General features: G+C 69.9%; 55 protein-coding genes (2 of these 55 cut by a window edge). 25 read left to right on the top strand and 30 right to left on the bottom strand.

What is annotated here, in order from left to right; genetic code table 11:
- Both ACAM26_RS03645 and ACAM26_RS03640 read right to left on the bottom strand, forming a co-directional pair.
- Positions 1–1175 carry the 5' portion of a YifB family Mg chelatase-like AAA ATPase gene (locus ACAM26_RS03645; protein WP_369613130.1) on the bottom strand. Its footprint begins 346 nt before the window's first position, so the window shows 1175 of its 1521 coding nt (coding positions 1–1175); it begins with the start codon at positions 1173–1175; its stop codon lies off the left edge, out of view.
- 19 nt (positions 1176–1194) lie between these two features.
- The gene (locus ACAM26_RS03640) at positions 1195–1461 is read right to left on the bottom strand and encodes an accessory factor UbiK family protein (RefSeq protein ID WP_062272149.1); all 267 of its coding nucleotides are present in this window, start codon (positions 1459–1461) and stop codon (positions 1195–1197) included.
- A 415-nt stretch (positions 1462–1876) separates the two neighbouring features.
- On the opposite strand from ACAM26_RS03640, the gene ACAM26_RS03635 reads away from it, so the two are divergent.
- The 4 genes from ACAM26_RS03635 (at position 1877) to ACAM26_RS03620 (ending at position 5700) form a co-directional block, all read left to right on the top strand.
- Positions 1877–2599 (top strand): TorF family putative porin, encoded by a 723-nt coding sequence (locus ACAM26_RS03635; protein ID WP_369613129.1) that lies wholly within the window; start codon positions 1877–1879, stop codon positions 2597–2599.
- 73 nt (positions 2600–2672) lie between these two features.
- Positions 2673–3011: a P-II family nitrogen regulator gene (locus tag ACAM26_RS03630; protein ID WP_123139171.1), complete on the top strand. Its 339-nt coding sequence runs from the start codon at positions 2673–2675 to the stop codon at positions 3009–3011.
- A gap of 35 nt (positions 3012–3046) precedes the next feature.
- Entirely contained in the window at positions 3047–4354 is a 1308-nt protein-coding gene (locus ACAM26_RS03625) for an ammonium transporter (protein WP_123139170.1), read from the top strand.
- 92 nt (positions 4355–4446) lie between these two features.
- Positions 4447–5700 carry an ammonium transporter gene (locus tag ACAM26_RS03620; RefSeq protein WP_369613128.1) on the top strand — a complete coding sequence of 418 codons (1254 nt, stop codon included), beginning with the start codon at positions 4447–4449 and terminating at the stop codon, positions 5698–5700.
- A gap of 87 nt (positions 5701–5787) precedes the next feature.
- On the opposite strand, the gene ACAM26_RS03615 is transcribed toward ACAM26_RS03620, so the two are convergent.
- From ACAM26_RS03615 to ACAM26_RS03580, 8 genes are all read right to left on the bottom strand, one after another.
- On the bottom strand, positions 5788–6606 hold the full coding sequence (locus ACAM26_RS03615) for a class I SAM-dependent methyltransferase (RefSeq protein ID WP_123142703.1): 819 nt from the start codon (positions 6604–6606) through the stop codon (positions 5788–5790).
- Positions 6607–6708: 102 nt separating this feature from the next.
- Positions 6709–8520 carry an ABC transporter ATP-binding protein gene (locus ACAM26_RS03610; RefSeq protein ID WP_369613127.1) on the bottom strand — a complete coding sequence of 604 codons (1812 nt, stop codon included), beginning with the start codon at positions 8518–8520 and terminating at the stop codon, positions 6709–6711.
- Entirely contained in the window at positions 8517–10343 is a 1827-nt protein-coding gene (locus ACAM26_RS03605) for an ABC transporter ATP-binding protein (RefSeq protein WP_123142701.1), read from the bottom strand. The genes ACAM26_RS03610 and ACAM26_RS03605 overlap by 4 nt, the downstream gene beginning before the upstream one ends.
- Before the next feature lie 70 nt (positions 10344–10413).
- Positions 10414–12504 (bottom strand): TonB-dependent receptor, encoded by a 2091-nt coding sequence (locus tag ACAM26_RS03600; RefSeq protein WP_369613126.1) that lies wholly within the window; start codon positions 12502–12504, stop codon positions 10414–10416.
- A 426-nt stretch (positions 12505–12930) separates the two neighbouring features.
- Positions 12931–13791, bottom strand: coding sequence for a polyamine aminopropyltransferase (speE, locus tag ACAM26_RS03595; RefSeq protein ID WP_132228200.1), 861 nt, complete (start codon positions 13789–13791; stop codon positions 12931–12933).
- A gap of 66 nt (positions 13792–13857) precedes the next feature.
- Complete coding sequence (locus ACAM26_RS03590; protein WP_062272170.1) at positions 13858–14190, bottom strand: metalloregulator ArsR/SmtB family transcription factor; 333 nt, start codon at positions 14188–14190, stop codon at positions 13858–13860.
- Between the two features lie 12 nt (positions 14191–14202).
- Positions 14203–15084 carry a response regulator gene (locus ACAM26_RS03585; protein ID WP_123139163.1) on the bottom strand — a complete coding sequence of 294 codons (882 nt, stop codon included), beginning with the start codon at positions 15082–15084 and terminating at the stop codon, positions 14203–14205.
- On the bottom strand, positions 15084–17465 hold the full coding sequence (locus tag ACAM26_RS03580) for an ATP-binding protein (protein WP_369613125.1): 2382 nt from the start codon (positions 17463–17465) through the stop codon (positions 15084–15086). The genes ACAM26_RS03585 and ACAM26_RS03580 overlap by 1 nt, the downstream gene beginning before the upstream one ends.
- Before the next feature lie 342 nt (positions 17466–17807).
- On the opposite strand from ACAM26_RS03580, the gene ACAM26_RS03575 reads away from it, so the two are divergent.
- Positions 17808–18344, top strand: a complete 537-nt coding sequence (locus tag ACAM26_RS03575; RefSeq protein WP_062276974.1) for a tetratricopeptide repeat protein — start codon at positions 17808–17810, stop codon at positions 18342–18344.
- A 3-nt stretch (positions 18345–18347) separates the two neighbouring features.
- On the opposite strand, the gene ACAM26_RS03570 is transcribed toward ACAM26_RS03575, so the two are convergent.
- Complete coding sequence (locus ACAM26_RS03570; RefSeq protein WP_062276976.1) at positions 18348–18935, bottom strand: class I SAM-dependent methyltransferase; 588 nt, start codon at positions 18933–18935, stop codon at positions 18348–18350.
- 147 nt (positions 18936–19082) lie between these two features.
- On the opposite strand from ACAM26_RS03570, the gene ACAM26_RS03565 reads away from it, so the two are divergent.
- The 4 genes from ACAM26_RS03565 to hypE are packed head-to-tail and all read left to right on the top strand — an operon-like array spanning position 19083 to position 22687.
- Positions 19083–20246: a Ni,Fe-hydrogenase I large subunit gene (locus ACAM26_RS03565; RefSeq protein ID WP_123139161.1), complete on the top strand. Its 1164-nt coding sequence runs from the start codon at positions 19083–19085 to the stop codon at positions 20244–20246.
- Positions 20237–20476: a HypC/HybG/HupF family hydrogenase formation chaperone gene (locus ACAM26_RS03560; RefSeq protein ID WP_132228206.1), complete on the top strand. Its 240-nt coding sequence runs from the start codon at positions 20237–20239 to the stop codon at positions 20474–20476. Before ACAM26_RS03565 ends, ACAM26_RS03560 begins: the two co-directional genes overlap by 10 nt.
- Positions 20473–21588, top strand: a complete 1116-nt coding sequence (gene hypD, locus ACAM26_RS03555) for a hydrogenase formation protein HypD (protein ID WP_123142696.1) — start codon at positions 20473–20475, stop codon at positions 21586–21588. Before ACAM26_RS03560 ends, hypD begins: the two co-directional genes overlap by 4 nt.
- Positions 21589–21640: 52 nt before the next feature.
- Positions 21641–22687, top strand: coding sequence for a hydrogenase expression/formation protein HypE (hypE, locus tag ACAM26_RS03550; protein ID WP_369613124.1), 1047 nt, complete (start codon positions 21641–21643; stop codon positions 22685–22687).
- Here hypE and ACAM26_RS03545 read toward each other — a convergent pair.
- Positions 22684–23898 (bottom strand): phosphatase PAP2 family protein, encoded by a 1215-nt coding sequence (locus tag ACAM26_RS03545; protein ID WP_123142694.1) that lies wholly within the window; start codon positions 23896–23898, stop codon positions 22684–22686. The two genes, hypE and ACAM26_RS03545, sit on opposite strands and share 4 nt — an antisense overlap.
- A 209-nt stretch (positions 23899–24107) precedes the next feature.
- Here ACAM26_RS03545 and ACAM26_RS03540 point away from each other — a divergent pair, with 209 nt between their 5' ends.
- Positions 24108–24566, top strand: a complete 459-nt coding sequence (locus ACAM26_RS03540) for a cache domain-containing protein (RefSeq protein WP_062276993.1) — start codon at positions 24108–24110, stop codon at positions 24564–24566.
- A gap of 168 nt (positions 24567–24734) precedes the next feature.
- On the opposite strand, the gene ACAM26_RS03535 is transcribed toward ACAM26_RS03540, so the two are convergent.
- The 11 genes from ACAM26_RS03535 to pip all read right to left on the bottom strand — a co-directional run bounded on the left by ACAM26_RS03535 (position 24735) and on the right by pip (position 32435).
- Positions 24735–25136, bottom strand: coding sequence for a helix-turn-helix domain-containing protein (locus tag ACAM26_RS03535; RefSeq protein WP_062276996.1), 402 nt, complete (start codon positions 25134–25136; stop codon positions 24735–24737).
- A gap of 184 nt (positions 25137–25320) precedes the next feature.
- Positions 25321–26298, bottom strand: coding sequence for a LysR family transcriptional regulator (locus ACAM26_RS03530; protein WP_062276999.1), 978 nt, complete (start codon positions 26296–26298; stop codon positions 25321–25323).
- 128 nt (positions 26299–26426) lie between these two features.
- Positions 26427–27557, bottom strand: coding sequence for a twin-arginine translocase subunit TatC (tatC, locus tag ACAM26_RS03525; RefSeq protein ID WP_190287859.1), 1131 nt, complete (start codon positions 27555–27557; stop codon positions 26427–26429).
- 70 nt (positions 27558–27627) lie between these two features.
- Complete coding sequence (tatB, locus tag ACAM26_RS03520) at positions 27628–27927, bottom strand: Sec-independent protein translocase protein TatB (RefSeq protein WP_123139155.1); 300 nt, start codon at positions 27925–27927, stop codon at positions 27628–27630.
- Between the two features lie 26 nt (positions 27928–27953).
- A complete protein-coding gene (tatA, locus tag ACAM26_RS03515; protein ID WP_123139154.1) occupies positions 27954–28208 on the bottom strand; it encodes a twin-arginine translocase TatA/TatE family subunit in 255 nt (84 codons plus the stop codon).
- A 278-nt stretch (positions 28209–28486) separates the two neighbouring features.
- Entirely contained in the window at positions 28487–28804 is a 318-nt protein-coding gene (locus tag ACAM26_RS03510) for a phosphoribosyl-ATP diphosphatase (RefSeq protein WP_005222120.1), read from the bottom strand.
- A 32-nt stretch (positions 28805–28836) separates the two neighbouring features.
- Positions 28837–29250: a phosphoribosyl-AMP cyclohydrolase gene (gene hisI / locus ACAM26_RS03505; protein ID WP_123139153.1), complete on the bottom strand. Its 414-nt coding sequence runs from the start codon at positions 29248–29250 to the stop codon at positions 28837–28839.
- On the bottom strand, positions 29247–29993 hold the full coding sequence (gene hisA / locus ACAM26_RS03500) for a 1-(5-phosphoribosyl)-5-[(5-phosphoribosylamino)methylideneamino]imidazole-4-carboxamide isomerase (RefSeq protein WP_005222124.1): 747 nt from the start codon (positions 29991–29993) through the stop codon (positions 29247–29249). The genes hisI and hisA overlap by 4 nt, the downstream gene beginning before the upstream one ends.
- Positions 29994–30048: 55 nt before the next feature.
- Positions 30049–30654 (bottom strand): imidazoleglycerol-phosphate dehydratase HisB, encoded by a 606-nt coding sequence (gene hisB, locus ACAM26_RS03495; protein ID WP_123139152.1) that lies wholly within the window; start codon positions 30652–30654, stop codon positions 30049–30051.
- A gap of 372 nt (positions 30655–31026) precedes the next feature.
- Positions 31027–31464: a D-aminoacyl-tRNA deacylase gene (dtd, locus tag ACAM26_RS03490; RefSeq protein ID WP_005222128.1), complete on the bottom strand. Its 438-nt coding sequence runs from the start codon at positions 31462–31464 to the stop codon at positions 31027–31029.
- On the bottom strand, positions 31461–32435 hold the full coding sequence (pip, locus tag ACAM26_RS03485) for a prolyl aminopeptidase (protein WP_369613123.1): 975 nt from the start codon (positions 32433–32435) through the stop codon (positions 31461–31463). Before pip ends, dtd begins: the two co-directional genes overlap by 4 nt.
- Before the next feature lie 146 nt (positions 32436–32581).
- Here pip and ACAM26_RS03480 point away from each other — a divergent pair, with 146 nt between their 5' ends.
- Positions 32582–33136, top strand: coding sequence for a DUF2939 domain-containing protein (locus tag ACAM26_RS03480; protein ID WP_369613122.1), 555 nt, complete (start codon positions 32582–32584; stop codon positions 33134–33136).
- 31 nt (positions 33137–33167) lie between these two features.
- Here ACAM26_RS03480 and typA read toward each other — a convergent pair whose 3' ends face one another.
- Positions 33168–34994: a translational GTPase TypA gene (typA, locus tag ACAM26_RS03475; protein WP_190287858.1), complete on the bottom strand. Its 1827-nt coding sequence runs from the start codon at positions 34992–34994 to the stop codon at positions 33168–33170.
- 395 nt (positions 34995–35389) lie between these two features.
- On the opposite strand from typA, the gene ACAM26_RS03470 reads away from it, so the two are divergent.
- The 5 genes from ACAM26_RS03470 (at position 35390) to draG (ending at position 39176) form a co-directional block, all read left to right on the top strand.
- Positions 35390–35575, top strand: a complete 186-nt coding sequence (locus tag ACAM26_RS03470; RefSeq protein WP_148040250.1) for a hypothetical protein — start codon at positions 35390–35392, stop codon at positions 35573–35575.
- 226 nt (positions 35576–35801) lie between these two features.
- A complete protein-coding gene (gene nifB, locus ACAM26_RS03465) occupies positions 35802–37295 on the top strand; it encodes a nitrogenase cofactor biosynthesis protein NifB (RefSeq protein WP_369613121.1) in 1494 nt (497 codons plus the stop codon).
- Between the two features lie 17 nt (positions 37296–37312).
- The gene (locus ACAM26_RS03460; protein ID WP_123142160.1) at positions 37313–37591 is read left to right on the top strand and encodes a ferredoxin; all 279 of its coding nucleotides are present in this window, start codon (positions 37313–37315) and stop codon (positions 37589–37591) included.
- 75 nt (positions 37592–37666) lie between these two features.
- The gene (locus ACAM26_RS03455) at positions 37667–38248 is read left to right on the top strand and encodes a nitrogen fixation protein NifQ (RefSeq protein WP_369613120.1); all 582 of its coding nucleotides are present in this window, start codon (positions 37667–37669) and stop codon (positions 38246–38248) included.
- Positions 38223–39176 (top strand): ADP-ribosyl-[dinitrogen reductase] hydrolase, encoded by a 954-nt coding sequence (gene draG, locus ACAM26_RS03450; RefSeq protein ID WP_123139145.1) that lies wholly within the window; start codon positions 38223–38225, stop codon positions 39174–39176. The genes ACAM26_RS03455 and draG overlap by 26 nt, the downstream gene beginning before the upstream one ends.
- On the opposite strand, the gene ACAM26_RS03445 is transcribed toward draG, so the two are convergent.
- From ACAM26_RS03445 to ACAM26_RS03435, 3 genes are all read right to left on the bottom strand, one after another.
- On the bottom strand, positions 39164–40492 hold the full coding sequence (locus tag ACAM26_RS03445; protein WP_123139144.1) for an SLC13 family permease: 1329 nt from the start codon (positions 40490–40492) through the stop codon (positions 39164–39166). The two genes, draG and ACAM26_RS03445, sit on opposite strands and share 13 nt — an antisense overlap.
- On the bottom strand, positions 40489–40947 hold the full coding sequence (locus ACAM26_RS03440) for a CBS domain-containing protein (RefSeq protein WP_123139143.1): 459 nt from the start codon (positions 40945–40947) through the stop codon (positions 40489–40491). The genes ACAM26_RS03445 and ACAM26_RS03440 overlap by 4 nt, the downstream gene beginning before the upstream one ends.
- 296 nt (positions 40948–41243) lie before the next feature.
- On the bottom strand, positions 41244–42122 hold the full coding sequence (locus ACAM26_RS03435) for an SIR2 family protein (RefSeq protein WP_123139142.1): 879 nt from the start codon (positions 42120–42122) through the stop codon (positions 41244–41246).
- A gap of 258 nt (positions 42123–42380) precedes the next feature.
- Between ACAM26_RS03435 and ACAM26_RS03430 the strand changes: the two genes are divergently transcribed.
- A complete protein-coding gene (locus tag ACAM26_RS03430; protein ID WP_369613119.1) occupies positions 42381–42995 on the top strand; it encodes an SIS domain-containing protein in 615 nt (204 codons plus the stop codon).
- Here the strand turns inward: ACAM26_RS03430 and ACAM26_RS03425 are convergent.
- Positions 42941–43750, bottom strand: coding sequence for a glutaminyl-peptide cyclotransferase (locus tag ACAM26_RS03425; RefSeq protein WP_369613118.1), 810 nt, complete (start codon positions 43748–43750; stop codon positions 42941–42943). The genes ACAM26_RS03430 and ACAM26_RS03425 overlap by 55 nt on opposite strands.
- 57 nt (positions 43751–43807) lie before the next feature.
- Positions 43808–44212 (bottom strand): antitoxin Xre/MbcA/ParS toxin-binding domain-containing protein, encoded by a 405-nt coding sequence (locus tag ACAM26_RS03420; RefSeq protein ID WP_123139333.1) that lies wholly within the window; start codon positions 44210–44212, stop codon positions 43808–43810.
- Positions 44213–44935: 723 nt separating this feature from the next.
- Here ACAM26_RS03420 and ACAM26_RS03415 point away from each other — a divergent pair.
- From ACAM26_RS03415 to ACAM26_RS03385, 7 genes are read left to right on the top strand one after another with little or no spacing between them, the layout of a single operon-like run.
- Positions 44936–45895 (top strand): MoxR family ATPase, encoded by a 960-nt coding sequence (locus tag ACAM26_RS03415; protein WP_123142164.1) that lies wholly within the window; start codon positions 44936–44938, stop codon positions 45893–45895.
- An 8-nt stretch (positions 45896–45903) separates the two neighbouring features.
- The gene (locus ACAM26_RS03410; RefSeq protein WP_369613117.1) at positions 45904–46818 is read left to right on the top strand and encodes a DUF58 domain-containing protein; all 915 of its coding nucleotides are present in this window, start codon (positions 45904–45906) and stop codon (positions 46816–46818) included.
- Positions 46815–47333 carry a DUF4381 domain-containing protein gene (locus tag ACAM26_RS03405; RefSeq protein WP_123139137.1) on the top strand — a complete coding sequence of 173 codons (519 nt, stop codon included), beginning with the start codon at positions 46815–46817 and terminating at the stop codon, positions 47331–47333. Before ACAM26_RS03410 ends, ACAM26_RS03405 begins: the two co-directional genes overlap by 4 nt.
- A complete protein-coding gene (locus ACAM26_RS03400) occupies positions 47326–48339 on the top strand; it encodes a VWA domain-containing protein (RefSeq protein ID WP_369613116.1) in 1014 nt (337 codons plus the stop codon). Before ACAM26_RS03405 ends, ACAM26_RS03400 begins: the two co-directional genes overlap by 8 nt.
- Positions 48336–49376 carry a VWA domain-containing protein gene (locus tag ACAM26_RS03395; protein WP_369613115.1) on the top strand — a complete coding sequence of 347 codons (1041 nt, stop codon included), beginning with the start codon at positions 48336–48338 and terminating at the stop codon, positions 49374–49376. Before ACAM26_RS03400 ends, ACAM26_RS03395 begins: the two co-directional genes overlap by 4 nt.
- On the top strand, positions 49373–50638 hold the full coding sequence (locus ACAM26_RS03390) for a tetratricopeptide repeat protein (protein ID WP_369613114.1): 1266 nt from the start codon (positions 49373–49375) through the stop codon (positions 50636–50638). The genes ACAM26_RS03395 and ACAM26_RS03390 overlap by 4 nt, the downstream gene beginning before the upstream one ends.
- Positions 50632–52035 carry a BatD family protein gene (locus ACAM26_RS03385; RefSeq protein WP_123142169.1) on the top strand — a complete coding sequence of 468 codons (1404 nt, stop codon included), beginning with the start codon at positions 50632–50634 and terminating at the stop codon, positions 52033–52035. The genes ACAM26_RS03390 and ACAM26_RS03385 overlap by 7 nt, the downstream gene beginning before the upstream one ends.
- Here the strand turns inward: ACAM26_RS03385 and ACAM26_RS03380 are convergent.
- Positions 52019–53308, bottom strand: coding sequence for an O-antigen ligase (locus ACAM26_RS03380; RefSeq protein WP_165913404.1), 1290 nt, complete (start codon positions 53306–53308; stop codon positions 52019–52021). The two genes, ACAM26_RS03385 and ACAM26_RS03380, sit on opposite strands and share 17 nt — an antisense overlap.
- Before the next feature lie 195 nt (positions 53309–53503).
- On the opposite strand from ACAM26_RS03380, the gene ACAM26_RS03375 reads away from it, so the two are divergent.
- Positions 53504–55983 carry the 5' portion of a monovalent cation/H+ antiporter subunit A gene (locus tag ACAM26_RS03375; protein ID WP_369613113.1) on the top strand. 313 nt of this gene lie beyond the right edge of the window, so the window shows 2480 of its 2793 coding nt (coding positions 1–2480); it begins with the start codon at positions 53504–53506; its stop codon lies beyond the right edge, outside the window.

The raw sequence follows: 55983 nt of genomic DNA, 5'->3' as shown, positions 1-55983 counted from the left end.
ACCCGCGGCACCTCGAGCTGCAGGTCGATGCGATCGATCAGCGGTCCCGAGATCCGCGCGCGATAGCGCGCGACCTGCTCGCGACTGCAGTGACAGCGCCCGCCCGGGTCGCCGAGATAACCGCAGGGGCAGGGGTTCATCGCCGCCACCAGCTGGAAACGCGCCGGGAAGCGCGCCTGACGCGCCGCCCGAGAGATGTCGATATGACCCGACTCCAGCGGCTCGCGCAGCACCTCCAGCACCCGCCGGTCGAACTCCGGCAGCTCGTCGAGGAACAGCACCCCGTGGTGCGCCAGCGAGATCTCGCCCGGACGCGGATTGCCCCCGCCGCCGACCAGGGCCACCGCCGAGGCGGTGTGGTGGGGGGCGCGGAACGGTCGCTCGCGCCAGCGTGCCGGATCGAACGGCGTGCTGGCACTCACCGAGCGGATCGCCGCGCTCTCCAGCGCCTCGTCCTCGCTCAACGGCGGCAACAGCCCCGGCAGCCGGCTCGCCAGCATCGACTTGCCGCTGCCCGGCGGGCCGATCAGCAGCAGGCTGTGGCCGCCGGCGGCGGCGACCTCGAGCGCCCGCTTGGCCTGCGCCTGACCGCGCACCTCGCGGAGGTCGGCGACAGTCGGCGCGGTGACGACCTCGCTCCCCTGCGGGTGCGGCCTCAGCGCACGCACCCCGGCGAGGTGCTCACAGACCTCGCCGAGATGCTCGGCCGGCAGCAGCTCGAGCCCGCCGACCAGCGCCGCCTCCTCGGCATTGGCGCGCGGCAGGATCAGGGTGCGCCCGGCCGCGCGCGCGGCCAGCGCCGCGGGGATCACCCCGCTGACCGGACGCAGCGCGCCGGAGAGCGCCAGCTCGCCGAGACACTCGCAGTCATCGAGTTCGGCGGCACCGAGCTGTCCCGAGGCGCCGAGGATGCCGAGCGCGATCGGCAGGTCGAAGCGCCCGCCCTCCTTGGGCAGGTCGGCGGGGGCGAGGTTGATGGTCAGACGACCGTCGGGAAAGCGGAAGCGGGCATTGAGCAGCGCCCCGCGCACCCGCTCCTTGCTCTCACGCACCGCCGCCTCGGGGAGCCCCACCAACGACAGCGCCGGCAGCCCGGAGGAGAGATGGACCTCGACGGCCACCGCCGGGGCAGAGATGCCCACGCAGGCGCGGCTGTGCAGGGTGCAGAGCGCCAACGCCGGGTCGCGACCGGGGTCAGTCGGCGTTCGACTGACGCGCGCCGAGCGCCTGCTCGAGCGCCGCGACCTGGGCCTCGAGCGCCACGACCTTCTCGCGGGTGCGGGCGAGCACCGCCGACTGCACGTCGAACTCCTCGCGGGTCACCAGATCGAGCCGCGAGAGGCCGGACTCGAGCGAGGCCTTGACGTTGCGATTGATGTCTTCCTGCAACACCTGCAGCCCCTTGGGCATGTTCGCGGCGAACCGCTGGACCAGATCGTCGAGTTGCTTGGGATCTAACATGATCGATTCCTTCGGCGCGAACCCACCGGCCCGCGCGCTGTGGATGAGGTTGGACGAGGCCGTCGCCCGCTTCCGCGGGACGGCGACAAGAACCGCGCTGAGGCGCCCTTGGGCCCACATTATAGGTGTGTCGCACGGTGCCGTCTGCGCCGATCGACGGTGCTGTGCCGCCTTCTTTTGGTGCGCTAATCTGACCGCCGACACCCTACCGGCACCAATCCGGTGCACTCTTCTGTTGCCACTTTGGCACATGATGCCGAAAAGCGTCTCCAACACGCCCCAAACGGCAACTGGCACGCGATGTGCTGATGTCCACTGAACGTTTTCGCGTCCCGGCTCAACCCACACAGCCGACTGCGGCGCACATGGACGACAACCGCCACGACCCAACGCAAGCAAACAGAGGTATCAGTCAATGCAGCAAGCACGCATCGGCGCCATCCTGACCGCCACCGCACTGAGCGCGGCACTCATGCCCTGGCAGGGCGCGAGCGCCGAGGGCCCGCACTCGGTGAGCGCTAACATCGGCGTGGTCAGCAACTACATCTGGCGCGGCCAGAGCCAGACCGATGATCAGGCCGCCGTCCAGGGCGGACTCGACTACGCCCACGAGAGCGGCTTCTACGCCGGCACCTGGGCCTCCAACGTCGACTTCGGCGACAACACCAGCTACGAGCTCGACGCCTATCTCGGCTTCGCCGGCAACATCACCGACGAGCTCGGCTACGACCTCGGCGCCATCTACTACGCCTATCCCGACGGTCGCGACAGCGACTTCGCCGAACTCGCCGCCAGCCTCAGCTACCGCTGGCTCACCGCCGGCATCGCCTACACCGTCTACGGCCAGGCCGACGGCGCCCCGGGGGTCAACAACGACGAGGCGCTCTACATCCAGGGCGATCTCTACTACCACGCCAGCCTCGACTTCACCCTGCCCTTCGACCTCGGTCTGACCGTCTACGGCGGCTACACCGATTTCGAGTACAACGACGGCGGCAACGACTACGCCCACTGGGGCGCCTCGATCAGCCGCGAGGCCGGCGACTTCGGCACCTTCAGCCTGAACTACGACCAGGTCGGTCGCGACACCTACGACGACGACCCCAAGGTCTGGGTGGGCTGGAACAAGGAGTTCTGAGCGACATCACGCGCGCCCGCCCCCAACCCCGGATCGGAGCAGGGATTCCGGTCCTCACAGGAGTTCATTCGCGATGAAACTTGTTGCAGCCGTCATCAAACCCTTCAAGCTCGACGACGTGCGCGAGGCGCTCGGCGACATCGGGGTCTCCGGCATCACCGTGATCGAGGTCAAGGGCTTCGGTCGCCAGAAGGGCCACACCGAGCTCTACCGCGGCGCCGAATACGTGGTCGACTTCCTCCCCAAGATCAAGCTCGAGATCGCCGTCGACGACGGCATGGTCGACAAGGTGGTCGAGGCGATCAGCACCGCCGCCCGCACCGGCAAGATCGGCGACGGCAAGATCTTCGTGTTCAACCTCGACCAGGTCACCCGTATCCGTACCGGCGAGACCGGTCCGGACGCGCTTTGAGCCAGGCAGTGCTAGGAGATGTAACGGTGAATCCGATGCGACATTCGACGACCCTGCGCGCGCCTCTGCTGGTCGCGCTGCTGCTCTCGCCCCTGCTCGCCTGGGGCCAGGACGACGCCGCGCTGAGCGCCGGCGACACCGCCTGGATGCTGACCGCCACCGCGCTGGTGCTGTTCATGACCCTGCCCGGCCTGTCGCTGTTCTACGCCGGTCTGGTGCGCGCCAAGAACGTGCTCTCGGTGCTGATGCAGTGCTTCGCCATCGCCTGTCTGATGAGCCTCTTGTGGGCGGTCTACGGCTACAGCCTGGCGTTCACCGACGGCGGTGCCAACAACGCCTGGATCGGCGGCTTCGAGCGGCTGTTTCTCGCCGGTCTGCAGGTCGACACCCTCTCCGGGAGCATCCCCGAGTCGCTGTTCATGACCTTCCAGATGACCTTCGCCATCATCACCCCGGCGCTGATGGTCGGCGCCTTCGCCGAACGGATGAAGTTCTCGGCGATGCTGATCTTCATGGCGCTGTGGCTGACCCTGGTCTACATCCCCATCGCCCACTGGGTGTGGGGCGGCGGCTGGATCGGCGAGATGGGCGCGCTCGACTTCGCCGGCGGCACCGTGGTCCACATCAATGCCGGTATCGCCGCGCTGGTCGCCGCCATCGTGCTCGGCAAGCGCAAGGGCTACCCGACCACGGCGATGCCGCCGCACAATCTCGGGCTGACGGTGATGGGCGCGGCGATGCTGTGGGTCGGCTGGTTCGGCTTCAACGCCGGCTCCGAACTCGCCGCCGACTCCACCGCGGCGATGGCGCTCACCGTCACCCAGCTGGCCACCGCCACCGCGGCGCTGACCTGGATGTTCGCCGAGTGGATCAGTCACGGCAAACCCTCGGTGCTCGGCATCGCCACCGGCGCGGTCGCCGGTCTGGTGGCCATCACCCCGGCCTCGGGCACCGCCGGCCCGATGGGCGCGATCGTCATCGGCTTCGCCGGCGCGATCTTCGCCTTCATCGCCTCGACCAAGGTCAAGCACTGGCTCGGCTATGACGACTCGCTCGACGTCTGGGGCGTGCACGGCGTCGCCGGTATCGTCGGCGCCCTGCTCACCGGCGTGTTCGCCGCCCCGGCGCTCGGCGGCGCGGGCCTGGCCGACGGCGTCGACGGCATCGGCGCCCAGGTGTGGATCCAGTTCGTCTCGGTGATCGCCACCCTGGTCTACGGCGGCATCGTCAGCCTGCTGCTGCTGCTCGGACTCAAGGCCACCATCGGGCTGCGCGTCGACGAGGAGCAGGAGACCGAGGGGCTCGACCTCTCGCTGCACGACGAGCGCGGCTATATCCTCTGACCCCGCCACCACGGCGAGCGGCTCCGGCCGCTCGCCCCGCTCCCCGCGCGGCGCCCGAGCGCCGCGCCCAGTCCGATTCGGAGGTCCCACCCGTGGAATCCACCACGCAGCTCGTCTATGCCCTGGACACCTTCTACTTCCTCGTCACCGGCGCCCTGGTGATGTGGATGGCCGCCGGCTTCGCCATGCTCGAGGCCGGGCTGGTCCGCGCCAAGAACACCGCCGAGATCCTCACCAAGAACATCGCCCTGTTCGCCATCGCCAGCACCACCTACATGCTGATCGGCTACGACCTCATGTACCCGACGGCGGGCAACGGCTTCGTCCCCGATCTCGACTGGGGCTTTCTCTTCGGCGGTGACCACGACGCCGCGACCATCACCGCCGAGGGCCTCAACCACGCCCGCATGTCCGACTTCTTCTTCCAGGTGGTGTTCGTCGCCACCGCCATGTCGATCGTCTCGGGCGCGGTGGCCGAGCGCATGAAGCTGTGGTCCTTCCTGCTCTTTGCCACCGTGATGACCGCCGTGATCTATCCCATCCAGGGCTACTGGAAGTGGGGCGGCGGCTGGCTCGAGGCGGTCGGCTTCAACGACTTCGCCGGCTCCGGCCTGGTGCACCTGTGCGGCGCCGCGGCCGCGCTCGCCGGGGTGCTGCTGCTCGGCGCGCGCCGCGGCAAGTACGGCAAGGACGGCTCGATCAACGCCATCCCCGGCGCCAACCTGCCGCTGGCCACCCTCGGCACCTTCGTGCTCTGGCTCGGCTGGTTCGGCTTCAACGGCGGCTCCCAACTCGCCCTCACCGGGTTCGACAACACCAACGCGGTGGCGGCGATCTTCGTCAACACCAACATGGCCGCCGCCGGCGGCACCCTGCTCGGTCTGATCACCGCCCGGCTGCTGTTCGGCAAGGCCGATCTCACCATGGCGCTCAACGGCGCGCTGGCCGGACTGGTGGCGATCACCGCCGAGCCGCTCACCCCCTCGCCGCTGTTCGCCACCCTGATCGGTGGTGTCGGCGGCGTGCTGGTGGTGTTCTCCATCGTCACCCTCGACCGACTGCGCATCGACGACCCGGTCGGCGCCATCTCGGTGCACGGCGTGGTCGGCATGTGGGGGCTGATGGCGGTGCCGATCACCAACCCCGGCGCGAGCTTCGCCGCCCAGGCGATCGGGCTCGGCGCCATCCTCGGCTGGGTGTTCACCACCTCGCTGCTGGTGTGGCTGCTGATCCGTCTGGTGATGGGGCTGCGCGTCAGCGAGGAGGAGGAGTATGCCGGCGTCGACCTCGGCGAGTGCGGTCTCGAGGCCTATCCCGAGTTCACCGCCACGCGTCGCGCCAGCTGACCCTCACCGTCTCTCCCTGTTGTTCCCGCGCTGCTCACTCCTCTGTTGTTGAGCCACTCAGGGCCCCTCACCGGGGCCCTTTTTTTATCACCCGCCCGCGAAACGCACCCGGGTGATCCCGGGCAGCATCCGCCGCACCAGCGGCAGCCGCGCCACCAGCCACGACAGCGGACGCGCCGCCCCGCGCGGGGCGACGAAGTCGAGCGCGCGGATCTCGGCGAGATCCGGCACCCAGCCGCGCAGCGTCGGCGCGACCCGGTGACGGGCGATCCCCCAGGGCATCTCCGGGGTGCGGTAGTGCGGCGTCTTCCACCAGCCGCGCAGGGTGCGCCGCGACAGCCACCCGGGGATGTGATCGAAGGCGAACCAGGCACCGGGCAGACGGGCGGCCATCTCGCGCAACAGCCCGGCCACCGCCTCGGGGTCGAAGTACATCAGCAGGCCCTGGGCGGTGACATAGACGGCTCGACCGGGCGGCACCCGGTCGATCCAGCGGGTGTCGAGCGCGCTCATCGCCAGGTGCAGATGACGCGCGTCCGCGGTGATGAAGCGCTCGCGGATGGCGATCGCCTCGGGCAGATCGACGCTCAGCCACAGCGAGCGCTCCGAGTCGAGACGGAAGCGCTGGGTCTCGAGCCCCTCGCCGAGATTGACGATGATCCCGTCGGGGTGGGCGGCGAGGAAGGCGCGCAGCTCGGCATCGAAGATCGCCGAGCGCACGCCGTGGGAGTAGTCGGCGGGCCCGAAGGCACGCTCGTAGTCGTAGTCGAGGGTGCGATGGATCCGCAGCGCCAGGGGGTCGCGGATCACCCCGTCGGCGCGGGCGGCCTCGCTGGCGCGGTTGTGCAGCGTCCACAGCATGGTCTCGGGGACGCCGGTGAGGTTGGGGACATGTGAGGTCGTCATCGTGGAGGACTCGCTGGAGCGGCGGCAGGACGCGGATCCCGCCGCCGGGAACGGACGAATGGAGACGGGCGCACGCCCGCGAGGCGACAGCGGCGCGCCGGATCAGACCGACAGCGCCTCCTTCAGGTGCCAGTCCTTGGTCGCCTGCTGGGCGTCCCACATCGCGCGATAGCGCCCGTCGGCGGCGAGCAGCTGCTGATGACGTCCCTGCTCGACCAGCTCCCCGTCGTCGATCACCAGGATGCGGTCGGCGCCGGCGATGGTGGAGAGCCGGTGGGCGATCACGATCACCGTCTTGTCGCGCACCAGGGCGTCGATGGCACGCTGCACCGCCACCTCGCTCTCGGTGTCGAGCGCGGCGGTGGGCTCGTCGAGGATCACGATCGGCGCATCCTTGAGCAGCGCCCGGGCGATCGAGATGCGCTGACGCTCGCCGCCGGAGAGCCGCCCGCCGATCTCACCGAGCCGGGTGTCCCAGCCCTGCGGCAGCCGCTCGATGAACGACAGGCACTGGGCGGCGCGCGCCGCGGCCTCGACCTCGGCGTCGCTGGCCGTGGGGCGGGCCATGCGGATATTGGCGCGCACCGTGTCGTCGAACAGATAGACGTCCTGGAACACCGCCGAGATCAGTCCGTTGAGGGTCTTCGGCGGGATCGCGCGCACATCCACCCCGCCGATGGTGATGCGTCCGGCCTGGACGTCGGCATGACGCATCAACAGCCGGGTGAGCGTGGTCTTGCCCGAACCGGAGGGACCGACCAGGGCGGTGAGACTGCACGGCGCCAGCTCGGCATCGATGCCGTCGATCACCGGCGTATCGCTCTGGGCATAGCGAAACGAGACGCCCTCGAAGCGGATGTCGTAGCGATCGGGGGTGCGTTGCGGCTCCTGCTGCGCCAGCGGCGCGATCGCCAGCAGCGCCTCGATGCGCGCGAGCGCCGCCTCGATGATGCCGAGCACCGTGGTGAAGTTGATGAAGTTGGCCAGCGGCTCGGCGAAGCGCACCACCATCACCATCACCGCCGCCAACACCGCCAGGTCGAGCGATCCCAGCACCACCCAGGTGGTACCGGCAGCGACCACCAGCAGCAGCCCCAGCTCGACCACGCTGGCGATCAGGATCGCCGGCCTGGCCGCGGCGCGCTCGGCCTGCTCCTGGACCTCGCGCAGCTGCGCGAAGCCCTGCTGCAGCCGCTCGGCCTTCTCGCCCTCGCAGCAGGCCGCGCGCAGTACCGGCAGCCCCTGGGTGTATTCGAGGATATCGGCATAGGTGCGGCTGTGGGCGGCGGCGACACGGCGCTTGTCGCGATCCTGCAACGGCCGGCGCCAGCGATAGAGCGGTACGATCGCCGGGAACACCAGCAGCAGGATCAGCCCCACCCGCCAATCGAACCACAGGGTGACCAGCGCCGCCACCAGGGGGGCGACCACCGCCGCGGCGATCATGTTGAACACCGTCAGCGCATAGTTGAGGTTCTCGTCGACGTTGCCGAGCAGCATCGCGCTGAGCTCACCGGTGCGCTTGTCCTGCAACCGCTCGAGCGGCATCCGCCGCAGCTGCTCGCCGAGTTGTACCCGCAGCGCGTGGGTGGCGCGACACATCCGACCGTCGAAGTCGAAGCCCATGGCACGCCAGCGCGCCACGGTGGCGAGCAGCGCCAGCAGGGTCATCGTCGCCAGCCACACGAACACTGCCGACCACTCCGGCTGCGGACGCAGCAGCGCGATGAACAGCGGCAGGATGCAGGCCAGCGCCAACCCCTGCAGGGCCGCGGCGACCACCAGCCCGAGCAGGCTCGCGCGCAGCCCGCGGGCATGCTCGCCGGCGGTGATGAGCAACCGTCGATAGGTCTCGCGCCAGGGCACCAGGGTGAGGCGCTCGGTCTGGTCCGGGTTCAGGGTCTCGGCGTTCATGCGGGGGTCTCCTCGCTGGCGGTGGGGGCCTGCTCCTCGACGGCGTGCGCGCCCAGCGCCCACTGCTGGGCCTGGGTGTAGCTGCGCCACAGCCGGGCATAGCGACCGTCGTGCTCGAGCAGCTCGTGGTGACGGCCACGCTCGACCAGCCGACCGCGGTCGAGCACCAGGATCTGGTCGGCGTCGCGGATGGTGGAGAGACGATGGGCGACCAGGATCACCGTCTTGCCGCGCATCAGGTGCGAGAGCGCGCGCACCAGCGCCGCCTCGTTCTCCGGGTCGGCGAAGGCGGTGGCCTCATCGAGCACCAGGATCGGCCGGTCCTGGAGGATGGCGCGGGCGATGGTGATGCGCTGGCGCTGCCCGCCGGAGAGGAAGATGCCGCGCTCGCCGACCTGGGTGTCGTAGCCGTGCGGCAGCGCCATGATGAAGTCATGGGCCTGGGCGGCGCGGGCGGCGGCGATCACCGCCGCCATGTCCGTCCCGGGCATGCCGAGGCGGATGTTGTCGGCGATCGAGGTGGCGAACAGGAAGGTGTCCTGGAAGACGAAGGCGACCTGCTGCATCAGCGTCTCGGGACGCATCTCGCGGACATCGACCCCGCCGACGCGGATACGCCCGGCGGTGACGTCCCAGAAGCGCGGGATCAGTCGCGCCACCGTGGTCTTGCCCGCGCCCGAGGGCCCGACCAGGGCGGTGACGGTGCCCGGCTCGACGCGGAAGTCGAGCCCGGCGAGCGCCGCCGACTCGCTGCCCTCGTAGCGGAACTCGACCTCCTCGAAGACCACGCTGGTGTCGCCCGGGAGTGGCTCCTTGCCGCGCTGCGCCACCGCCAGTGCCGGCAACCGCTCGATCTGCTCGATGCGGCCGATGCTGAGCTTGGCCTTGTCGATCAGGTGCAGCAGCGACATCAGCGGCATCAGCGCCTCGGCCATGCCGGTGCCGACCAGCAGCACCGCCAGCCAGGTGGAGAAGGCGAGCGCGTCCTGCCAGATCAGCAGGGCGCCGCACCACAGCAGCACCACCAGGGTCGGCAAGGGGTTGAGCACCGCCAGCCCGAGCCGCGCCGACAGCCCGGCCTCGCGATACCAGCGGGTGACGATCTCCAGATACTGCTCCAGCGCGCGATGGTAGCGCCCGAAGGTGGCATGACCGCTGTCGAAGGTCCGCACCACCGGCATCGCCTGGACGAACTCGACCACCGCCGCGCCGACCTGCTCGCGCGCCAGGTGATAGCGCCGGCTGATCTCGGCGCGGTCGCGCATCGCCAGGTTCATCGCCACGAAACCGAGCGCCAGCACCGCGAGCGCGCCGAGCGCCAGACGCCAGTCGAGCCACAGCAGCGCCACCAGGGTGAGCAGCGGTGCGACATAGGCGCGGGCATAGAGCGGCGTGCTGTCGGCGACGAACACGTGCAGCTCCTTGACGTCATCCTGCATCACCTTGGCCAGGGCGCCGGCGCCGAGGCGCTGGGCCTCGCCGAGCGAGATCCGCGCCAGGTGCTGACTGAGCCGGGTACGCAGCACCTGCTCGAGCCGGAAGGCCGCCGCGTGCGACTGGGAGAAGGACTGCACCCTGAGCACATAGGCGAGCGCGGTACAGCCGGCGGCGCCGAGCAGCGCCGCCCAGGGCATGGTGCCGGGGTCCTGGATCAGACCGTGCACCAGCCAGGCAAGCAGTCCGAGCGCGGCCAGGGTGGAGAGTGTGGACGCGGCCGACAGCGCCATGGCGACGCCGATCTGGCCACGGACCGGGCGCATCACCGCCCACGGGCTGATATCGGTGGGCGCGGCGCGCGCGGGCTGGTCCGGGTCGGTGTTCATCGATGACCTCCGCAGATGGATGGCTGGACTGGCCGTCCGCGACGCGCATCGCCGGGGACGACCGCTGGGTTCAGAACAGATGGCTCACCCCGAGCCCGAGGACGCGTCCCTGCGCCGGCAGACCGACGGAGATATCGGGCGGGAACCAGTAGGCGTAGTGCTCGTAGTCGGCATCGAGCAGGTTGTCGCCCCAGACATAGAACTCGGTGGCGCCGAACATCAGCCCGAGCCGCAGATCGAGCTTGTGATAGGCATCGAGGTCGATGCGGTTCTGGGGATCGGCCGGGCGCTTGCCGACATAGCGATGGGTGAGCCGGGCATTGAGCAACGGCGCCGCGCCACCGGGGAAGGACTCGAGCGCGTGCTGCCAGGACAGCGACACCAGCCCGCTCCAGCGCGCCACGTCGGGCACCCGGTTGCCGGCGGCGACCCGTCCGCCCTGGACCCCGACGACATCCTCGGTGATGGTCGCGTCGGTATAGCTCAGCCCCGCCGTCAGGCTCAGCCCGGCGCCGATGCGCCAGTTGCCCTCGAGCTCGGCGCCCTGGCTCTCGGTGTCGGCGTTGACCGCCTGGGTGGCCATGGTCAGGTAGTCGAAACCGAGCAGATGGTCATCCGCGACGCGGTTGTAGAAGAGCGCGCCGCTGAGATCGAAGCGCCCGTCGAGCGCATGGTGCTTGAAGCCGATCTCGAGGCTGTCGACGGTGGCCGCGCGATAGGGCTCGCTGTCGGCGATCTGGGTGGCGAAGTCGTTGAAGCCGCCCGACTTGTAGCCGCGCGCGGCGACGGCATAGAGGTTGGTCGACTCGCTGAGCCTGTGCGAGAGCGCCAGGCGACCGGTGTCGTAGCTGTCGCTGAGACGCCGCCGCTCGCTGACCGTCGAGGTCGGACGGTGATAGGTGGCGCCGTAGCGCTTCTCCTCCCAGGTGTGACGCCAGCCGGCGGTGAGCTTCCAGGCGTCGGCGAGCGGATAGGTCAGCTCGCCGTAGATCGCCTCGCCATGGGTATCGAAACGACGCTCGTAGCGCGTCTGCTCCAGGGCGCTCGCCGAGTCCCAGGTCCGGCGCGAGCGCGACAGGTTGAGCCCGGCCACCCAGAACACCTCGGCACCGGGCAGCGAGGACAGTCGCAGATCCTGGTTGAACACCCGCTCATCGCCGTCATCCGTGGCGACGTACTCGATCGGCATGCCGAAGACCTGCTCGCTGACCCGGGTACCGTAGGCCTTGGCGACCTCGATGTCGGCGCTGGTCAACGAGCTGATCGCGGTGAGTTGGCCCCAGCCGAGTCGCTGTCCGAACTCCAGCGAGTGACGCTCGACCACCTTGCGGTTGTCGTCGACCGCGCCGGGCGAGAGATCGACCACCGGCGGATCGCCATAGGGTCTAAGCAGGATGCTGGAGACATAGCCGTCCTGCTGCTGGCGCTCGGAGATCAACAGCAGCGAGGTCGCCGCGCTCGGCTCCCAGAGCAGGCTCGCGCGCGCGGCGAGACCGCGCCGATAGGTCAGCGGATCGCCGGTGCGCTGGTTCTCGATCCAGTTGTCTGCGCCCTCGTGACGGATCGCCACCCGTGCCATCCACTGCTCGGAGAGCGCGCCGCCGAAGGCCGCCTCCTGGAGCTGCTGGCCGTCCTCGCCACCCTCGATGCGCACATAGCCCTCGGCCTCTTGGGTCGGGCGACGGCTGCGGACGTTGAGCGCGCCGGCCTCGCTGTTGCGACCGAACAGGGTGCCCTGCGGCCCCTTGAGCACCTCGATGCGCTCGACGTCCAGGGTCGCCATCGCGGCATGGCGGCTCGACACCGGCACGCCGTCGAGGTTGACCACCACCGAGGTGTCCTCGGCGCTGACCTGGTAGAGCGAGCCGACACCGCGGATACGGATGTTGGCGTCGTTCGCCCCGCCCCAGGAGTTGACGTCGACCCCGGGGGTCTGGCGCAACACCTCCTCGAGATCGAGCAGACGCTGCTCCTCGAGCGTGCCGGCGTCGATCACGTCGACGCTGAAGGGGATCTCGGCGAGCGACTCCTCGCTCAGGCGCGAGGTTACCGTCAGGGTGTCGAGCTGCACCGCGTCAGCGCCGGCGGCCAGCCCCTGCAGGGGCAGCGAGACACCGAGGATCGCGCCCGCGATCCGACGGCGCCGGTTCGAGTACCGCATACGAGTCATCTCCATTGGTCGCCGCGAGCAGCCGGCGGGTCGAGGACCCGGCGCATGACGACCTCGGGCGACCGGCGAGGGACATCGGCAGAGAGATTCAGGGGGTCATGAGCACACGGACCTTGCGGTCTTGATCCCATGGCGCGGAACCGAGACCCTCCGGACGGATACGCATCCGGTGGATCTCGGCCCCTGTCCCGTGCCGATCCTGGCGAGGTGAGATGGACGATCAGCGCCTTATTTCGCGTACATGACAATTATTCTCATTAACGCGCGCGCACGCTGCCCCGATCGGGAGCGCAGCCCCCGAATCGGGACGCGACATGGCACACCCCACAGGGCCCTGTATCGAGAGACGACGGACGAGACGGACGCGCGCCGGGCAACCGGCGCAAGGCCCGGGCGGACGCCCGGGCGGCGGGAGGATCAGTCGGTCGCGGCGAGGGCGCGACGCAGGAACTCGGGCTGGGCGAGCGCGCCCTGGTGGATCTCGGCGTTGTAGTAGCGGGTCTCGAAGGGCTTGGCGCGCGCGTCCTCGAGGCGGAAGCGATCGAGCGCGACCCCCTTGCCGGCCATGGTCGCGCTCCACCAGCCGGAGGGATAGATCGGCTGCGGGAAGCACAGCGTCTGGGTGGAGTCGAAGCCGCCCTCGCGCAGCGCCCGGTGCATGTCGCGCAGCAACTGGGTGTGATAGAGCGGCGATTCGCTCTGCTGGATGAGGATGCCGCCGGGGGCGAGCACGCGCTCGCAGTCGGCGAAGAAATCGCGGGTGAACAGCCCCTCGGCCGGACCCACCGGATCGGTGCTGTCGACGATGATCAGATCGAGGCTCGCGGGCGCGGCCTCGCGGATCCAGCGCACCCCGTCCTCGAACAGCAGCTGCGCACGCGGATCGGCGTTGGCCTCGGTGAGCTCGGGGAAATAGCGCTCGGCGAGCCGGGTAACGCGCTCGTCGATATCGATCTGCACCGCCGACTCGACGCCGTCGTGACGCAGCACCTCACGCAGGGTACCGCAGTCGCCGCCACCGATGATGCACACCCGCCGCGGCGCGGCATGGGTGAACAGTGCCGGGTGCGACATCATCTCGTGATAGAGGAAGTTGTCCCGGGTCGAGAGCATGGTGCAGCCATCGATCACCATCAGATGGCCGAAGCCCTCGGTGTCGTAGATCTCGATGCGCTGATAGGGGGTCTGCTCCTCGTGCACCCGGGCGCGCATCTTCAGCGAGAAGGCGGAACCGTCGGTCGCGACGACCTCGGAGAACCACTGATTGGGATCGAGCATGGACATTCCTCTGCGATATGGGGTCGGGGGTCAGGCCCCCGCGACGGTGGACGTCGACGCGCGGGGCTAGGGCCGGTCGTCGAGGTTGGCCGGACACAACACCTCGCGCATGATGCCGATCAGCTCGAGCAGCTGGGTGTTGCGGATCCGGTAATAGATCCGGTTGGCCTCCTTGCGGGCGACCACGATGTTCTTGTTGCGCAGCTGTTCGAGATGCTGCGAGATGTTGCTCTGCGAGGTGCCGACGCGCTCGACGATCTCGCCGACCGAGAGCTCGCGCCCGCCGAGCGAGCAGAGGATCTTCCAGCGCAACGGATGGGCCATCGCCTTGAGGGCGTTGGCGGTGAGGGTGGCGTCTTCCTCGTCACCGGGGCCCGTGGGCAGAACCGGATCGGTCATCGTGCATCCTCCTCAGGACGGTTCCCGCGCCTGCCCCGGCGCGGGCGCGGCATCGTCCGGATCGACCCGGACATAGCCGCTCATGTTCTTGGCAATACAGATGATATCGCTGATCTCGCCCCGGGTATCCCTCACCGCGGTGCGCGAGAACAGGATCGGCACCCGGCGTCCGTCGCTGGCGATGAACCGCGCCTCGATCTTGCTGAGCGCGCCGGTGCGGATCAGCGCCTCGAGCCAGGTCCCCATGAAGGCCCCGGCCTGCTCGTCGGCCTCCTCCTCGAAGACGTCCCCGATCGCCATCCCGCGCAGCGCCGTCTCCTCGTAACCGAGCATGTGGCGCGCCGCCGGGTTGGTGAACTTGATGGTGCCGTCGGGGGCGAGCACCAGCAGCGCCTCGCCCATGTAGGTGAGGATGTTCTCGAGGTACTGGCGCGCCTCGGCCAGCTCGCGGGTGCGCTCGGCGACCTGCTGCTCGAGCTGGCGGTTGAGCCCGCGCTCCTTCTCGATCAGGCGGAAATAGGTGCCGATCTTGTTGATCAGCAGATCGTCGTCGATCGGCTTGAGCAGATAGTCGACCGCACCGACGGCGAAGCCGCGCTGCTGGAAGGCCTCGGACTTGAAGGCGGCGGTGAGGAAGATGATCGGGATGTCGCGGGTGCGCTTGCGCAGCTTGAGCATCGAGGCGGTCTCGAAGCCGTCCATCTCCGGCATCTGCACGTCGAGGATGATCAGGTCGATGTCGGCGTGCTCGTGGGTGAGATCGAGCGCCTGCTGCCCGGAGCTGGCCTCGAGCACCGCACAGTCGAGATGACGCTCGATCAGGGTGCGCAGGGTGAAGAGGTTGTGCGCGTGATCGTCGACGATCAGCAGCTTGAATCCGGCATGGTGGCTCATCATCGCTCTCCTCGCGCCGCGTCGCCCGATCCGGTGGCGGCACGACCGGCCTGGTGTGCATCCCGCGTCGATGGGGCCCGTGCCCCGCGCACCTCGGCGAGCAGGCGATCGAGCCGATCGTCATCGACGGACTTGGCGAGCAGCGCGAGCACACCGGCCTCGCGACAGGGCCCGGGCGGCGACGCCTCGGCCTCGCCCAGCAGCACCACCGCGGGCGCGGCGCCCCGGCACTGCGCGATCAGGCCGTGGATGCTATCACAGCTCTCACCGGGCGCCCCGGTGAGCGCCAGCAGCACCAGCATGCAGCCCTCGCCCTCCTCGTCCAGGGTCTCGCCCGCCTCCTCGAGATCGGCGGCGGTCTGTACCCGCAACCCGCGCCGCCCCAGCGCCGCGGCCAGTCGCACCAGCAGCGGCACCTCGCGCGCGATCACCAGCACCCACTCGTCTCCGTCCTCGGGCGAGGCGGTCTCCGTCACGGCGACCGGGGCGACGGTGTCTGGCGTGGTGGCGGGGGGGACCGCGGTCGCCGGCGACGCATCGGGCGCCCCACCCGGCGCCGTGAGCGGCAGCAGCAGGGTGAAGCGCGCCCCGGCCCCGGGCGCGCTCTCGACACTGATGCGCCCGCCGAGCAGCGCGGCCAGCTCGCGGCTGATCGACAGCCCCAGCCCGGTGCCGCCATAACGGCGCCGGGTCGAGCCATCGGCCTGCTGGAAGGCCTCGAAGATCAGTCCCTGCTTGTCCTCGGCGATCCCGATCCCGGTGTCGGCGACGCTCAGCGCCAGCGGCAGCTCGGGGTCGTCGCTCGGCGCGCAACCGAGCAGGATATGACCGCGCTCGGTGAACTTGAGCGCGTTGCTGAGGAAGTTCTTGAGGATCTGGCGCAGCTTGTCGCCGTCGCAGTGGATCTGGCGCGGCGCGCGCGGGTCGATCTCCAGGCTCAAGCGCACCGGCTTGTCGGCGAGCTGCGGCTCGATCAGCGCCACCAGCGACTCGAGCAGCGGGGGCAGCTCGACCCTGTCGAGATCGAGCTCGACCTGGCCGGCCTCGATCCGCGAGATGTCGAGGATGTTGTCGATCATCGCCCGCAGGTCGCGCCCGGCGGCATGGATCACCTGGGCCTGCCGGCGCTGCGCCGGATCGAGCCCGCCACTCTCGGCGGCGAGCATCTTCGACAGCAGCAGGATCGAGTTGAGCGGGGTGCGCAGCTCGTGACTGACGTTGGCGAGAAACTCCGACTTGTAGCGATTGGAGCGCTCCAGCTCGCGGGTCTGGGCCTGCTCGGCGCGCAGGTGCTCGGCATGGGTCTCGGCCAGCGCGGTGAGCTGGGCGCCGAGCGCGCGGATCTCGCGCGGCCCGCGCCAGTGAAAGCGCAGCGCCCGCCCCTCGCGCAGCACCTGGGTCAGCCCGCGGGTGAGCGACTGGCCGAAGCGCTCGAGCCGCCTGGCGATCAGCCGCGCCACCACCATCACCACCACCACCAGCGCGAGCATGATCGAGAGCACCCGCACCATCAGCGCGTCGCGGAAGGCATCGATCGGCGAGGGGTCGACCGCGCGCCCGACCCACAGCGGCGCACCGTCCTCGGTGAGGAACATCGGCACCCACAGCAACTGGCGCCCGGCGCGATCCTTCCACAGCGCCAGGTTGCCTGCGGTGAAGATGGCCTCCAGCCCGGAGAAGTCGACGAAGGCCTCGCCCGAGGCGCCGCCCGGCTGGCCGGGGCGCAGATAGCTGCCGTCGTGGTTGACCCACAGGGTGTCGCGATAGAACTGCGCCAGCCCGCCGACATCGATCGCCATCACCACCGCCCCGCCCTCGTCACCGAGCCGACTGATCAGGCTCAGGGTCATCAGCTGGCGCTGATCGCGCGCGCCGGCCTCCTGGTCGATACGGATGCGACTGACCAGCACCGCCCCCGGCTGCAACGACAACCCGGTGTCGAGGAAACGCGGCTCGGGCAGCAGCGGTGGGCGCTCGGTGGCACGCCATTCATGATCCTGTCGGTCACGCGCGAGCTGGAAGCGCAGCGCCCCGCTGCCGTCGACGAAGAGGATCTGGATGATGTCGCGCTGGTCGACGAGGATCTGGTTGACCCAGCGGGTATAGCGCTCACGCGCCAGCGCCACCTGCCCGGGCTCGCCCTGGAGCCCGAGGATCAGCTCCGGCTCGGGCAACCGCGCGAGCAACCGGATCATCTCGTGTCGACTGGCCAGGTGCTGGTCGAGATCGCGGAAGTCGGCGCGCAGGTTCTGCAGATAGGCGCGCTGATAGAACAGCGCCGTGCGATCGAGCACCAGCGGCAGATTGATCGCCACCGCCAACATCAGCGGGATGACCCCGAAGGCCAGCAGGAACAGCAGGATATAGAGCCTGAGCTTCATCGCACCGACACCGCCGGACCGCCCGTCGAAACCAATCAAGGGATTGAACCGCAAAGACGCCGAAGAGTCACCAGCGGCCAGCCATCAGCCCCCGGCAAGGGGGCCTCGATGGCTGGCCGCCGCCGTGATCGACCGATACCTCCACTGGCCGCTGGTAGCTGACGACTGACGACTGACGACTGACGACTGACGACTGGCGACTGGCGGCTGGCGGCTGGCGGCTGGCGGCTGGCGGCTGGTAGCTGGTAGCTGGTAGCTGGTAGCTGGTAGCTGGAGATCGTTTGACAGCCCCCGCGCCCCTTCCTAGGATCGGGCGTTCATCCATCTTGCCGACCCCAGATCATGCCCCGACTCTCCGCCCTGCAGTGGCTGCTGCTCGTCGTCTTCCTCGTCTTCTACGGCTTCGCGGTGTTCGCGATCACCCGCGACTACTATCTGCGCAACCCGATCCAGGTCGCCCAGGCCCCGGTGGCGGCGCCGGATCAGGGCGTGCCCGAGCCGGTCACCGGGAACGACCCCGAGCAGCTCCACCAGCGCGCCGACAGCCTGTTCATGTCGCAGCGCTATGGCGAGGCCGCGCGCTACTACCAGCGCATCCTCGAGCTCCGCCCCGACGACCCCGAGGCCTACAACGACCTCGGCCTGTCGCTGTTCTACACCGGCGACACCGCCGGCGCCCTCAAGGCGCTGCGCGCCGGGCTGGAGATCGCCCCCGAGCTGCAGCGGATGTGGCTGACCTATGGCTTCATCAACCTCCAGATCAGCGACACCGCCACCGCCCGCGCCGCGCTCGAGCGCGCCCGCGACATTGCCCCCGACAACGACATCGGCGGCGAGGCGGTCCGTCTGCTCGGGCTGCTCGAGCAGGCCGGCGGCTGAGGCTCAGCGCTCGGCCATCGCCACGGTATAGTGCGCGCCCTGCTTGAGCTTGTCGTAGTTGCCGAAGACCTCACCGAGGTTGCGCTTCATGTACTGGCGCAACCCGTTGATGGTGACCACATAGAGCCGTCCGCCGGGACGCAGCCGGGCACGGGCGTCGTGCAGCAGGAGCGCGAGCAACTCCTTGCCGACCTTGGCGGGGATGTTGCTCACCACCAGATCGAAACGCGCGGCCGGGTCGATCTGCGCCAGCCCGTTGCTCAGCTGGGCGCGGGCGTTGCCGAGCCCGTTGCGCGCGGCGTTGGCGTTGGCGTAGTCGACGGCGACGAAGTCCTTGTCGACCATCAGCGTCTGGCCCTGGGGCGCGCGCGCGGCCAGCGACAGGCCGAGCGGGCCGTAGCCGCAACCGATGTCGAGACAATCGGCGTCGGGCGCGACCTCGACGTACTGCAGCAGCAGCCGGGTGCCCTCATCGATCTCGCGCGGCGAGAACAGTCCCCAGGTGGTATGAAAGGTGAGCGGGACACCGCCGGGCTCGGCGGTGAAGACGATGTCGCGGCGCAGGCCGGCGAGCTGTTCGGGAGTGAGCATGGTGCGTGGGTCGTGAGCTGAACGGATGCGACCGGTCACCGCGCGGGGCGCGGCGCCGTCCCGGCGGGGATCGCCGGTGGTCGGCGCATTGTCCGATCCCGGCGCACGTTTGACCAGCAGACAGACGAGCGTGGACGGAGGCTGAGCATGCAGGAACCAGGCGGCAGACTCGGGATCCGGCTGCGGATCGCCCCCGAGACGCGATGCTGCGAGATCCACTCGACCCGGCCGGTGACCGCCAGCCAGGTGTTCATCGGGCGCACGCCGGCGGAGACGGCGCGGGTCCTGCCGCGTCTCTACAGCATCTGCGGCCAGGCCCAGGCGTGTGCCTGCGCCACCGCGCTCGAACACGCCCAGGGACAGGCCGCGCCCACCGCGGTCCGCGCTGATCGCGCCGCGGCGGTGGCGAGCGAGACCCGGCGCGAACACCTCTGGCGCATCCTCATCGACTGGCCGGCGGCGCTCGACGAGCCGGCCGATCACCTGACGCTCGCCCGGGTCCACGGTCTGACCCGCACGCTGCTCGCCGCGCTCGACCCGGAGGCGGACCTCTTCATCCCCCGCGCCCGCCCCGCAACGACCGACCAGCGGGTGCTCGCCGAGACCCGCGACGCCCTCGACACCCTGCTCGAGGCGCGCGTCTTCGGCATGTCCCCGGCGCACTGGCACGCCCGCATCGACACCCCGGAGCGGCTCGCCGACTGGGCGGCGAGCGGCGTCAGTCAGGCGGCGCGACTGCTCCAGCGGGTGATCGTCGACGACCTCGCCGGGCTCGGCGCCACCACCATCGCACCGCTGCCGGCGCTCGACGAGCGGGCGCTCGCCGACCTGCTGCCCCGGCTCGCCGACCCCGGGTTTATCGCCGCCCCGACCTGGGACGGTGCGCCGCGCGAGACCACGCCCCTCACCCGCCAGCACCATCACCCGCTGATCGGCGCGCTCGGCGCCGGGCTGCTGGCGCGGCTCGCCGCGCAGCTCGTCGAGGTCGCCGCCCCGCCGCTGATCGAGCCGCCACCGACCGCCGCGCTCGACGGCGGTCTCGGCGTCGGTCGCGCCGCCGCCGCGCGCGGCGAGCTGATCCATCTGGTCCGGCTCGACGCGCGAGGCCACATCGCCGACTATCGCATCCTCGCCCCCACCGAGTGGAACTTCCACCCGCGCGGGGCGCTCGCGCTGGCGCTCGAGGCGCTCGAACCGGTCCCCGAGACCGAACTGCGCCGGCGCGCCGGGCTGCTGATCGCCGCCCTCGACCCCTGTGTCGCCTTCGACCTGACCCTCACCGGCCCCAGCGAGGTCCCGCCATGTGCCTAGCCATCCCCGCCCGGATCACCGCCATCGACCACGCCAGCGACACCGCCGAGGTCGCACTCGACGGGGTCGCGCGCAGCGTCTCGCTCGCCCTGCTCGACAGCGCCGAGGTCGGCGACTACGTGCTGATCCACGTCGGCTACGCGCTCAACCGCATCGACCCCGAGGAGGCCGAACGCACCCTGGAGACGATGCGCGAGGCCGGGCTGCTCGCCCCGGGGGATGCGCCATGAGATATGTCGACGAGTTCCGCGACCACGCCCTCGCCAAGCGGCTCGCCGCGACCATCGCCGCCGAGGTCGACCCCGGGCGCGACTACCGGCTGATGGAGTTCTGCGGCGGTCACACCCACGCCATCTTCCGCTACGGGGTGCAGCAGCTGATGCCGCCGCGGCTGCGCTTCGTCCACGGCCCCGGCTGTCCGGTGTGCGTGCTGCCGATGGCGCGGATCGATCAGGCGATCGCGCTGACCGAACGCCACGGGGTGACGCTGTGCACCTACGGCGACCTGATGCGGGTTCCAGGCGGCGACCGTCGCACCCTGTTCCAGGCCCGTGCCGAGGGCGCCGACGTGCGCATGGTCTACTCGACCCAGGATGCGCTGCGCATCGCCCGCGAGCAGCCGGGGCGCGAGGTGGTGTTCTTCGCCATCGGCTTCGAGACCACCACCCCGCCGACCGCGGTGGCGTTGGAGCAGGCGCGCGCCGAGGGACTCGCCAACTTCTCGGTGTTCTGCAACCACGTGCTCACCCCGCCGGCGCTCGCCGCCATCCTCGCCGACGGCGCACGCATCGACGCCATCCTCGGGCCCTCGCACGTCAGCACCCTGATCGGCACCGCCCCCTATGCCTTCGTCCCCGAGCAGCACCGGCTGCCGCTGGTGATCGCCGGCTTCGAGCCGCTCGACGTGATGCAGTCGACGCTGATGCTGGTGCGCCAGATCAACGCCGGCACGGCGCGGGTCGAGAACCAGTACCGTCGCGCGGTCAGCGAGAGCGGCAACCGCAAGGCGCAGGCGCTGATGGCGCGGGTCTTCCGGGTGCGCGAGCGCTTTGCCTGGCGCGGGCTCGGCGAGATCGCGGAGAGCGCGCTGGAGCTCGCCCCCGAGTTTGCCGCGTTCGACGCCGAGCGCCGCTTCCCGGTCGAGTGCGCGCCGGCGCGCGAGCCCCGTGGCTGCGAGTGCCCGGCGATCCTGCGCGGCGAGAAGCGCCCCACCGAGTGCCGTCTGTTCGGCACCGGCTGTACCCCGGCGCACCCGCTCGGCGCCTGCATGGTCTCCTCCGAAGGCGCCTGTGCCGCCTACTGGAGCTATGGCCGGACCCGCGACCGGGCGGCCGCCGGCTGACCCGCATGCACCCCGGGCGCCGCGCCCGCGATCACCGACGAGAACCGACCCGATGACCAGCCAATCCAGCCCCCACACCCCGCTCGACCTCGACCACGGCCGGGTGGAGATGACCCACGGCGCCGGCGGTCGCGCCATGGACCAGCTCATCGACGGGATCTTCCGCCGTCATCTCGACAACCCGCTGCTCGCCCAGGGCAACGACCAGGCCCGCTTCGCGGTCCCGCCCGGCCGGCTGGCGATGAGCACCGACGGCCACGTGGTCTCGCCGCTGTTCTTCCCCGGCGGCGACATCGGCGCGCTGGCGGTGCACGGCACCGTCAACGACCTGGCCATGGGCGGCGCGCGCCCGCTGCACCTCAGCGCCGGGTTCATCATCGAGGAGGGCTTCGCCCTCGCCGCGCTCGATCGCATCGTCGCCAGCATGGCGCGGGCGGCGCGCGAGGCCGGGGTGACGGTGGTCACCGGCGACACCAAGGTGGTCGAGCGCGGCAAGGGCGACGGGGTGTTCATCACCACCACCGGGCTCGGGGTGGTGCCCGAGGGCATCGAGCTCTCCGGCGAGCGCGCCCGCCCGGGCGATGCCATCGTGCTCAGCGGCGGCATCGGCGAGCACGGGGTGGCCATCCTCGCCCAGCGCGAGCACCTCGGCTTCGCCACCGGGGTGCGCTCGGACAGCGCCGCGTTGCACGGGCTGGTCGCCGCGATGCTCGCGGCGGTGCCGGGGCTGCGCTGTCTGCGCGACCCCACCCGCGGCGGGCTGGCGGCCTGTCTCAACGAGCTGGCGCGACAGTCCGGGGTGGGGATGCAGATCCGCGAGGCGGCGATCCCCGTCCACCCCGAGGTCGCCGCCGCCTGCGAACTGCTCGGACTCGACCCGCTGCACATCGCCAACGAGGGCAAGCTGGTGGCGATCTGTCCGCCCGAGCGCATCGACGACCTGCTCGCGGCGATGCGCGCCCACCCGCTCGGCGCCGCCGCCAGCCACATCGGCGAGGTGGTCGAGGACACGCTGCGGCTGGTGCAGATGGAGACCGGGTTCGGCGGCTCGCGGGTGGTCGACTGGCTCACCGGCGAGCAGCTGCCGCGGATCTGCTAGCGGGTCCCGGGCGCGCCCTCGACCACCCGCCCGTGGGCGCTCTCGAGGCGTAGCTCGGGCAGCGTGACCGAGGGCGGTGCGGGATAGCGGCGGATGTCGCCCTCACCGGTGATCACCTCAACCCGCCGCCATTCGTCGGCGACCACGCCGAGCGCGAGCTTGGTGTCGCGCTCGGTGAACAGCCCGCGATGGACGACGTCGTAGCTCAGCACCCCGTCGCGCGCGACCAGCCGGCTCTCCACCCGGCTCCAGGGCAGGCCGAAGCCGCGCGCCTCGAGCCTCAGCTGGGCGCGCCGGTCACGCTCGCCGATCCAGAACAGGACGACGTCCAGGTCGTCGGCCTCGATACGCAACACCTCGGGCGCGGGCAGGAACTCGTCGTGGGCGATGCGCTCGTACTCGATCCGCTTGAGCGGGGTCGCGACCAGCACCACCGCGATCATCACCGGCACGGCCAGGGCGTAGCCGAGCGCGGTCAGGCGCGGATGACGCAGCCGACTCGACGACGGCGGCGCGAGCGCCGCGGCACGCTCGCGCCGCGGCACCCGCAGCACGCCGTGATAGAGCAGCAGCGCGGTGCCATAGACGAACACCCAGGCCCAGATCACATCCGAGGGGAAGTGATCGCCCGCGGCCATGCGACCGATCCCGAGCAGCACGCCGAAGGCCACCGAGCCGGCGAGCGCCATCCAGGCCAGCAGCGGTCGACGCCGACGCCAGATCAGGAAGAAGACGCCGAGCACGAAGCCGACCGAGGCGTGACCACTGGGGAAGGACTTGCCCTCGCCATAATCCCCGATCTGCAACGGCGGCAGATACGGCTGGGTGCCACCGAAGGCCTCGGTCTGGTGTGGCCGGGGACGGTCCCACTGCTCCTTGAACACGCCGTTGACGATCAACCCGGGACCGAGCAGCGCAGTGGCGATCACGAACACCGCATGGATACGCAGCCGCCTGAAGCGCGGCCACAACGCGGCGGCGATCAGCACCAGCAACCCGCCGAGCATCATCAGCCCGGTGAGCAGCGGCGCGGCGACATAGAGCGCCGACCACAGCGGCGCCTGGGCCTCGTACCAGGGATCGTCGGCCCCGGGATGGTAGAACAGCGACACCAGGCGGGTGTCGAGATCGCTGAGCCAGAACGGCAGGGTGCCGAGCAGCGCCACCACGGCCAGGGCGATGAGCTGGCCTCGCAGGTCGCGCGCGATCATCAGCGAGTCCGCTGGTGGCTGGACGGAACGACGCGGACTCGATGCATGACGGACTCCTGGTGTGATTTCGGCAATGGGTCGGCGGGGCATTGTCCGGCGACTCGATCACTTTGACCAGTGCGTCGGGGACTGGAACGCACCGCCGGGCTCGGGTATGGTCGGTCGCGCTCGTACACGAAAAAACCACAGACGAGAAAGAGGACCAACCCATGACCCGCACACTGTTCGCAGGCTCGCTCGCACTCGCGCTGCTCACCCCGCAGGTATTCGCCGCGACCCCCGACATGGCCACGCCGGAGGAGGCCAAGGCGCTCTCCGAGCAGGCGCACGAGGCGGTCGAGAGCCAGGGCGCCGAGGCCGCCTTCGCCGCCTTCGCTGCCGAGGACGGGGGCTTCCGCGATCGCGATCTCTATGTGTTCTGCATGGATCTCGAGGGCGAGATGCTCGCGCACCCGCTCAAGCCCGAGCTGGTCGGCAAGAACCTGATCGACTTCGACAAGTACGGCGACACCCTGTTCAGGGACATGATCGAGACGGTGAAGGATTCGGGCGAGGGCTGGGTGGACTATCGCTGGCCCTATCCGGGCAGTGACGAGATCCGCGACAAGGCCACCTATGTGATCGGCAACGACGGCGGCTTCTTCTGCGGGGTCGGCGCCTACAAGTAGCGCACCAAGCGGGAAACGCTGAGCAAATCAGCGTTTCCCCATTCGACGCCGACGGTGGCGAGACGTAGCGGTCGGGGATACGGGCCAGGACCTGATGGTCATCTCCGCCGACGGGGCGTGTCTCCTGGATCCGGGGAGCCGGGACACGGGGACCGTCAGATGACGGTCTCAGGCGGTGGAGAGCTCGTCCTCGACGAGCGGCGCCTGCTCCTGCTCCTCGGCCGCGGCGGCCTTGGCGGCGACCCCGAACTCCGATTGACGCTCGGCGACCTCGAGGACGGTGGCGCGGCCACGCTCGTCGCTGAGCCGGAAGAACTCCACCAGACGCATCTCTTCGGCGTCGAGCGGCCCCTTGTCGTCGAGACAGAGGAGATAGGTGGGGGTCACGGTGCGCAGCGCCATCGAGAGCTCGTGGGCCTCTTCGAGTCCCATCCGACGGATCCCCTGCTCATAGTTGCTGATGCGCGACTTCGACAGCGAATTGGTCCGGCTGGACAGGTCGGAAAGACTCAGCTTCTGCTCTTGCCGGGCGGCGCGAAGGCGTTGGCCGATACGTTTGGTCAGGTCCATAGTGATAATGATTCTTTTAACCAGTTTGGTGGTACGAAAAAATGATCGAAGGCCGGCGGTCAAGTTCATCCTTGAGCCGGTTCCGACACACGTCCAAGGTGCATGAGGAACTGAACCGCCGCCGCCCCGGCCCACCGTCCGAGGACGATGGATCAGGGGGCGATCGCGTCTCTTCGAGGGTCGATCAACCCAGGAAGGCGTCTTCCCATTCTGCTTCTCCGACGGTCTGGGGCTGGGGCTCCACGACACGGTCGGCGAAGGCGGAATCGAGGGTCTTGATGAAGCACTTGGTCTGCGGCGAGAGGAACTTGCCGCGTCGCTGCACGATGCCGTAGCTGCGCTTCGGGAAGTAGTGATCGAGCGGGATGGTGCTGAGCTTCTCCTCCCCGGTCAGACAGACATCGGTGACGATGGAGATGCCGAGTCCGAGCTCGACATATTTCTTGATCACCTCCCAGCCACCGGCCTCCAGGGTCACCCGATATCCGAGATTGTGCTGCTTGAACACCAGGTCAACCATGCGCCATGTACTGAGATGGCGCGGCGGCAGGATCAGGCCGTAGGGGGCGATGTCCTCCAGGGTGACCGTCTCGCGACCGGCCAGCGGGTGATCGGCCGGGGTGATCAGCGTCGGGCGGTAGGTGACGAAGGGACGATAGGTGATGTCGTCCGGCACCTCGAGCATCGAGCCCACGGCGAGATCGACCTCGTCGGCGCGCAGCATCGCCAGGCCGTCGCGGCCGGTGACGTTGTGCATCTTGAGCTCGATGCCGGGGTACTGGTCGACGAACTCGCGCACCGGGTCCGGGAGGATGTAGAGGATGGTCGACTCGCCCGCGGCGATGTTGAGCACACCCTGATCGACCCGACCGCACTGGGTGGCGAAGGTCTCGTGGAGCTTGTCCATGCCCTCGACCAGCGGCTCGGCCATCTGGAACAGCAGATCGCCCTCGGGGGTGAGCTTGATCTTGGGGCCCCGGCGCTCGAACAGCACGGTGCCGAACTCGCGCTCGAGGGCCTGGATCTGCAGCGAGACCGTCGGCTGGCTGAGGAAGATCTTCTCCGCCGCGGCGCTGACGCTACCGGTCCGGGCAGCGTGACAGAAGGCGCGCAGCTGCTTGAGCCGGTTCTGCTTGTAATGGATCTGGGATCCGGAACCCATGGCGAACATCCTTCAGTCGACAACAAGCGTCGATATTAGCCGATGAACGCCATTGATAAAAGCAATACCCCTGTTATCCACCAGAAAAGTCTCACGTTTTGACGATCGGCGCACAGCATGTGCACGGCTCAGTCGTCGAGTTGGGCGAGGATATTGCGAGCCACGCGACGCGCATCCTCGTCCCCTTCCTCGAGCACCTCGTACAAAACGTGTCTGGCAGCAATCAGGCTGTCGAGTTCCCGCAGCCGGTTGGCGCGCTTGAGCTTCTCCTCGACCGAGTTGATCCCGCCGCTCACCGGCGCGGAGGCCGGCATCTCGCGCGCGGCCTCCTCGGCGTCGATACGGTCGAGTTCGGCCTCCATCTCGGTCTCGCTCAGCGGCTGCCAGCGCGACGCCTCGTCGAGCGCCGGATCGAGCTCGCCGCCGACCGAGGTCCCCGGGCGCGGATCGCTGCCGGGCGCCGGCGAGCCGCCGGGGCCGTCGGGATCGGTGCCGTCGTCGTCCTCATCCTCGTCGAGCCGGCCCTTGAGCAGGATCCGGGCGAACAGGATACCGAGCTCGAACAGCAACCACATCGGGATCGCCAGCAGGGTCTGGGAGATCACGTCCGGCGGGGTGAGAAACATGCCGACGATGAACACACCGACGATCACATAGGGACGCTTGGCGGCGAGCGCAGCCGGCGTGGTCAGGCGCAGCGCCACCAGCAGGATGGTGGCGATCGGGATCTCGAAGGCCAGACCGAAGGCGAAGAACAGGGTCAGCACGAAGTCGAGATAGGCCGAGATGTCGGTCATCATCGCCACGCCCTCGGGCGTCGAGCCGGCGAGGAAGGCGAACACCAGCGGGAACACCACGTAGTAGGCGAACAGCATGCCGAGATAGAACAGCAGCACGCTGGAGAGCAGCAGCGGCACCGCCAGGCGCCGCTCGTGCTGATAGAGCCCGGGGGCGACGAAGGCCCACAGCTGATAGAACAGGAAGGGCATCGACAGGAACACCGCCGCCACCAGCGCCAACTTGAAGGGCGTGAGGAAGGGCGCGGCCACCTGGGTGGCGATCATGGTGTTGCCGTCGGGCAGCTGCGCCATCAGCGGCGCGGCGATATAGACGTAGAGCTCGTTGGCGAAGGGGAACAGCGCCAGGAACACCACCAGGATGGCGATCACCATCCGGATCAGGCGATCGCGCAGCTCGATCAGGTGGGAGACGAAGGGCTGTTCGGCGCCCGGATCATCGGGTTGCATCGCAGGTGACATGACTGGACTCTATCCGGACGAGAGGGGCCGGGGCCCCGGATGGCGTCGGATCAGGGGTGGATGACGGGGACTAGCCGCGCGGCGGGGTCCGCTCGGCGCCGTCCCGGGTGTCGGAGGCTGCGGCTGGACGCTCGGACTCCTCGAGAATGGTCTCGAGCGGACGCGAGTGGCGCTGCTCGTCGAGCACGCGATTGAGCTCCTCGGTATGGAGTTCGCGGTCGATCTCGTGCTTGACCGAGGCCAGGGTGCGGCGGGCCTTGCCCACCCACATCCCGGCCATGCGCGCCACCCGCGGCAATCGCTCCGGGCCGATCACGACCAGCGCGACCACCGCGATCAGGATGAACTCCCAGAATCCCCAGTCGACCATCTGGTCTCCCCGATCCGGCGCTCAGCTCAGGGCTGACGCTTGTGGCTCTCTGCCGAGGCGTTGGCGGCCTTGGCGTCGGTGCGCTCGGCCTCGCTCAGCTGCTCGGGCGCTGCGTCCTTGCGCTCCTGCTCCTTGTCGGCATCGGACATCGCGCTGCGGAAGCCCTTGATCGCGGTGCCGAGATCGGAGCCGAGGTTCTTCAGCCGTTTGGTGCCGAACAGCAGCAGCACGATCACCAGGATGATCAGAAGCTGCCAGATACTGATACCGCCTGCGCCCATCTTTTCCTCCGGACCACCCCTGTGCGGCGGTCGACTCTAGCCTCAGTGGAAACGCGCCCGACCAGCGGGTGGTCGGCGCGCATCGGGAATTCGTGCCCCGGGTGCGACGCGTGTGCGGGGGCGTCGTTCGACCGCCGCCTTTACCGCCCCCCGGAAAGAACGGGGCCGGTGACTGCCGGACAGGCCGCGCCGAGCGCGCGCTCGGGACACCCAGGGTCGCCGGCAACGCGCAATCATACCGCAATCGTCGCGGCCCCGGCAGCCCCCGGCGCAGCGGCTCAGCCCTTGCGTGCGGCCTTCTCCTCGAGTCCCGAGAGACCGAAGCGGCGCTCGAGCTCGGCGAGCACCTGGTTCGGACCCAGCCCCTGGTGCGAGAGCAGCACCAGGGTGTGGAACCACAGATCGGCGACCTCGTAGACGACCTTCTCGGGCACCCCGTCCTTGGCCGCCATCACCGTCTCGGTGGCCTCCTCGCCGACCTTCTTGAGGATGGCGTCGAGCCCCTTGGCGTGGAGCTTGGCGACATAGGAACTGTCGGGGTCGGCGGCCTTGCGCGCCTCGAGGACCTCGGACAGGCGATCGAGTACATCGTTCATGGAGCGTGAAAAACCCTCTGCAAGTGTGGGGATCAACCCTTGGAATAGATGGCGTCCGGGTCCTTGAGCACCGGCTCGACCGCGCGCCAGCCGCCGTCCTCGTCGAGCGCGCGATAGAAACAGCTGTGGCGCCCGGTGTGACAGGCGATGCCGCCGCGCTGCTCGACCTCGAGCAGCACCACGTCGCCGTCGCAGTCGAGACGGATGTCGTGCACCACCTGCTGATGGCCCGAGGACTCGCCCTTGTGCCACAGCCGCTCGCGCGAGCGCGACCAGTAGACCGCATGCCCGCTCTCGCGGGTCAGGCGCAGCGCCTCGCGGTTCATCCACGCCATCATCAACACCTTGCCGGTACCGCGCTCCTGGGCGATCGCCGCCACCAGACCCTTGGCGTCCCAGGCGACGGCATCGAGCCAGTCGTCGGCGCGCGTCGCTGATTCGCTCATGCCCGCTGCGCCTCCAGCGCGTCGGCCAGCTGCTGACCGGCGGCGAAGTCGAGCGTGCCCTCGTAGATGGCCCGCCCGGTGATCGCGCCGCTGATGCCGCTGGCGGCGGCCTCGGCCAGCACCCGTACGTCATCGAGGGTGGTGATACCGCCGGAGGCGATCACCGGGATACGGATCGCCTCGGCCAGGGCGCGGGTGGCCTCGACGTTGGGACCGCTGAGCATGCCGTCGCGACCGATGTCGGTGTAGACGATCGCCGAGACGCCATCGTCCTCGAAGCGTCGCGCCAGGTCCTCGACACGGTGCTCGGTGACCTCGGCCCAGCCGTTGATCGCCACCTGACCGTCCTTGGCATCGAGCCCGACCATGACGTGCCCGGGGAAGGCGCGACAGGCGCGAGCGACGAACTCGGGCTCCTTCACCGCCTGGGTGCCGATGATGCAGTAGCTCACCCCGGCGTCGAGATAGGCGGCGATGGTGCGCTCGTCGCGGATACCGCCGCCGACCTGGATCGACAGCTCGGGGTAGCGCGCGGCGATCGCGCGGATCGCCTCGCCGTTGACCGGCTCGCCGGCGAAGGCGCCATTGAGGTCGACCAGATGCAGGCGACGGGTGCCGGCCTCCACCCAGCGGGCGGCGACCTCGACCGGGTCGTCGGAGAACACGGTCTCGTCGTCCATCCGGCCTTGACGCAGCCGCACGCAGCGGCCGTCCTTGAGATCGATTGCGGGGATCAGCAACACGGGGATTGGGTCTCTTGCTGGGGTTCGGAAAACGGTGATCGGGGCGCGAGCGCGCTCACAGCGCACCCTTGGTCGAGGGCGTGATCCCGGCCATCCGCGGATCGGGCTCGACGGCCATGCGCAGCGCCCGCCCGAAGGCCTTGAACACGGTCTCGGCCTGGTGGTGGGCGTTGATGCCGCGCAGATTGTCGATGTGCAGGGTCAGCGCGGCATGGTTGACCAGCCCCTGGAAGAACTCCTGGAACAGATCGACCTCGAAGGCGCCGACCTGGGCGCGGGTGAAGGGCACGGCATAGGTCAGCCCGGGGCGTCCCGAGAGGTCCACCACCACCCGCGACAGCGCCTCGTCGAGCGGCACATAGGCATGACCGTAGCGGCGGATGCCGCGCTTGTCGCCGAGCGCCTGGGCCAGCGCCTGACCGAAGGTGATGCCGATGTCCTCGACGGTGTGATGCGCGTCGATATGGAGATCGCCCTCGGCCTCGACCTGCAGGTCGATCAGACCGTGACGCGCGATCTGGTCGAGCATGTGCTCGAGGAAGGGGACGCCGGTGCGGAAACTGCCCTGGCCAGTCCCGTCGAGATCGAGCGTGACGCGGATCTGGGTCTCCAGGGTATCGCGCGCGACCTGCGCGCGGCGGTGTGTGGTCTCAGCAGACATGGGATGATCGCTCGGTGACGCCTGGTATACGGATCAATTCACTAGGATAACAGCCTGCGCCGGGTTCGTGGCTCCTACCAGCGACCAGCGACCAGCGACCAGCGACCAGCGACCAGCGACCAGCGACCAGCGACCAGCGACCAGCGACCAGCGACCAGCGACCAGACGATTGAACCGCGAAGGCGCGAAGGGCGCAAAGGGGAATAAGCCGCCAGCGATCAGTCGCCAGTGGGTGCGGACCGCCTGTGGCCTCACGCCGACATCACACATCAACTCACTTTGCGTGAACTCACTTTGCGTGCTTCGCGGCTTTGCGGTCCAATCCTGGCGGCGGCTGGCGGCTGGCGGCTGGCGGCTGGAAAACCACCCGCCTCATGTCTCCAGCCAGAAGGTCACCGGGCCGTCGTTGACCAACTCGACCTGCATGTCGGCGCCGAAGCGCCCGCACTGCACGGCGGGGTGCGCGGCGCGGGCGCGCTCGAGCAGCAGCTCGAACAGGCGTCGGCCCTCCTCAGGGGGCGCGGCGCTGCTGAAGCCGGGGCGGGTACCCTTGCGGGTGTCGGCGGCGAGGGTGAACTGGGGCACCAGCAGCAATCCGCCGTCGATGTCGCGCAGGCTGAGGTTCATCCGCTCCTCGGCGTCGGGAAAGACGCGATAGCCGAGCAGACGTTCGAGCAACCGCTCGGCACGCGCCTCGGTGTCGCCACGCTGTACCCCGACCAGCACCAGCAGACCGCGATCGATGGCGCCGACCACCTCGTCGCCGACCGTCACCCGCGCCCGGCTCACCCGTTGCAGCAACCCGATCACGCCGCCCCCCCGCCGAGTTCGACGGCGAAGCGATCGGTGGCGGCCACCAGGGCGCGCTGGATCCCCGGCTCGAAGGCCGAGTGACCGGCATCGGGCACCACCTCGAAGCGCGCCCCGGGCCAGGCCTGATGCAACTCCCAGGCCGAGCGCATCGGACAGATGAGATCGTAGCGCCCCTGCACGATCACCCCGGGGATCCCGGCCAGCCGTCCGGCGTCGCGCAACAACTGTTCGGGGGCGAGAAAGGCGTGATTGACGAAGTAGTGACACTCGATCCGCGCCAGACTCAGCGCCAGATGCGGATCGGCGAAGTGATCGCTGACGGTGCGATTGGGATGCAGGGTCGAGCAGCGGCCCTCCCAGATCGACCAGGCCTTGGCCGCAGCCATGCGCGCGACCTCGTCCTCGCCGGTGAGACGACGGTGATAGGCATGCAGCAGATCACCACGCTCGGTCTCGGGGATGGGGTCGAGGAAGCCTGCCCAATGATCGGGAAAGACCCAGTTCGCGCCCTCCTGGTAGAACCACTCGATCTCGGCGTCGCGACAGAGAAAGATGCCGCGCACCACCAGCGCCGCGACCCGCTCGGGATGGGTCTCGGCATAGGCCAGCGCCAGGGTCGAGCCCCAGGAGCCGCCGAACACCAGCCAGCGCTCGATGCCGAGGTGCTCGCGGATCCGCTCGATGTCCTCGACCAGATCCCAGGTGGTGTTGGCGCCGAGTTCGGCGTGCGGGCGCGAACGTCCGCAACCCCGCTGGTCGAACAGCACCGCGCGATAGCGCCCGGGGTCGAAGAAACCGCGGTGTGCCGGCTCGCAACCGGCACCGGGACCGCCGTGGAGGAAAACGGCGGGCACACCGTCGCGCCGCCCGCACTCCTCGACATAGAGCTGGTGCCCGTCGCCCACGTCCAACCGGTGGACAGCGAAGGGGTCGGTGATGGGGTGGAGGAATTGCGCTGTGCTCTGCATGGGTCGCTCGGGGTTGCGGTGGACTCGACACGAGGCCAGGACTCCCCGATGGTACGCAACCACCGTCGATCACGCACCCGCCGCGCCGACGGACGCCATGCTAGCCTTGGGGCGCGGCAGACCGCCGTACACCAAGGACGTCCGTGATGAAGCTCCTCCCCCTGCTACTTGCCGTCGCCCTGCTGCTCGGGCTCGGCTATGTCGCCGCCGGCCCTTACCTGACCGTGGCGCAGATCCGCACCGGTCTCGTCGAGCGCGACCCGGTCATGCTCGAACAGCACGTCGACTTCCCACGGCTGCGCGCCGGGCTCAAGGACCAGCTCAACGTCCGTCTGCTCGAAGAGGCCCAGGACGACGGCGAGACGTCCAACCCGCTCGCGCTGGCGCTGGTGGGCCTGGCCACGCAACTGATCGACAAGGTGGTGGACACCTTCGTCACCCCGGCGGGGCTGGCCAGGATCATGGCCGGCGAGACCCCGGAGCCGGGCGCGGAGCTGCCGTCGGTCCCGGCCGGAGAGGCGGACGCGCCCGACGACGGCGGCGGCGAGCGCCGACCCTTCGCCGACGCGCGCTATGTCTATGACGACCTCGACACCTTTTCGGTCTGGGTGCCGACCGAGGACGGGCGTGAACTCCGCTGTGTGCTCGAGCGCGACGGACTGCGCTGGCGGCTGGTCAACATCGTGTTGCCACGGGACTGAGCCCGCGCCAGCCGCCCCGCGCCCGAACCGATCAGAGACCGCGGCTGGCGCGCTTGCGGTCCTGCTCGGTGAGGTGACGCTTGCGCACGCGGATGGCGTTGGGGGTGATCTCGACCAGCTCATCGTCCTCGATGAACTCCAGCGCCTGCTCCAGGGTGAACTTCACCGGCGGGGTCAGCAGGATGTTCTCGTCCGAACCGGCGGCGCGGATGTTGGTCAGCTGCTTGGCCTTGAGCGGGTTGACGGTGAGGTCGTTGTCGCGCGAGTGGATGCCGACCACCTGGCCCTCGTAGATCTCGTCGCCCGGCGAGACCAGCATCCGACCCCGCTCCTGGAGGTTGAACAGCGCGTAGCCGAGCGCCTTGCCGGTGGCGTTGGAGATCAGGGCGCCGTTGCGCCGCTCGGCGATGCCGCCGGTGGTGGCCGGACGGTAGCGCTCGAAGACGTGATACTTGAGGCCGGTGCCCGAGGTCAGCGACATGAACTCGGTCTGGAAACCGATCAGGCCGCGCGAGGGGATCTCGTAGTCGAGCCGCACCCGCCCCTTGCCGTCCGGCACCATGTCCTTGAGTTCGGCACGACGCTCGCCGAGCGCCTGCATGATCGCACCCTGGCACTCCTCGTCGACGTCGACGGTGAGCTGCTCGTAGGGCTCACAGATCTCGCCGTCGATCTCGCGGAAGATGACCTCGGGGCGCGAGACGGCCAGCTCGTAGCCCTCGCGACGCATGTTCTCGAGCAGGATCGAGAGGTGCAGCTCGCCACGCCCGGAGACGCGGAACTTCTCCGGATCGTTGCCTTCCTCGACACGCAGCGCGACATTGTGGATCAGCTCGCGCTGGAGCCGGTCCTTGAGCTGGCGCGAGGTCAGGTACTTGCCCTCGCGCCCGGCGAAGGGCGAGGTGTTGACCTGGAAGGTCATGGTCACGGTCGGCTCGTCGACGGTCAGCGGCGTCATCGGCTCGACATGATCGGGGTCGCAGAGGGTATCGGAGACGTTCGGCGCCTCGATCCCGGTGAGCGCGACGATGTCGCCGGCGCTGGCCGAGTCGACCTCGTGACGGTCGAGCCCGAGATAGCCGTAGACCAGACCGATCTTGACCTTCTGCCGGGTGCCGTCGCGCTTGACCACGGTCACCTGCTGATTGGGGCGCACGCTGCCCTGGCGAATGCGCCCGACCGCAATGGCGCCGACGAAGGCGTTGTAGTCGAGGGTCGAGACCTGCATCTGGAAGGGCGCCTCGGGCTTGACCTCGGGGGCCGGGCAGTGCTCGACGATGGCCTGGAACAGCGGGCTCATGTCGCCGTCGCGCACATCGTCCTCGAGTCCGGCATAGCCATTGAGCGCCGAGGCATAGACGATGGGGAAATCGAGCTGCTCATCGGTTGCGCCGAGACGGTCGAAGAGATCGAAGACCTGGTCGATGACCCAGTCCGGACGCGCGCCCGGACGATCGATCTTGTTGACCACCACGATCGGACGCAGACCGTGGGCGAAGGCCTTGCTGGTGACGAAGCGGGTCTGCGGCATCGGTCCCTCGCGGGCATCGACGAGCAGCAGCACCGAGTCGACCATCGACAGCACACGCTCGACCTCGCCGCCGAAGTCGGCGTGCCCGGGGGTGTCGACGATGTTGATGCGATAGTCGTTCCAGCGGATCGCGGTGTTCTTGGAGAGGATGGTGATGCCGCGCTCCTTCTCCAGCGCGTTGGAGTCCATCACCCGCTCCACCGGCCCGAAGCGCTCGCCGAGCGTGCCCGACTGCTGCAGCAGCTGATCGACCAGGGTGGTCTTGCCGTGGTCGACGTGGGCGATGATGGCGATATTGCGGAGTTTCTCGATTTGGTTGCTTGACAATGCCTTATCACTCGTTGACGAGGCGTCGCGCGCCTCTTTGGGTGTTCACTGGGCCCGGGGATTATGGGGCGGACTCCACACGGCCCGCGCCAGGGGCATCACGGCGAGGGATGCGCCCGAACGGGTCCGATCTCGTCGAATATGGACGCGCGGGATGGTCTTCTTGACCCGTGGTCGCGACCAAGGAGTTGGTCGACAGGCACCCGGACGCGCGCAACCGGCAAAGCTGTCGGTCAGCGGCTCGACGATGGAACGGGTGATCACCAGGCGTGCCAGGGTTGGGAATCCATAAGTATACACCGTACGGGCCAGGGCCCAGCAGGGGCGACGAAAAAAAACCTGTCGGCCCCGTCATCATCGTCGCCACCCTGTGCTTCCACCAGCGCGCGGACCGGATGTCCGACCAAGCCCATCTCGAGCGAATGGCGGGGCACGCCAGCCGCGTCGGCAGCCTCGAGACCTACCGGGCGCGGGCCGACGGCAACGCCGATCTGTTCGAGGGCGTGAACATGACGCCCGCGAGCGGCGCCCGCCCGGAGATCTATCGCGGCCTCGGCAACACCCCCGACCTGCGTGACTGACCGCCTGGCGGCGCCGGGAAACACCACCGCGCACTGTACCGATTGTCACAAAGCCCGCCGACACGGCCTGTTGCGATCCCCACAAGGGTCACCGGTCCAACCATTCGACAGACCAAAAAACAGACGGTTAGCGGGACCCTCCCAGTCAGGCACGCTGCTTGCTCATGCACGACAGAACCATTGAATCCGCGGGGCCCGACGCCCCGTCAGTCGTGGAGGCCAGACGATGGAGTCGAAGCAAGCGGGTCACGATCGAAAGACCCCCACCTCGGGTTGCGCTGCGGGGGGCTGCGGTGGCGGGAGCGCGCTCGACCGGCTCCCCGCCGCGACCCGCGAGCGGGTGCGCAACCATCCCTGTTTCTCGGAGGACGCCCATCAGCACTACGCGCGGATGCACGTGGCGGTGGCGCCGGCCTGCAACATCCAGTGCCACTACTGCAACCGCAAGTACGACTGTGCCAACGAGTCACGTCCCGGCGTGGTCTCCGAGCTGCTCGAACCGCAGCAGGCGGCGGACAAGGTGGCGGCGGTGGCCGCCCACATCCCCCAGCTCTCGGTGGTCGGCATCGCCGGTCCGGGCGATCCGCTGGCCAACCCCGAGCGCACCTTCGCGACCTTCCGACTGATCGCCGAGCGCACCCCGGACCTCAGGCTGTGCGTCTCGACCAACGGCCTGGCGCTGCCCGAGGCGGTCGACACCCTGTGTCGCTACAACATCGAGCACGTCACCATCACCATCAACTGTCTCGACCCCGACATCGGCGCCGAGATCTACCCCTGGGTGTTCTGGAACAACCGCCGCGTGCGCGGTCGCAAGGGCGCCGAGATCCTCATCGAGCAGCAGCAGCTCGGGCTCGAGCGGCTGGTCGAGCGCGGCATGCTGGTCAAGGTCAACTCGGTACTGATCCCCGGGGTCAACGACCAGCACCTCACCGAGGTCAGCCGCGCGGTCAAGGCCAAGGGGGCCTTCCTCCACAACCTGATGCCGCTGATCGCCGAGCCCGAGCACGGCACCTTCTACGGCCTGATGGGCCAGCGCGCGCCGCGCGCCAGCGAACTGCGCGCGCTGCAGACCGAGTGCGCCGGCGACATGGCGATCATGCGTCACTGCAAGCAGTGTCGCGCCGACGCCGTCGGCATGCTCGGTGAGGACCGCAGCGCCGAGTTCACGCTCGAGCGCATCGCCACCCTGGAGATCGACGACGCCGCCGCGCTGGCACGACGCACCGCCGTACGCGAGGCGATCGAGCAGCGGCGCCGGGGCGTCGCCCCGGCGCTGGTGCCGCTGTCCACGCTGAGCGCCTCCCGCCCCCGCCCCGCCACCCACGCGGCACGCATCGCGGTAGCCAGCAGCGACGGTCGACTGGTCGATCAGCACTTCGGTCATGCCGATCGCTTCCTCGTCTACGAGGTCGACGAGCAGGGCGAACGGCTGCTCGACGAACGCCCACTCGCGCGCTACTGCAACGGCGCCGAGCACTGCGACGAGGACGACGACGCCCTGGCCCCGGCACTGGCCGCGCTCGCCGACTGCGCCATGGTGCTGTGCTCGCGCATCGGGCTCGCCCCCTGGGAGCGGCTCGAGACGGCAGGCATCCGTCCCAACGGCGAGCTGGCGATGCTGCCGATCGAGCAGGCGCTGCGCGCGGCCCACCGCGAACTCGCCGAGCGGGGCGCCCTGAGCATCGACGAACCCCAGCGCGCCACCCTCAGCGCCTAGCCACGGAGGTCCCCGAGATGGCCCTGAAGATCACCAGCGGATGCGTCAACTGCTGGGCCTGCGAGCCGCTCTGTCCGAGCGCGGCGATCGAGCCCGCCAGCCCACACTTTCGCATCGACCCAGCCGCCTGCAGCGAGTGCGCGGGCGAGTACGCCGACCCGCAGTGCGCGAGCATCTGCCCGATCGAGGGCGCGATCGTCGACGCCAGCGGCGCAGCGCTCAACCCACCGGGTTCGCTCACCGGCATCCCGCCGCGCCTGCTCGAGCAGACACGCGCGCGCATCCAGGCCCGCTGACCCGATCACCGGGTCCGGCAACAGGGACGCCCGCGGACCCGGCACCATCACCAGGAGACCGATGGAGGCGAGACCATGGCCACGCCCTGCCCCGAACGCACCCGCGAGATCCAGCGGATCTTCGTCCGGTTGATGACCCGGGCGATCGGCGCGGGCAACGACCACGCCTTCGCCTGCATGATCGCCAGCCGCGCCAGCGGTCTCGGCGCCCTGCCCCCCTGGCTCGGGCTCGCGCCCGAGGCGTTCAATGCGCTGATGGGCTATCACTTCCCCGGGGTCTCGCCCGAGGTGCTCTCCAACCTCGAAGGGGTGGCACCCAACCCCGCGCGTGAGGACGAGCGCGCGGAGCTGGTCGCATTGCTCGGCGGCCAGCGCGCCGGGCACACCCACTCGGAGCTGTGGATGGCCGAGGTGGTTGCCGCCGGCTGCCTGGCGACCGATCATCTGTGGCAGGACCTCGGACTGTGGAACCGCCGCGCGCTGACCGCGCTGATGCGTCGCAACTTCCCGCGCCTGGCCATGGCCAACACCGGCGACATGAAGTGGAAACGCTTTCTCTACAAGCAACTGTGCGAACGCGAGGGCGTCTATCTGTGCCGGGCACCATCATGCGAGGAGTGCGCCGACTACCATGTTTGTTTTGGACCTGAGGACTGAGCTCGCCGCCGGCGAGACCACCGCCAATACCATCCACGCCCGCGCCAGCGGTGCCTATCTGGGACTGGCCATCGGCGACGCCCTCGGCGCCACCGTGGAGTTCATGACCCCGACCGAGATCCGCACCCGTCACGGCGTCCACCGCGACCTGGTCGGCGGCGGCTGGCTCAGGCTGCGTCGCGGTCAGGTCACCGACGACACCGCGATGTCGCTGGCACTCGGCCAGGCACTGCTCGACCATGGCCGCGTCGAGGCCGCGCCCATCGCCGAGGCCTTCAGCGCATGGATGCGCACCAAGCCGGTCGACATCGGCCATACCGTGCGCCGGGGCATCTCGCGCTATCGCCGTACCGGCGCCACCGAGGTCCCGGAGAACACCTACGACGCCGGCAACGGCGCCTGCATGCGCACCCTGCCGATCGCGCTCTTCACCCTCGGCGCCGAGGCCGAGGCCGTCGCCGCGGCATGCCGCACCCAGGCCCATGTCACCCATCACAACCCGCTCTCGGACGCCGCCACCCTGACCGTGGTGCGCATGGTGCAGAGCGCCATCCTCGGCGCTACCCGCGAGCACCTGCGCGAGCTGGCCGAGGCACTGATCGCCGAGGAGCCGTGCTTCGCCTTCGATCGCGGCCGGGTCGAGAACCCGAGCGGCTATATCGTCGAGACGATGCGCGCGGTGCTGCAGGCGTTGTTCGCCACCGACGGCCTCGAGGCGGCGCTGATCGACGTGGTCAACCGTGGCGGCGATGCCGACACCACCGGCGCCATCCTCGGCATGATCGTCGGCGCGCTGCACGGTCCCGAGGCCATCCCGCGACGCTGGCTCGACGGACTCGAACACACCAGCGCCACGGCCTGCCGTGAACAGGCTCAGGCGCTGGTGCGTGCCTCGGCGCTGTGCCGAGGCCGCGCTCAGCCGCGATAGAAGTCGAACAGCAGCACGAACACCGCGCTCGCCACCACCAGCCCGGTGAGCATCACCGGGATGCCCACGCGCAGCCAACCGAGCGGGGTGATGCGCGCCTCGGGGATACCGCTGCGCTCGGACTCGGCCACGCAGATGACGTTGGCGGTGGCGCCGATGTGCGAGCCGTTGCCACCGAGCCCGACGCCGATCGCCAGCGCCCACCACAGCGGGGTGATGTTCACCCCCTGCTGCTCGAGCCCGAGCACGATCGGGATCATGGTGACGGTGAAGGGGATGTTGTCGACCACCGCGCTGAGCAGCGCCGCCACCCACATCAGCGCCAGACAGGTGAGCAGCAGCGTCTGCGGGTCCTGCGCCAGCCGCGCCAGCCGGAAGCCGACCCAGTCGAGCAGCCCCGAGGCCTCGACCCCGCCGACGATCACGAACAACCCGGCGAAGAACACCAGCACCGACCACTCGAGCTTGCCGAACAGCGATTCCGGGTCGGGGCGCAGCAGCACCAGTGCCAGCGCCACCGCGATGAAGGCGACATAGGCCGGGAACAGGTGCAGCCGGTGATGGACGAAGAACAGCGCGATCGCCACCCCCAACGCGATCAGCCCGCGCCGCAGCCGCAGCGGATGCTTGATCGCGCGCCGCTCGTCGAGATCGATCTGCGCCCCCGGGCCGCTCGGCGCCAGCTCGCGCCGAAACAGCAACAGGATCAGCACCACCGTGACCGCCCAGGAGACGACGACCAGCGGCGCCATGTGCACCAGGAAGCGGGTGAACTCGATGCCGCCGGCGCTGCCGATCATGATATTGGGCGGGTCGCCGACCAGGGTCGCCGCACCGCCGATGTTCGAGAGCATCGCCTCGGCCATCAGGAAGGGCAGCGGATTGAGCGAGAGGATGCGGGTGATCAGCACCGTCAACGGCGCGAAGATCAACACCGTGGTGACATTGTCGAGGAACATGCTGATCAGGCTCACCGCCAGCGCCAGATAGACCAGCAGCAGCCGGGGGTTGCCGCGCGACCACTTGGCGATGCGGATGGCCAGATAGTCGAAACCGCCGGTGGGCCGCAGCAGCACCACCAGCATCATCATCCCGGCGAGCAGGAACAGGGTGTTGGCGTCGATCGCCATCACCGCCTCGGCCTGGCCGTAGAAGCCGCCGATCATCCCCACCCCGATCATCACCACCGCGCCGATGAGCGCCGCGCTGGTACGGTGGATCACCTCGCCGAAGATCAACACATAGGCGGCGATCATGGTCAGCCCCGCGGCCGCCATCTGGCCGCTGAACTGGGGTGCCATCGCAAGCTCGTTCACGCGCCCTCCTCGTCTCTGGCCAGCATGCAGCCGACGACCGCCATCCGTGTCACCACGCCGCGGTACTCGCCGGCGTCGACCAGGAACAGATAGGAGCTGTTGTAGCGCTCCATGATCGCCAGCCCCTTGATCAGCGGCGAGCCGGCGCTGATCGTCGCCCGGCTCTCGAGCACGTAGCCGCTCGCCTCCTCGGCGAGGATGGCGCGACGCCGCGCCTCGGGCAGGTCGACGTTATCGATGTTGTCGCCCAGATAGTCCGCAGCGCCGACCAGGAAGTCGGGAATGCAGGTGTGTTTGACGATATGACGCAGCGACACCCGGCCACAGATCCGCCCCTCGGCATCGGCATAGGGCAGCCCGCCGACGTTGCAGCGCACGCACTCGCGAAATACCTCGCGCAGGGTCATGCCGGACCTGACCACCAGGGTCGGGACGGCAAGTTCGATCAGCTTCATGGAGATTCAGCCTTCCGCTTCGAGTGACCCCGGATCGCGCGTCGATCCGGGGCTGGACGCGCCCCGCAGGCCCAGGAGCAGGGTCCGTGTCGCGGGGCGCCGCGGCACGAACCGCGCGGCGGAGGCAGGGACGGGGTTGGGCTCACGCCCGTGTCAGCGCCGTGGCGACACCGCCCGTCACCGCAGGTCGTGAGCGGACCCGCCCGTGGCGCCGGGAGCGGCGCCGGGACAGGAGAGGTCGGGGTCGGCTCGGATCGCGCGATCGCGCATGCGGGTCGAGATGTCGCGCGATCAGTCTAGCACCCGAGCGCGCCCGCCGTCGCACAGGCCTCGTCATCGAAATAGGCCAACCCCTCGAGCAGCTCATCCACCCCGGCCTCGACGATGGTGATGCCCTGACGCGCGCAGAAGCGGCGCGCCCTGGGGGTGGGATCGGGGATCAGCGCCCAGCCCGCGGGCGAGCCGGCGGCGTGGATCAGCTCGGTGACCAGCATCCGCTCGGTGTCGCGATCGAGGTTGAGTCCCAGCAGCAGATAGCGCAGCCCGCGCCGACGGGCCTTGACGAACGCGGGGATGGCAAAGCCGCCCATCAGCTCGGTGAGATAGTCGACGAAATCGGCGTCCGAGGCGATATAGGTCGATCCCGGCTCGGGGCTGCCGAGCGGCTTGAACAATACCGGCAACGCCGGATCGACCGCATCCTGATCGACCTCGCGATACCCCGAGCCGTCGTGGACATGGATGCGGAAGCGGTAGTCCGTCCCCCCCACCCGGGCGATGCCGCGCACCAGCACGTGCGGGCGCTCGGCATAGAGGTGCTGGAGCTGGAGATCGCGATTGAGATCGATGACATAGCCGGGAGCGGTCCCGGCCAGCCAGGCGTGCAGCGGTGCCTGCGTCCATGGCCGCCCCGCGTAGGTGGCATCGAGGAAGCGCTGCACCGCGCCGCGCCCGCGCTTGAGCTCGACGTTCATCGCCGCGCGCGAGAACTCCCACATCAGCCGCCGCGACATCGGCCGCCCGCCGTTGAGCGCGAGGATCAGCGAATCGCTGTCGGCCGGGATCGGCTCGCCGCGTTCGCGATCGACCACCCCGGCGAGCGCGCCGGGTCCCAGACAGGGCACCAGCTCGCCCCGCGCAAGGGCATCAACGAGAGATTCCAACAGGCTCGACATCCGGACCTCCGTGGCTGCGACGCTGTATTCAGGTGCAAACCATTGCAAACTCCGGACCATGGCAGGCCAGACACCCGCGATCGGCGCCGGAGCGCTGGCGGCGGGCGTGATCGCCACCCCGCCACGCCCGCCCGGCGACGTCCGTGATCCGACGAACCCCGACACAGCGTCGCAAACCCCACAGCCCTCGCTGGCTGGCACGCGCCGGTTTCGGCTAGCATGCCTCGATCGCCCGACAGCCCCTGGACAGCCCGACCGATGACGCCCTCCCCATCCGCCCTCGCCGACCTGCTCGCCGAGCGTCTCGCCGCCACCGCCGACCTGCTCGAGCGCACCCGCGCCGATCGCGCACTGCTCGAGGGCTGCGTGCGCGCGGCGACGCGCACCGCCGAGGCGATCGCCGCCGGCGGCACCCTGTTCATCTGCGGCAACGGCGGCAGCGCCGGCGAGGCCACCCATCTCAGCGGCGAGCTGATCGGCCCCTTCGCCGACAAGACCCGCCCGGCGCTGCCGGCGATCGCGCTCGGCTTCGACCCCAGCGCCGCCACCGCGGTGGCCAACGACTTCTCCTTCGACGAGGTCTTCGCCCGCCAGCTCGCCGGACTCGCCCGGCCCGGCGACGTGCTCTGGGCGCTGACCACCAGCGGGCGCTCGCCGAATGTGCTGCGCGCCCTCGAGGTCGCCGCCGAGCGTGGGCTCTACGGCGTACTGCTCACCGGCGCGCTGCCCGCCGAGACCGCCCCGCGCGGCGCCGATCAGGTGCTCGCGGTACCCTCGACCGAGACCCCGCGGGTGCAGGAGCTGCACCTGATGCTCGGTCACTTCCTCTGCGAGGCGGTCGAGGCGCTCGCCGCCAGCAGCTCCAGGGCATAGAGCCAGGGCCAGCGCTTGCCGGTGACATAGAGCAGGTCCTGCTCGGGGGCATAGGCGATGCCGTTGAGCACGTCGGTCCCGGGGGGACGTTGCGCGCGCGGCCACAGCGCGCTCAGGTCCAGGGTCGCGGTCACCGCCCCGCTGGCGGGGTCGATGCGCACCAACCGGTCGCTGCGCCAGACATTGGCCCAGACCCCCGTCGGGGTGTACTCCAACTCGTTGAGCCAGCGCAGCGCACGCCCCCGCTCGCGCACCAGCACGCGGCGCCGGATCACGCGCCGCTCGGGATCCATGAAGCTCAGATAGGCGCTGCCGTCGCTGATGATCCAGTTGCGCCCGTCATGGGTGATGCCCCAGCCCTCGCCGGGGAGGGTGAAGCGATCGACCGGGGTGAGGGTCGCGCGGTCGTAGATCAGCCCGACCCGGGCGCGCCAGGTGAGCTGCACGATCCAATCCTCCCAGGGGGTGATGCCCTCGCCGAAGAGGCGCTCGGGCAGGTCGTGACGCTGCAGCACCCGGCCAGTGGCGAGCGCCACCCGGCGCAGCGACGAGCCGCCATACTCGCCGGTGCCCTCGAACAGCGCGCCGTCGGCGAAAGCCAGCCCCTGGGTGAAGGCCCCGGGGTCGTGGGCGAAGCGCGCCACCACCCGATAGTCGAGCGCGGCGACGGCGCCCGCCTCACCCGAGTCCGCGGCATCACAGCCCGTCACCACCAGGACGAGCAGCAGCCACCCGATCCTCGCCCCTTGCATCATCGTCACCATGCTCGTCCGGCCATGTCCGGGAGCATGCCCCGCTCGGCGGCCGTCCGGCTAGTCGCCGTCACCGAGACGCTGGTAGTCGCTGCGCGAGCCGGTCAGGTCCCAGGCGAAGGTACAGTCGAGATGCGAGAGCACCGCGATCAGCCCGGGTTCGCCGTCCTCGAGCATCACCTGCAGCGGCGCGCGGCGTGCGAACTGACGACTGGCGCGGCGCACCCAATGGCGACGCATCTCCGGGCTGCGCGGGAAGCTGGTGCGCAGCGCCGCCTCGATGCGCAGCAGATAGTCGGCGCGACGGGCGGTCTCGGGATGATCGGACAGCGGTACACGCCCCAGCTGGCGAGGTCGGACCCCGGCGGGCAGTTGCAGCAGGGCGGAGATCTCGGCCGCCCCCAGCTGCCAGGAGCCGAGCAGAGCGATGAGATCGCGGGTCTGGTCGAGGCGGGGGTCGGGCATCGGCATCTCCATCGGAGCGGCGGTGGATGGGCGAGGCGTTGACGAGACGTGTCTCAGCGGGGAACCGTCCAGCGGACATCATGGATCCGAAAGATGGCGGTCGCGCACGACCAAGACAAGGATGCCCCTCGACCTCGATGGATCGATGTTCAGTTAGCCGTCACTCTTCTTACGTCTTCTCGTCACTCGCTCGCAACCTCGCGTCCGGATTGGGCATTTCCGCATTCGTCGAACTTGTGGATAACTTTGTGCACAAAACTGGCGCAACCGCCGCCGATTCTCACTCAATCACTCTCTACCCCTTGCTCCAAGGGTCCCGGGAAAATAAAAATAATCCAATCAAATCAAAAATATAAAATCAAAAAAAACACTTCCTCACACCATCACCCTGAGTGTCCTGGGCTATCGCAAGCGGGGGTTGACAGATGTGAACAACCCACGAAAACGCCCAATCACCCCATCTCCACGCCGCCTCGCGACACCCACCGGAGAACCCGGTCGAGATGACGACGGACGAACGAGACGATCGGCGAACATCGATCTGCCACGGCCCCGATGCCGAATCGTCAGCACGCAGACAACCGGCCCGGACTTGGAACTCGCGGTCACGATCCGTATATCGTTAAATCGGTATCCCCACTGCCCTCGCCCGAGTCCGCCCGCCGGCGCCCGACACGGCGCCCGGCGATCCATCCACGCCATTCGGACAGGACGCGCACCAGCATGACAGCGAACGCCCCTCTCGAGCCCTTGCGCGCCCACGTCAGCGCGCGCATCGTCGGCCAGCACGCCTTCGTCGACAGCATGCTGATCTGTCTGCTCAGCGACGGCCACCTGCTGGTCGAAGGCATGCCCGGGTTGGCCAAGACCTCGGCGGTCAAGGCACTCGCCGAGGGGCTCGAGGGCGACTTCCACCGCATCCAGTTCACCCCCGACCTGCTGCCCTCGGACCTGATCGGCACCGACATCTATCGCCACGAGCGCGGCGAGTTCGAGTTCCGTCAGGGACCGCTGTTCCACAACGTGCTGCTCGCCGACGAGATCAACCGCGCCCCGGCCAAGGTGCAGTCGGCGCTGCTCGAGGCGATGGCCGAGCGCCAGATCACCGTCGGCCAGCGCACCTATCCGCTGCCCGGGCTGTTCATGGTGCTGGCGACCCAGAACCCGGTCGAGCAGGAGGGCACCTATCACCTCCCCGAGGCCCAGCTCGACCGTTTTCTGATGCAGGCGGTGGTCGACTACCCCAGCCGCGACGAGGAGCTTGCCATCCTCGCCCTCGACCAGCGCCGCCACACCGAACCCAGCCCACCGCCAGACCAGCTGCTCAGTCAGGCCGAGCTGCAGCACGCCCGCGCCGAGGTCGCCGCGCTGCACCTCGACCCCAGGCTCGAGGGCTATGTCGTCGATCTGGTACAGGCCAGCCGCGACCCCGGTCGCTATCACCCCGACCTGGCGCGCTGGTGCCGCTTCGGCGCCTCGCCACGGGCGAGCATCGCCCTGGCCCGCTGTGCCCGCGCCCGCGCCTGGCTCGACGGCGAGCGCTTCGTCGCCCCGCACCACATCCAGGCGGTGGCCCCGGAGATCCTCCGTCACCGCCTCCTGCTCAGCTTCGAGGCCGAGGCCGAGGGGGTGACCACCGACACCCTGATCGAGCGCCTGCTGGCCCTGGTCGCCATCCCCTGAGCGCCGCCATGCAGCAGCCCGGCGTCCGCCTCGACGACCTGCTCGAACTGCGTCACCAGGCCCGCGCCCTGGGCCTGCCCGCGCACCACCTGGTCAACTCGCCCTTCGCCGGACTCTACGCCTCGGTGTTCAGGGGCGCCGGCATCCACTTCGAGGAGGTGCGCGAGTACCGTGCCGGCGACGACATCCGTTACATGGACTGGAAGGTCACCGCGCGCACCGACACCCCGCATCTCAAGCTGTTTCGCGAGGAGCGCGAGCGCGCCGTGCTGCTCTGCGTCGAGCGTGGCGCGCACCTCGAGTTCGGCACCCGCAACACCTTCAAGTCGGTGCAGGCGGCGCGCGCCGCAGCGCTGATCGGCTGGGCCGCGAGCCGACTCCACGACCGCGTCGGCGGACTGGTGTTCGGCACCCCGGCGCCGCAAATGCTGCGCCCGGCACGGGGTCGACGCGCGCTCTGGCAGCTGCTGCGCACGCTCGCCGCGCCGCTCGACCCCGGGTCGCCGACCACGCCGGTGATCGAGACCCTGCGCCGCGCCGCCGCCGGACTGCCGCCGGGCTCGCTGCTGTTCCTGATCGCCGATCTCGACCGCGACCGACCGGGGTTCGAGACCCTGCTCGGCGAGCTGCGTCAGCGCCACACCCTGGTGCTGCTCGCGCTCGACGACCCGGCCGATCGCGAGATCCCGGCGATGGGCCGGGTCGGCTTCGTCGGCCCCGACGGTCACCGACATCAGCTCGACACCGACGATCCCGCCGCCCGCAACGCCTATCGCGCGGCCTGGGAGGCGCGACGCGCACGACTGCGCGCCAACGCCCACCGACTCGGACTGATCCTGATCCCGATCGCCACCGACAGCGAGATCCATCTGGCGCTGATCCACGGGCTGGCGCGTCACGCCCGGTCGAGGGCACACCGATGATCGAGCACGGCGGACTGCGCGACATCCACGATATCGACGCCGTCCCCTGGTGGCCGCCGGCCCCCGGCTGGTGGCTGCTCGCGCTCGCCCTCGGGCTCGGCGGTTGGCTGCTGTGGCGCGGGCGCGCGCCGCTCGGTCGCGCGCTCGTCCGGCTCGCGCGCAGCCACAGCGGCTGGCGTGTCGACGCCCGCAGACGACTGCACGCGCTGGCGCGCCGCGAGCGCGACGGCGAGGACCCGGCACGCCTGCTCGCCGAGTTCTCCGAACTGCTGCGCCGCATCGCCATCGCCCGCTGCGGGCGCGACGGCGTCGCCGGGCGCTGCGGCGAGGCCTGGCTGGAATGGCTCGAACGCGCCGACCCGGCGGGCTTCCCCTGGCGCGAGCACGGCCAGGCGCTGATCGGCGCACGCTATGCCCCACCCGGACAGACCCCCATGCCATCACTCGCGCCACTGATCGCGGCGACCCAGTCCTGGACCCGGGCCGCGCCCTACCGGGAGGCCGGCGATGCTTGAGTTGCACTGGCCCTGGGCCGCGCTCGCACTGCCGCTGCCCTGGCTGCTGCCACGGCTGCTGCGGCGCCGGATCGGATCCAGCCCGACGCCACCGCGATCGACCACCCCGGGACTGCGCCATCCCCACCCCGAGCGCTTGCGCGCGGTCTTCGCCGCAGGCGGCGACGGCACCGGCGGCGCGGCGCGCCTCGACCGGCTGCTGTGGCTGCTGCTGTGGCTGGCACTGGTCGCCGCGCTCACCCGCCCGCAGTGGCTCACCCCGCACACCGAGATCAGCACCCCGGGCTACGACCTGATGCTCGCTGTCGACGCCTCGCACTCGATGGCCGCGCTCGACCTCGGCGACGGGCGCCAGCTCGATCGCATGCAGGTGGTGCGCACGGTGATGGATCGTTTCGTCGCCGGGCGCAGCGGCGACCGCGTGGGGTTGATCCTGTTCGGCGCCCAGGCCTTCGTGCTCGCGCCGCTGACCCTCGACCGCACCGCGGTACGCCAGCAGCTCGCCGACCTGGTCCCCGGGATCGCGGGCGCGGCCACCGCGCTGGGCGACGCCATCGCACTCGGCACGCTCAAGCTGCGCGAGCGTCCCGCCGGCTCGCGGGTGCTGCTGCTGATTGCCGACGGCGACAACAACGCCGGCGGCTTCGACCCACGCGAGGCGGCGCGACTGGCCGCGCACTACGGCATCCGCATCCATGTCATCGGCGTCGGCAGCCAGCAGCAGCGCATCCCGATCCGCGAGGAGGGACAGATCCGCTATCGCGACGACCTCACCATGGACGAGGAGACGCTGCGCGCGATCGCCGCCCTCACCGGCGGCGATTATTTCCGCGCCACCGACGGCGACGCCCTGGCGCGCATCTCGGCGCAGATCGACGGGCTCGAGAAGACCGCGAGCGAGGCGCGCACCCTCTACCTGCCCCAGCCGCTCTACCGCTGGCCGCTGCTGCTCGCGCTGGCGGCCCTGCTCGCGCTGGGGATCCGGGATCGCGGGGTGGCGTCATGAGCGCCGCCGGACCGCACCTGGCCGAACCGCTGTGGCTGCTCGGGCTGCTGGCGATCCCGGCGCTGTGGTGGTGGCGGCGCCGGCGCGCGCCGCTGGCAGGCGCGCCGGCGGCGTTGCGCGCCTATGCCGACGCCCACCTGCTGCCGCACCTGCTGGTCGCGCCGTCGACGCCGGGACGACGGGGCCACCCACTGCGCCGCTGGACACTGCTCTGGACCCTGCTGGTGCTCACCCTCGCCGGGCCGCGCTGGGGCTATCAGGAGGTGCGGCTGTTCCACCCCGGCAATCACCTGCTGGTGCTGCTCGACGTGTCGCGCTCGATGCGCTGCACCGATCTCGCCCCCGACCGGCTCGGGCGCGCCCGTCAGGAACTCGAGGACCTGATCCGCGCCAATCGCCATCACCGTCTCGGGCTGATCGCCTTCGCCTCGGTCCCGCACGTGCTCGCCCCGATCACCGAGGACAGCGCCACCCTGCTCTCGCGCCTGCCCGTGCTCGCCACCGACCTGGCCAGCCCCCAGCTCCAGGGCAGCAACCTCGAGGGCGCACTCGAACGTGCCGCACAGCTGCTCGACCCGCTGCCGGCCGATGGCGCGCGCGCCATCCTGCTGATCTCCGACGGCGACTTCGCCACCCCGCTGCCGCTCGAGCAGGTACGCGCGCTCGCCGCGCGCGGCATCCGTCTGCACGTCCTCGGCGTCGGCACCGAGCAGGGTGCGCTGGTGCCCGCGCCCCAGGGCGGCTGGGTGCGCGACCCCATGGACCCGACCCGTCAACCGGTGCGCTCGACGCTCGAACCCGAACGGCTCGAGGCGCTCGCCGTGGCCGGCGACGGGCGCTACCGCGAAGCGATCCACGGCGAGGCCGACACCCGCGCACTGCTCGACGCCAGTGCCGAGCGGGCGCGATCCGCCGCGGCCGGTGACGAACGGACGCGAATCTGGAACGAGCGCTTCTGGATCCCCCTGATCGTCCTCGCGCTGCTGGTACTGGCCGAGTTCCGCCATCCCTGGCGGCGTCCAGGGGGTGGGTCTTGAGCAGGCGCACGATACTCGCGCTGCTGCTCGGTCTCGGCACCGCAGCGGGCGCCGCCGACTGGTTCGAGAACCGTGCCCAGCGCGCCTATGGCGACTATCTCGCCGGCGACTACGCCACCGCCGCCGAGGGCTTCAGCGATCCCTACCGACGCGGTGTCGCGCTCTATCGCGCCGAGCGCTACCAGGAGGCCGAACGCGCCTTCACCGAGGCCGCCGAGACCGGCGAGCACGGCAGCGCGGCGCACTACAACCAGGGCAACGCCCGCTTCCAGCTCGGCGACTACGCCGGCGCCGCCACCGCCTACGGCGAGGCGCTGCGGCTCGATCCGGAGGACGCCGACGCCGCGCACAACCTCGCCCTCACCCGCGCCCTGCTCGCCCGGCTCGAACCCGAGGAGGAGGAAGAGGACGAGAACCAGGAACAGCAGGAACAGCAGGAACAGCAGGAACAGCAGGAACAGCAGGAACAGCAGGAACAGCAGGAACAGTCTGAAGCATCGGAGCAGTCGGAGCAGTCGGAGCAGTCGGAGCAGTCGGAGCAGTCGGAGCAGTCGGAGCAGTCGGAGCAGTCGGAGCAGTCGGAGCAGTCGGAGCAGTCGGAGCAGTCTGGTCAGGGTGATCGATCGGAGGATGCGGGTCGAGCCGAATCGACGACGGCGGGCAACGGGGAGGACGACGGCGAGAGCGGGGCGGCCGACGGGACCGGCGATGGTGCGGACGACGGCGACCGCGAGCACACCGGTCGCGCCGACGAGACCGAGACCGAGACCGAGACCGAGACCGAGACCGAGACCGAGACCGAGACCGACCAGGGTGACACGGACGACGCGACACCGGAGACGGGCCGCGAGGACGGTGACGGCGGCGACCAGGGTCCGACCACCCCGGGCACGGCCCCCGCGGACGCGCGAGACCGGGGCAGCGCGGGCGAGCAGGCGCCCGACCGAGGCGCGGGCGAGCAGGGCGAGACCGGCGAGCGCGCCGCACAACCGGGCGAGGGCCAGCGGCGCGGCCCGGACGGCGCGCAGCCGGGGCTCGATCTGCCGAGGAGCGGGCCGGACGAGACGGCCCCCGGCGAGGACGCCCCCCCAGCGGAGACCGGCGACCTGCCCGGGCCGCTCGACCCCGACGCCACCCTGGAGCAACGACTCGAGCGCCTCCAGGGCGACCCGGCGCTGCTGATCCGCAACCAGTTCCGGCTCGAGGAACTGCGCCGGCTGCGCGAACAACCGCTGCGCTATCGGGAGACCCGCCCATGGTGAGGTCGATCGCCCCACTCACCGCCCTCGCCCTGCTCTGGTGCGCTCAGGCCGGCGCCCAGTTCCAGCCGCCCTGGCCGCCACCCTGGCAGGCCGGCCAACGCCCTGCCTGGCCCACCCAGCCACCGACCACCAGTCGTGCCCCCGACTACCGGCTCAGCTGGTCGATCGAGACCTCGAGTCCCTATGTCCATCAGCCGGTGCTGCTGCGGCTGCGCCTGAGCGGCGATGAACAACCGACCCGGATCGGGCTCGAGCCGCCACGCCCCGGGACCGTGCTGCTGCGCCGACTCCACACCGAGCCGCCCAGACGCGCGGGCGACGGCACCACCATCAACACCCTGGTGTTCGCCCTGCTGCCGCTGCGCCCGGGGCGGCTCGACGCCGGCCCCCTGCGGCTCAGCGGCAGCCATGCCGGCGGCACCTTCGAGGTCGGCAGCGAGCGCCCGCTCAGGCTGCGGGTCCGCCCGCCGGCGCCCGGTATCGAGCCCTGGCTACCGGCGCGCGCACTGACCCTCACCTCCAGCCTGACACCCGAGGGTCCGGTGGCCCCGGGCGAGCCGCTGAGACTGCGGCTCGAACTCTCGGCGACCGGCACCAGCGGCGAGCAGCTCCCCGTGCTCGCCGACCAGCTCGCCGGGGTCGACGGCATCCGCGTCTATCGCGAGCGCGCACAGGTCGACACCCGTCTCTCGCCCGATGGACGACAGCTCCTCGCCACCCGCATCGAGACCCATACCCTGGTGGCGCAGCACGCCGGTCGGCTGCTGCTCCCCGAGATCCGGGTGGCCTGGTGGGACATCGCGCGCGAGCGCGGCGAGCTGGCGCGCACCCCGCTACGCACCCTGCAGGTGACGAACGGCGCGCCGCCCTCCCGGCCCGCGATCCACTGGCACCCGGCATGGATGGCGGTGAGCGCGGTGCTGCTGGTGCTCGCCGGCTATTGGTGGGCGGTGCTCACCCGCCCCCCAGCTGGACGCTTGACGGGCGCGCTCGAGCGCGTGCGTCTGCGCATCCTCGGCCTCGGCGAGAGGCTATGGGCGGGATTGTGGGCCGGTCTGCCCGGCGGCTGGCGGTTGCGCCTGGGGCTGCTGCGCGCGCGCACCGCCACCACCCCGGAGACCTGGCTGGCACGGCTCGCCCCGGCGCTGCCCGATGGCGGACGGCGCGGTCGACCCGAGGTGGTCGCGGCGCTGCTCGCCACCGCGCCCGGCGCCGATCGCACCGCACTGACGCGGCTGGTGGCGCGACTGGAGGCGGCGCGCTACGGCGCCCAGCGGGTGGTGTTCAGTCGCTGGCAGCGCGCGCTCGCGCGCCGGCTCGCCAGCGGACGACGCGCACACCGCCCGGCTCGCCCGAGGCGGCGCGGCGGGCTGCCGCCGCTCAACCCGCCCGATTGAGGCGTCGACCCAGCCCCTGGCTCAGCCCGGCGAGCAGGATCCAGTACATCAGCCAGTCGTGACGCACCATGCGGTAGTTGGTCAACTCCCACAGCAGCAGATAGCACCAGAGCGCGATCAGCAGTGCGCGCAGCAGGCGATCACCGGCGCAACCGCGCCAGGAGGCGGTCAGCAACGCCAGGGTGAGCAGGGCGCAGCAGAACAGACCGGCGACGCCGAACTGCACCAGCACCTCGAGATAGGTATTGTGCAGATGGCGCAGTGCCACCCCGGCGCCATCGCGCACCCCGGGGTCGCCGCTGAGGTCCATCAACCACTGACTGAGCCCCGGCCCCCAGCCGAACCAGGGATGTTCGAGCCACAGCGAGAGCCCGACCAGTTGAGCGCTCCAGCGCTGGCCGAGCGAGGAGGCGGCGGTGCCCTCGCGCGCGCCGCTGATCCAGGCCAGGTCCTCGCGCATGCGCCACAGCAGGTCGTCGGCCTGGAAGGCGACCAGCACCAGCACCACTGCGGCGAGCACGGCGATCCACAGCGCGCGGCGCAGCACCCGACCATCGAGCCGGGCGCGCGCCGGGGCGGCGAGCACCAGACCGAGCAGCAGCGCCGGCAGCCAGGCGACCCAGCTGCCGCGCGACTGGCTCTGCAGGAAACCGAGGGCGAACAGGCCCAGCAACAGCCCCCAGGCCAGGATCAGCGACCAACGGGGAAACGCTCGGGCGGCACGCGCGAGCAGGCGCTCGCGCATCAGCATCAGCCCGAGCAGGGCCGAGCCGGTATAGAGTCCGGTGGCGATGGCGGTGAAGCCGTACTGGTCGCGCTCACCGAGGAAGGCGCCCGGATCGCTCGCCAGCAGCCCCCAGTCGAGCCGCCACAGCATCCCCAAGGCGAGACCGGCGAGGGCCAGCCCGAGCAGGCGCAGGGCGCGTGGGCGCTCCCCGGCGAGGAAGTGGGCGAAGGGGATGAACAGCAGCAGCTTGCACCAGTCGAGCGCACTCTCCCACAGCAGCCCGTGTGGCACCGACGGGTCGAGCGCGGCGACGGCGGCGCGCGCCACCACCAGCAGACAGAGCGCCACCACCGCCAGGGACGCGGGCGACCAGTGCCAGGGGGCTCGGGGCGCGGGCGGCGCAAGCACGAAGGCCAACGCCAGCCCGGCCATCGCGATCGAGGCGAGCGCGGTGGAGAGGAAGGCACTGGCGGCGAGCAGATAGAGCATCGCCACCCCGGCGCGCTCGGCCAGCGCGCGCGTGGCGATCGGTGTCGGATTGGGCATCGCGTCGGTTCCGGCTAGGGACGGGATCGGCGTCGCCGGCGGGGGTCGGGCGGCGACAAGCGCTCGGCGGCCAAGCATAGCAGGAATCCGGCCAACCCCGGAGCCGATGATGAAAACAGCACTCGCGCAGCGTTCGAGCGATGGTATGCTTGATCGCTGCGATCCGATCAACGCCTCGCATTCTCAATACTCATCATGAACCTGACACTCGTCGTCCTCGTCCCCTTTCTGGGGGCCGCTCTGACCGGGTGGGTCTCTCGTTACGGACGTTTGCGCTCGGCCTGGATGGCCGGGGCGGTAACCGCCCTGGCGCTGGCCTGCCTGCTGCCGAGCCTGCCGGTGCCCTTCGCCGGCGAGACCCTGATTCAACGCCTGCCCTGGATGCCGGGGCTGGGGCTCGACCTGGTATTCCGTCTCGACGGTCTCGGGCTGCTGTTCGCCCTGATGATCCTCGGCATGGGCCTGCTGGTCATCCTCTATGCCCGCTACTATCTCGACGCGGACGACTGCATGGGGCGCTTCTACGCCTATCTGCTGCTGTTCATGGGTTCGATGCTCGGCATCGTGCTGGCCGAGAACCTGATCCTGCTGCTGATGTTCTGGGAGCTGACCAGCCTCTCCTCGTTCCTGCTGATCAGCTATTGGCGCCATCGCCAGGACGCCCGCCAGGGCGCGCGCATGGCGCTCACCGTCACCGGTCTCGGCGGTCTGGCACTGCTCGGTGGCTTCCTGCTGCTCGGCGAGATCGCCGGCAGCTACGAGCTCTCGGTGATCCTCGCCTCGGGTGAAGCGATCCGCGCCCACCCGCTCTACACCCCGATGCTGGTGCTGGTGCTGCTCGGCGCCTTCACCAAGTCGGCGCAGTTCCCCTTCCATTTCTGGCTGCCGCGGGCAATGGCCGCGCCGACCCCGGTGTCGGCCTATCTGCACTCGGCGACCATGGTCAAGGCGGGCATCTTCCTGCTCGCGCGGTTGTTCCCGGCGCTCTCGGGCACGCCGCTGTGGAGCGCACTGGTGATCGGCGCCGGGCTCACCACCCTGCTGATCGGCGCCGGGATCGCGCTGTTCAAGCACGATCTCAAGGGGCTGCTGGCCTACTCGACGGTCAGCCACCTCGGTCTGATCACTCTGCTGTTCGGCATCGGCACCCCGCTGGCGGCGGTCGCCGGTGTCTTCCACATCATCAACCACGCCACCTTCAAGGCCTCGCTGTTCATGGCCGCCGGCATCATCGATCACGAGTGCGGCACCCGTGACATGCGCCGGATCAACGGGCTGTGGCGCTTCATGCCCTATACCGCCACCCTGGCGATGGTGGCCTCGGCGTCGATGGCCGGGGTGCCGCTGTTCAACGGCTTCCTCTCCAAGGAGATGTTCTTCGCCGAGGCGGCCAACTTCTTCGACCAGAGCGCCTGGAGCTGGGTGCTGCCGGTGACCGTGGTGCTCGCCAGCGCGCTGGCGGTGGCCTATTCGCTGCGCTTCATCCACGACGTCTTCTTCAACGGCGAGCCGCACGACCTGCCGCGCACCCCGCACGAGCCACCGCACTGGATGAAGGTGCCGGTGGAGATCCTGGTGGCGATCTGTCTGCTGGTCGGCATCCTCCCGACACTCACCGTCGAACCCTTGCTCGCAATCGCCGCCGACAGCGTGCTGCAGTCCAACTCACCGGCCCATGACCTGGCGATCTGGCACGGCTTCAACTCGGCCTTTGCGATGAGTGTGATCGCGCTGCTCGGTGGCCTGCTGATCTATGCCGCGCGCCGGCCGTTGTTCATGGTCGCCGCTCGTCACGAGGGCCTGATCGATGCCGGGGTGCTGTTCGGATGGACCCAGCGCACGGTGATCGCCGCGGCGCGCGCCGTCACCGCCGCGCTCGACACCGGCTCGCTGCAACGCATGGTGGCGCTGCTGCTGATCAGCGCGCTCAGCCTCGGCGCCGTCGGCATGCTCGGCGTCACCGCCCCGCTCACCGGACCGGCGACCCTGGTCCCGGCCGACGGCATCAGCCTGATCGTCGCCCTCGGACTCGGCGCCGGGGCGATCGCCACCACCGCGCTGCACCGGCAGCGTTTCACCGCGCTGATCGTGATCGGGGTGCTGGGGCTGCTGGTTGCGCTGATCTTCGCCAAGTTCTCGGCCCCGGACCTCGCCCTCACCCAGCTCTCGGTCGAGGTGGTGACCATCGTGCTGCTGTTGCTGGCGCTCTACTTCCTGCCCCAGCACACCCCGGCCGAGTCCTCGCGGGTGCGTCGGGTTCGCGATCTCGCGCTCGCCGCGATCGCCGGTCTCGGCACCGCGGCGCTCGCCTGGGGCATCCTCACCCGTCCCGGCGAGACCATCTCCGGATACTTCCTGGAGCACAGCGTGCCAGGCGGTGGCGGCAGCAACGTGGTCAACGTCATCCTGGTCGACTTCCGCGGCTTCGACACCCTCGGCGAGATCACCGTGCTGGCGCTCGCCGGGCTCGGCATCTACGCCATGCTCAAGGGGCTGCGCCTGCCCGGAATGACGCTCGATCCCCATGGCCGCCCCTGGAACTGGGACCTGCACCCGAGCATCATGGCCGCGCTCACCCGGCTGCTGCTGCCGCTGGCGCTGCTGGTCTCGGCGTTCATCTTCCTGCGCGGTCACAACCAGCCCGGCGGCGGCTTCATCGCCGGACTGATCACCGC

Source organism: Marichromatium sp. PS1, assembly GCF_041155115.1.
GTDB lineage: Bacteria > Pseudomonadota > Gammaproteobacteria > Chromatiales > Chromatiaceae > Marichromatium > Marichromatium gracile.
This window is presented reverse-complemented; position numbering and strand designations above follow the sequence as displayed.

Bases quoted from the DNA above. Each gene is read 5' to 3' on its own strand.
- ACAM26_RS03540 (WP_062276993.1), top strand. From the start codon at position 24,108: ATGACCCGCACACTGTTCGCAGGCTCGCTCGCACTCGCGCTGCTCACC.
- ACAM26_RS03420 (WP_123139333.1), bottom strand. From the start codon at position 44,212: ATGCCCGACCCCCGCCTCGACCAGACCCGCGATCTCATCGCTCTGCTC.
- ACAM26_RS03605 (WP_123142701.1), bottom strand. From the start codon at position 10,343: ATGAACACCGACCCGGACCAGCCCGCGCGCGCCGCGCCCACCGATATC.
- ACAM26_RS03535 (WP_062276996.1), bottom strand. From the start codon at position 25,136: ATGGACCTGACCAAACGTATCGGCCAACGCCTTCGCGCCGCCCGGCAA.
- ACAM26_RS03425 (WP_369613118.1), bottom strand. From the start codon at position 43,750: ATGATGCAAGGGGCGAGGATCGGGTGGCTGCTGCTCGTCCTGGTGGTG.
- ACAM26_RS03510 (WP_005222120.1), bottom strand. From the start codon at position 28,804: ATGAACGATGTACTCGATCGCCTGTCCGAGGTCCTCGAGGCGCGCAAG.
- speE (WP_132228200.1), bottom strand. From the start codon at position 13,791: ATGCTCGATCCCAATCAGTGGTTCTCCGAGGTCGTCGCGACCGACGGT.
- pip (WP_369613123.1), bottom strand. From the start codon at position 32,435: ATGCAGAGCACAGCGCAATTCCTCCACCCCATCACCGACCCCTTCGCT.
- ACAM26_RS03575 (WP_062276974.1), top strand. From the start codon at position 17,808: ATGCCCCGACTCTCCGCCCTGCAGTGGCTGCTGCTCGTCGTCTTCCTC.
- ACAM26_RS03460 (WP_123142160.1), top strand. From the start codon at position 37,313: ATGGCCCTGAAGATCACCAGCGGATGCGTCAACTGCTGGGCCTGCGAG.
- ACAM26_RS03580 (WP_369613125.1), bottom strand. From the start codon at position 17,465: ATGAAGCTCAGGCTCTATATCCTGCTGTTCCTGCTGGCCTTCGGGGTC.
- tatC (WP_190287859.1), bottom strand. From the start codon at position 27,557: ATGTCACCTGCGATGCAACCCGATGATCCGGGCGCCGAACAGCCCTTC.
- ACAM26_RS03565 (WP_123139161.1), top strand. From the start codon at position 19,083: ATGCAGGAACCAGGCGGCAGACTCGGGATCCGGCTGCGGATCGCCCCC.
- ACAM26_RS03560 (WP_132228206.1), top strand. From the start codon at position 20,237: ATGTGCCTAGCCATCCCCGCCCGGATCACCGCCATCGACCACGCCAGC.
- ACAM26_RS03545 (WP_123142694.1), bottom strand. From the start codon at position 23,898: ATGATCGCGCGCGACCTGCGAGGCCAGCTCATCGCCCTGGCCGTGGTG.
- ACAM26_RS03600 (WP_369613126.1), bottom strand. From the start codon at position 12,504: ATGCGGTACTCGAACCGGCGCCGTCGGATCGCGGGCGCGATCCTCGGT.
- ACAM26_RS03615 (WP_123142703.1), bottom strand. From the start codon at position 6,606: ATGACGACCTCACATGTCCCCAACCTCACCGGCGTCCCCGAGACCATG.
- hisB (WP_123139152.1), bottom strand. From the start codon at position 30,654: ATGTCTGCTGAGACCACACACCGCCGCGCGCAGGTCGCGCGCGATACC.
- ACAM26_RS03440 (WP_123139143.1), bottom strand. From the start codon at position 40,947: ATGAAGCTGATCGAACTTGCCGTCCCGACCCTGGTGGTCAGGTCCGGC.
- nifB (WP_369613121.1), top strand. From the start codon at position 35,802: ATGGAGTCGAAGCAAGCGGGTCACGATCGAAAGACCCCCACCTCGGGT.
- tatA (WP_123139154.1), bottom strand. From the start codon at position 28,208: ATGGGCGCAGGCGGTATCAGTATCTGGCAGCTTCTGATCATCCTGGTG.
- ACAM26_RS03410 (WP_369613117.1), top strand. From the start codon at position 45,904: ATGCAGCAGCCCGGCGTCCGCCTCGACGACCTGCTCGAACTGCGTCAC.
- ACAM26_RS03480 (WP_369613122.1), top strand. From the start codon at position 32,582: ATGAAGCTCCTCCCCCTGCTACTTGCCGTCGCCCTGCTGCTCGGGCTC.
- ACAM26_RS03570 (WP_062276976.1), bottom strand. From the start codon at position 18,935: ATGCTCACTCCCGAACAGCTCGCCGGCCTGCGCCGCGACATCGTCTTC.
- ACAM26_RS03405 (WP_123139137.1), top strand. From the start codon at position 46,815: ATGATCGAGCACGGCGGACTGCGCGACATCCACGATATCGACGCCGTC.
- ACAM26_RS03610 (WP_369613127.1), bottom strand. From the start codon at position 8,520: ATGAACGCCGAGACCCTGAACCCGGACCAGACCGAGCGCCTCACCCTG.
- ACAM26_RS03395 (WP_369613115.1), top strand. From the start codon at position 48,336: ATGAGCGCCGCCGGACCGCACCTGGCCGAACCGCTGTGGCTGCTCGGG.
- hypE (WP_369613124.1), top strand. From the start codon at position 21,641: ATGACCAGCCAATCCAGCCCCCACACCCCGCTCGACCTCGACCACGGC.
- ACAM26_RS03635 (WP_369613129.1), top strand. From the start codon at position 1,877: ATGCAGCAAGCACGCATCGGCGCCATCCTGACCGCCACCGCACTGAGC.
- ACAM26_RS03400 (WP_369613116.1), top strand. From the start codon at position 47,326: ATGCTTGAGTTGCACTGGCCCTGGGCCGCGCTCGCACTGCCGCTGCCC.
- draG (WP_123139145.1), top strand. From the start codon at position 38,223: ATGTTTGTTTTGGACCTGAGGACTGAGCTCGCCGCCGGCGAGACCACC.
- hisI (WP_123139153.1), bottom strand. From the start codon at position 29,250: ATGAGCGAATCAGCGACGCGCGCCGACGACTGGCTCGATGCCGTCGCC.
- hypD (WP_123142696.1), top strand. From the start codon at position 20,473: ATGAGATATGTCGACGAGTTCCGCGACCACGCCCTCGCCAAGCGGCTC.
- ACAM26_RS03415 (WP_123142164.1), top strand. From the start codon at position 44,936: ATGACAGCGAACGCCCCTCTCGAGCCCTTGCGCGCCCACGTCAGCGCG.
- ACAM26_RS03590 (WP_062272170.1), bottom strand. From the start codon at position 14,190: ATGACCGATCCGGTTCTGCCCACGGGCCCCGGTGACGAGGAAGACGCC.
- ACAM26_RS03640 (WP_062272149.1), bottom strand. From the start codon at position 1,461: ATGTTAGATCCCAAGCAACTCGACGATCTGGTCCAGCGGTTCGCCGCG.
- ACAM26_RS03455 (WP_369613120.1), top strand. From the start codon at position 37,667: ATGGCCACGCCCTGCCCCGAACGCACCCGCGAGATCCAGCGGATCTTC.
- ACAM26_RS03530 (WP_062276999.1), bottom strand. From the start codon at position 26,298: ATGGGTTCCGGATCCCAGATCCATTACAAGCAGAACCGGCTCAAGCAG.
- ACAM26_RS03380 (WP_165913404.1), bottom strand. From the start codon at position 53,308: ATGCCCAATCCGACACCGATCGCCACGCGCGCGCTGGCCGAGCGCGCC.
- ACAM26_RS03430 (WP_369613119.1), top strand. From the start codon at position 42,381: ATGACGCCCTCCCCATCCGCCCTCGCCGACCTGCTCGCCGAGCGTCTC.
- tatB (WP_123139155.1), bottom strand. From the start codon at position 27,927: ATGGTCGACTGGGGATTCTGGGAGTTCATCCTGATCGCGGTGGTCGCG.
- ACAM26_RS03435 (WP_123139142.1), bottom strand. From the start codon at position 42,122: ATGTCGAGCCTGTTGGAATCTCTCGTTGATGCCCTTGCGCGGGGCGAG.
- ACAM26_RS03470 (WP_148040250.1), top strand. From the start codon at position 35,390: ATGTCCGACCAAGCCCATCTCGAGCGAATGGCGGGGCACGCCAGCCGC.
- ACAM26_RS03585 (WP_123139163.1), bottom strand. From the start codon at position 15,084: ATGAGCCACCATGCCGGATTCAAGCTGCTGATCGTCGACGATCACGCG.
- ACAM26_RS03385 (WP_123142169.1), top strand. From the start codon at position 50,632: ATGGTGAGGTCGATCGCCCCACTCACCGCCCTCGCCCTGCTCTGGTGC.
- ACAM26_RS03630 (WP_123139171.1), top strand. From the start codon at position 2,673: ATGAAACTTGTTGCAGCCGTCATCAAACCCTTCAAGCTCGACGACGTG.
- ACAM26_RS03625 (WP_123139170.1), top strand. From the start codon at position 3,047: ATGCGACATTCGACGACCCTGCGCGCGCCTCTGCTGGTCGCGCTGCTG.